61 protein-coding genes and 1 other annotated feature (1 of these 62 only partly in view) are annotated in these 57,671 nt (G+C 30.7%); of the genes, 12 read left to right on the top strand and 49 right to left on the bottom strand.

Translation table 11 applies throughout. The annotated features are described in order from the left end of the window. The first annotated feature begins 64 nt into the window (after positions 1 to 64). Positions 65 to 1,240, top strand: coding sequence for a class I SAM-dependent rRNA methyltransferase (locus tag OCU47_RS19830; RefSeq protein ID WP_261830302.1), 1,176 nt, complete (start codon positions 65 to 67; stop codon positions 1,238 to 1,240). Positions 1,241 to 1,344: 104 nt separating this feature from the next. Here the strand turns inward: OCU47_RS19830 and OCU47_RS19825 are convergent, their stop codons facing one another. The 3 genes from OCU47_RS19825 to mnmL form a co-directional block, all read right to left on the bottom strand. Continuing rightward, positions 1,345 to 2,301: a PucR family transcriptional regulator gene (locus OCU47_RS19825; RefSeq protein WP_261830301.1), complete on the bottom strand. Its 957-nt coding sequence runs from the start codon at positions 2,299 to 2,301 to the stop codon at positions 1,345 to 1,347. A gap of 12 nt (positions 2,302 to 2,313) precedes the next feature. Next, complete coding sequence (locus OCU47_RS19820; protein WP_261830300.1) at positions 2,314 to 3,417, bottom strand: ABC transporter ATP-binding protein; 1,104 nt, start codon at positions 3,415 to 3,417, stop codon at positions 2,314 to 2,316. Between the two features lie 91 nt (positions 3,418 to 3,508). Then, positions 3,509 to 4,456 (bottom strand): tRNA modification radical SAM protein MnmL/YtqA, encoded by a 948-nt coding sequence (gene mnmL / locus OCU47_RS19815; protein ID WP_261830299.1) that lies wholly within the window; start codon positions 4,454 to 4,456, stop codon positions 3,509 to 3,511. A 133-nt stretch (positions 4,457 to 4,589) separates the two neighbouring features. On the opposite strand from mnmL, the gene OCU47_RS19810 reads away from it, so the two are divergent. Together OCU47_RS19810 and OCU47_RS19805 are read left to right on the top strand one after the other, a co-directional pair. After that, a complete protein-coding gene (locus OCU47_RS19810) occupies positions 4,590 to 5,651 on the top strand; it encodes a YkvI family membrane protein (protein ID WP_261830298.1) in 1,062 nt (353 codons plus the stop codon). Between the two features lie 25 nt (positions 5,652 to 5,676). Further along, positions 5,677 to 6,582 carry a radical SAM protein gene (locus tag OCU47_RS19805; protein ID WP_261830297.1) on the top strand — a complete coding sequence of 302 codons (906 nt, stop codon included), beginning with the start codon at positions 5,677 to 5,679 and terminating at the stop codon, positions 6,580 to 6,582. Positions 6,583 to 6,704: 122 nt separating this feature from the next. On the opposite strand, the gene OCU47_RS19800 is transcribed toward OCU47_RS19805, so the two are convergent. The 5 genes from OCU47_RS19800 to murI form a co-directional block, all read right to left on the bottom strand. After that, the gene (locus tag OCU47_RS19800) at positions 6,705 to 8,564 is read right to left on the bottom strand and encodes a S8 family peptidase (RefSeq protein WP_261830296.1); all 1,860 of its coding nucleotides are present in this window, start codon (positions 8,562 to 8,564) and stop codon (positions 6,705 to 6,707) included. 122 nt (positions 8,565 to 8,686) lie between these two features. After that, complete coding sequence (locus OCU47_RS19795) at positions 8,687 to 9,367, bottom strand: XRE family transcriptional regulator (protein ID WP_261830295.1); 681 nt, start codon at positions 9,365 to 9,367, stop codon at positions 8,687 to 8,689. 6 nt (positions 9,368 to 9,373) lie between these two features. Continuing rightward, positions 9,374 to 9,736, bottom strand: coding sequence for a DUF3783 domain-containing protein (locus OCU47_RS19790; protein ID WP_261830294.1), 363 nt, complete (start codon positions 9,734 to 9,736; stop codon positions 9,374 to 9,376). Between the two features lie 27 nt (positions 9,737 to 9,763). Further along, the gene (locus OCU47_RS19785; RefSeq protein WP_261830293.1) at positions 9,764 to 10,279 is read right to left on the bottom strand and encodes a peptidylprolyl isomerase; all 516 of its coding nucleotides are present in this window, start codon (positions 10,277 to 10,279) and stop codon (positions 9,764 to 9,766) included. 96 nt (positions 10,280 to 10,375) lie between these two features. After that, the gene (murI, locus tag OCU47_RS19780) at positions 10,376 to 11,152 is read right to left on the bottom strand and encodes a glutamate racemase (protein WP_261830292.1); all 777 of its coding nucleotides are present in this window, start codon (positions 11,150 to 11,152) and stop codon (positions 10,376 to 10,378) included. Between the two features lie 280 nt (positions 11,153 to 11,432). Between murI and OCU47_RS19775 the strand changes: the two genes are divergently transcribed. Then, entirely contained in the window at positions 11,433 to 12,554 is a 1,122-nt protein-coding gene (locus tag OCU47_RS19775) for an HD-GYP domain-containing protein (RefSeq protein WP_261830291.1), read from the top strand. Here the strand turns inward: OCU47_RS19775 and OCU47_RS19770 are convergent, their stop codons facing one another. The 4 genes from OCU47_RS19770 to carA all read right to left on the bottom strand — a co-directional run bounded on the left by OCU47_RS19770 (position 12,555) and on the right by carA (position 18,226). Further along, entirely contained in the window at positions 12,555 to 12,830 is a 276-nt protein-coding gene (locus tag OCU47_RS19770) for a YciI family protein (RefSeq protein ID WP_261830290.1), read from the bottom strand. Positions 12,831 to 13,047: 217 nt separating this feature from the next. After that, a complete protein-coding gene (locus tag OCU47_RS19765) occupies positions 13,048 to 13,521 on the bottom strand; it encodes a hypothetical protein (RefSeq protein WP_261830289.1) in 474 nt (157 codons plus the stop codon). Between the two features lie 429 nt (positions 13,522 to 13,950). Beyond that, a complete protein-coding gene (gene carB, locus OCU47_RS19760; protein WP_261830288.1) occupies positions 13,951 to 17,163 on the bottom strand; it encodes a carbamoyl-phosphate synthase large subunit in 3,213 nt (1,070 codons plus the stop codon). Positions 17,164 to 17,176: 13 nt separating this feature from the next. After that, complete coding sequence (gene carA, locus OCU47_RS19755) at positions 17,177 to 18,226, bottom strand: glutamine-hydrolyzing carbamoyl-phosphate synthase small subunit (protein ID WP_261830287.1); 1,050 nt, start codon at positions 18,224 to 18,226, stop codon at positions 17,177 to 17,179. Positions 18,227 to 19,026: 800 nt separating this feature from the next. Here carA and OCU47_RS19750 point away from each other — a divergent pair. Further along, positions 19,027 to 19,599 carry a hypothetical protein gene (locus OCU47_RS19750; protein ID WP_261830286.1) on the top strand — a complete coding sequence of 191 codons (573 nt, stop codon included), beginning with the start codon at positions 19,027 to 19,029 and terminating at the stop codon, positions 19,597 to 19,599. 113 nt (positions 19,600 to 19,712) lie between these two features. Here OCU47_RS19750 and OCU47_RS19745 read toward each other — a convergent pair whose 3' ends face one another. Together OCU47_RS19745 and tyrS are read right to left on the bottom strand one after the other, a co-directional pair. Further along, complete coding sequence (locus tag OCU47_RS19745) at positions 19,713 to 19,934, bottom strand: hypothetical protein (RefSeq protein WP_261830285.1); 222 nt, start codon at positions 19,932 to 19,934, stop codon at positions 19,713 to 19,715. A 125-nt stretch (positions 19,935 to 20,059) separates the two neighbouring features. Beyond that, positions 20,060 to 21,259, bottom strand: a complete 1,200-nt coding sequence (gene tyrS / locus OCU47_RS19740) for a tyrosine--tRNA ligase (protein ID WP_261830284.1) — start codon at positions 21,257 to 21,259, stop codon at positions 20,060 to 20,062. Positions 21,260 to 21,379: 120 nt separating this feature from the next. Next, positions 21,380 to 21,645 (bottom strand) — a binding site (T-box leader). Between the two features lie 148 nt (positions 21,646 to 21,793). On the opposite strand from tyrS, the gene OCU47_RS19735 reads away from it, so the two are divergent. Then, positions 21,794 to 22,171, top strand: coding sequence for a desulfoferrodoxin (locus tag OCU47_RS19735; RefSeq protein ID WP_261830283.1), 378 nt, complete (start codon positions 21,794 to 21,796; stop codon positions 22,169 to 22,171). 61 nt (positions 22,172 to 22,232) lie between these two features. On the opposite strand, the gene OCU47_RS19730 is transcribed toward OCU47_RS19735, so the two are convergent. The 27 genes from OCU47_RS19730 to OCU47_RS19600 all read right to left on the bottom strand — a co-directional run bounded on the left by OCU47_RS19730 (position 22,233) and on the right by OCU47_RS19600 (position 42,668). Next, a complete protein-coding gene (locus tag OCU47_RS19730; protein WP_261830282.1) occupies positions 22,233 to 23,423 on the bottom strand; it encodes an ABC transporter permease in 1,191 nt (396 codons plus the stop codon). Positions 23,424 to 23,427: 4 nt separating this feature from the next. Continuing rightward, positions 23,428 to 24,162, bottom strand: coding sequence for an ABC transporter ATP-binding protein (locus tag OCU47_RS19725; protein ID WP_261830281.1), 735 nt, complete (start codon positions 24,160 to 24,162; stop codon positions 23,428 to 23,430). A 12-nt stretch (positions 24,163 to 24,174) separates the two neighbouring features. Further along, complete coding sequence (locus OCU47_RS19720) at positions 24,175 to 24,708, bottom strand: DUF2812 domain-containing protein (protein WP_261830280.1); 534 nt, start codon at positions 24,706 to 24,708, stop codon at positions 24,175 to 24,177. Positions 24,709 to 24,721: 13 nt separating this feature from the next. Then, a complete protein-coding gene (locus OCU47_RS19715) occupies positions 24,722 to 25,045 on the bottom strand; it encodes a PadR family transcriptional regulator (protein ID WP_261830279.1) in 324 nt (107 codons plus the stop codon). Between the two features lie 351 nt (positions 25,046 to 25,396). Further along, complete coding sequence (locus tag OCU47_RS19710; protein WP_261830278.1) at positions 25,397 to 25,687, bottom strand: hypothetical protein; 291 nt, start codon at positions 25,685 to 25,687, stop codon at positions 25,397 to 25,399. A gap of 78 nt (positions 25,688 to 25,765) precedes the next feature. Next, complete coding sequence (locus OCU47_RS19705) at positions 25,766 to 26,272, bottom strand: DUF2947 domain-containing protein (protein WP_261830277.1); 507 nt, start codon at positions 26,270 to 26,272, stop codon at positions 25,766 to 25,768. Between the two features lie 235 nt (positions 26,273 to 26,507). After that, entirely contained in the window at positions 26,508 to 27,002 is a 495-nt protein-coding gene (locus OCU47_RS19700; protein WP_261830276.1) for a hypothetical protein, read from the bottom strand. A gap of 33 nt (positions 27,003 to 27,035) precedes the next feature. Further along, positions 27,036 to 27,533 carry a hypothetical protein gene (locus OCU47_RS19695; protein WP_261830275.1) on the bottom strand — a complete coding sequence of 166 codons (498 nt, stop codon included), beginning with the start codon at positions 27,531 to 27,533 and terminating at the stop codon, positions 27,036 to 27,038. A gap of 18 nt (positions 27,534 to 27,551) precedes the next feature. Continuing rightward, positions 27,552 to 28,091, bottom strand: a complete 540-nt coding sequence (locus OCU47_RS19690; RefSeq protein ID WP_261830274.1) for a hypothetical protein — start codon at positions 28,089 to 28,091, stop codon at positions 27,552 to 27,554. A gap of 128 nt (positions 28,092 to 28,219) precedes the next feature. Then, positions 28,220 to 28,579 carry a hypothetical protein gene (locus OCU47_RS19685; protein WP_261830273.1) on the bottom strand — a complete coding sequence of 120 codons (360 nt, stop codon included), beginning with the start codon at positions 28,577 to 28,579 and terminating at the stop codon, positions 28,220 to 28,222. A 250-nt stretch (positions 28,580 to 28,829) separates the two neighbouring features. Further along, the gene (locus OCU47_RS19680) at positions 28,830 to 29,162 is read right to left on the bottom strand and encodes a hypothetical protein (RefSeq protein ID WP_261830272.1); all 333 of its coding nucleotides are present in this window, start codon (positions 29,160 to 29,162) and stop codon (positions 28,830 to 28,832) included. A 162-nt stretch (positions 29,163 to 29,324) separates the two neighbouring features. Then, positions 29,325 to 29,825, bottom strand: coding sequence for a hypothetical protein (locus OCU47_RS19675; protein WP_261830271.1), 501 nt, complete (start codon positions 29,823 to 29,825; stop codon positions 29,325 to 29,327). Positions 29,826 to 30,119: 294 nt separating this feature from the next. Next, the gene (locus OCU47_RS19670) at positions 30,120 to 30,467 is read right to left on the bottom strand and encodes a hypothetical protein (RefSeq protein WP_261830270.1); all 348 of its coding nucleotides are present in this window, start codon (positions 30,465 to 30,467) and stop codon (positions 30,120 to 30,122) included. A 139-nt stretch (positions 30,468 to 30,606) separates the two neighbouring features. Beyond that, entirely contained in the window at positions 30,607 to 31,380 is a 774-nt protein-coding gene (locus tag OCU47_RS19665) for a tetratricopeptide repeat protein (protein ID WP_261830269.1), read from the bottom strand. A gap of 35 nt (positions 31,381 to 31,415) precedes the next feature. Then, complete coding sequence (locus OCU47_RS19660) at positions 31,416 to 31,808, bottom strand: hypothetical protein (protein ID WP_261830268.1); 393 nt, start codon at positions 31,806 to 31,808, stop codon at positions 31,416 to 31,418. Between the two features lie 294 nt (positions 31,809 to 32,102). Beyond that, entirely contained in the window at positions 32,103 to 32,438 is a 336-nt protein-coding gene (locus tag OCU47_RS19655) for a hypothetical protein (RefSeq protein ID WP_261830267.1), read from the bottom strand. A gap of 260 nt (positions 32,439 to 32,698) precedes the next feature. After that, entirely contained in the window at positions 32,699 to 33,004 is a 306-nt protein-coding gene (locus OCU47_RS19650) for a hypothetical protein (RefSeq protein WP_261830266.1), read from the bottom strand. Positions 33,005 to 33,092: 88 nt separating this feature from the next. Continuing rightward, positions 33,093 to 34,460, bottom strand: coding sequence for an RHS repeat domain-containing protein (locus tag OCU47_RS19645; protein ID WP_261830265.1), 1,368 nt, complete (start codon positions 34,458 to 34,460; stop codon positions 33,093 to 33,095). 233 nt (positions 34,461 to 34,693) lie between these two features. Continuing rightward, the gene (locus OCU47_RS19640; protein ID WP_261830264.1) at positions 34,694 to 34,951 is read right to left on the bottom strand and encodes a hypothetical protein; all 258 of its coding nucleotides are present in this window, start codon (positions 34,949 to 34,951) and stop codon (positions 34,694 to 34,696) included. Between the two features lie 32 nt (positions 34,952 to 34,983). Beyond that, positions 34,984 to 35,811 carry an HAD family hydrolase gene (locus tag OCU47_RS19635; RefSeq protein ID WP_261830263.1) on the bottom strand — a complete coding sequence of 276 codons (828 nt, stop codon included), beginning with the start codon at positions 35,809 to 35,811 and terminating at the stop codon, positions 34,984 to 34,986. Positions 35,812 to 35,908: 97 nt separating this feature from the next. Next, positions 35,909 to 36,682 carry an SDR family NAD(P)-dependent oxidoreductase gene (locus OCU47_RS19630; RefSeq protein WP_261830262.1) on the bottom strand — a complete coding sequence of 258 codons (774 nt, stop codon included), beginning with the start codon at positions 36,680 to 36,682 and terminating at the stop codon, positions 35,909 to 35,911. Between the two features lie 170 nt (positions 36,683 to 36,852). Continuing rightward, complete coding sequence (locus OCU47_RS19625; RefSeq protein ID WP_261830261.1) at positions 36,853 to 37,353, bottom strand: hypothetical protein; 501 nt, start codon at positions 37,351 to 37,353, stop codon at positions 36,853 to 36,855. Positions 37,354 to 37,622: 269 nt separating this feature from the next. Beyond that, positions 37,623 to 39,842 (bottom strand): M6 family metalloprotease domain-containing protein, encoded by a 2,220-nt coding sequence (locus tag OCU47_RS19620; protein WP_261830260.1) that lies wholly within the window; start codon positions 39,840 to 39,842, stop codon positions 37,623 to 37,625. Between the two features lie 246 nt (positions 39,843 to 40,088). Further along, positions 40,089 to 41,603 (bottom strand): sialate O-acetylesterase, encoded by a 1,515-nt coding sequence (locus OCU47_RS19615; protein WP_261830259.1) that lies wholly within the window; start codon positions 41,601 to 41,603, stop codon positions 40,089 to 40,091. A gap of 205 nt (positions 41,604 to 41,808) precedes the next feature. Further along, positions 41,809 to 42,243, bottom strand: coding sequence for a hypothetical protein (locus OCU47_RS19610; protein WP_261830258.1), 435 nt, complete (start codon positions 42,241 to 42,243; stop codon positions 41,809 to 41,811). A 12-nt stretch (positions 42,244 to 42,255) separates the two neighbouring features. Further along, positions 42,256 to 42,411 (bottom strand): hypothetical protein, encoded by a 156-nt coding sequence (locus OCU47_RS19605; protein WP_261830257.1) that lies wholly within the window; start codon positions 42,409 to 42,411, stop codon positions 42,256 to 42,258. Between the two features lie 86 nt (positions 42,412 to 42,497). Beyond that, a complete protein-coding gene (locus OCU47_RS19600; RefSeq protein WP_261830256.1) occupies positions 42,498 to 42,668 on the bottom strand; it encodes a hypothetical protein in 171 nt (56 codons plus the stop codon). A gap of 101 nt (positions 42,669 to 42,769) precedes the next feature. Between OCU47_RS19600 and OCU47_RS19595 the strand changes: the two genes are divergently transcribed. Further along, entirely contained in the window at positions 42,770 to 42,949 is a 180-nt protein-coding gene (locus OCU47_RS19595) for a hypothetical protein (protein WP_261830255.1), read from the top strand. Between the two features lie 152 nt (positions 42,950 to 43,101). Next, positions 43,102 to 43,833 (top strand): hypothetical protein, encoded by a 732-nt coding sequence (locus OCU47_RS19590; RefSeq protein ID WP_261830254.1) that lies wholly within the window; start codon positions 43,102 to 43,104, stop codon positions 43,831 to 43,833. Positions 43,834 to 43,910: 77 nt separating this feature from the next. On the opposite strand, the gene OCU47_RS19585 is transcribed toward OCU47_RS19590, so the two are convergent. Next, on the bottom strand, positions 43,911 to 44,474 hold the full coding sequence (locus tag OCU47_RS19585) for a DUF4865 family protein (RefSeq protein WP_261830253.1): 564 nt from the start codon (positions 44,472 to 44,474) through the stop codon (positions 43,911 to 43,913). A 151-nt stretch (positions 44,475 to 44,625) separates the two neighbouring features. On the opposite strand from OCU47_RS19585, the gene OCU47_RS19580 reads away from it, so the two are divergent. Further along, on the top strand, positions 44,626 to 45,483 hold the full coding sequence (locus OCU47_RS19580; RefSeq protein ID WP_261830252.1) for a LysR family transcriptional regulator: 858 nt from the start codon (positions 44,626 to 44,628) through the stop codon (positions 45,481 to 45,483). A 154-nt stretch (positions 45,484 to 45,637) separates the two neighbouring features. Here OCU47_RS19580 and OCU47_RS19575 read toward each other — a convergent pair whose 3' ends face one another. The 5 genes from OCU47_RS19575 to OCU47_RS19555 all read right to left on the bottom strand — a co-directional run bounded on the left by OCU47_RS19575 (position 45,638) and on the right by OCU47_RS19555 (position 51,251). Next, entirely contained in the window at positions 45,638 to 46,504 is an 867-nt protein-coding gene (locus OCU47_RS19575) for an SDR family oxidoreductase (RefSeq protein ID WP_261830251.1), read from the bottom strand. Between the two features lie 77 nt (positions 46,505 to 46,581). After that, entirely contained in the window at positions 46,582 to 46,773 is a 192-nt protein-coding gene (locus OCU47_RS19570) for a ferredoxin (RefSeq protein ID WP_261830250.1), read from the bottom strand. A gap of 181 nt (positions 46,774 to 46,954) precedes the next feature. Next, positions 46,955 to 48,454, bottom strand: coding sequence for a glutamate/gamma-aminobutyrate family transporter YjeM (yjeM, locus tag OCU47_RS19565; protein WP_261830249.1), 1,500 nt, complete (start codon positions 48,452 to 48,454; stop codon positions 46,955 to 46,957). A gap of 302 nt (positions 48,455 to 48,756) precedes the next feature. Next, positions 48,757 to 49,164 carry a ferritin family protein gene (locus OCU47_RS19560; RefSeq protein WP_261830248.1) on the bottom strand — a complete coding sequence of 136 codons (408 nt, stop codon included), beginning with the start codon at positions 49,162 to 49,164 and terminating at the stop codon, positions 48,757 to 48,759. A gap of 350 nt (positions 49,165 to 49,514) precedes the next feature. Further along, the gene (locus OCU47_RS19555) at positions 49,515 to 51,251 is read right to left on the bottom strand and encodes a ferredoxin hydrogenase (RefSeq protein ID WP_261830247.1); all 1,737 of its coding nucleotides are present in this window, start codon (positions 51,249 to 51,251) and stop codon (positions 49,515 to 49,517) included. Between the two features lie 363 nt (positions 51,252 to 51,614). On the opposite strand from OCU47_RS19555, the gene OCU47_RS19550 reads away from it, so the two are divergent. Continuing rightward, complete coding sequence (locus OCU47_RS19550) at positions 51,615 to 52,463, top strand: substrate-binding periplasmic protein (RefSeq protein WP_261830246.1); 849 nt, start codon at positions 51,615 to 51,617, stop codon at positions 52,461 to 52,463. A 34-nt stretch (positions 52,464 to 52,497) separates the two neighbouring features. Then, complete coding sequence (locus OCU47_RS19545; protein ID WP_261830245.1) at positions 52,498 to 53,346, top strand: substrate-binding periplasmic protein; 849 nt, start codon at positions 52,498 to 52,500, stop codon at positions 53,344 to 53,346. Positions 53,347 to 53,397: 51 nt separating this feature from the next. On the opposite strand, the gene OCU47_RS19540 is transcribed toward OCU47_RS19545, so the two are convergent. Further along, positions 53,398 to 55,107, bottom strand: a complete 1,710-nt coding sequence (locus OCU47_RS19540) for an ABC transporter ATP-binding protein (RefSeq protein ID WP_261830244.1) — start codon at positions 55,105 to 55,107, stop codon at positions 53,398 to 53,400. A gap of 405 nt (positions 55,108 to 55,512) precedes the next feature. Here OCU47_RS19540 and OCU47_RS19535 point away from each other — a divergent pair, with 405 nt between their 5' ends. Next, the gene (locus OCU47_RS19535) at positions 55,513 to 56,112 is read left to right on the top strand and encodes a VanZ family protein (protein ID WP_261830243.1); all 600 of its coding nucleotides are present in this window, start codon (positions 55,513 to 55,515) and stop codon (positions 56,110 to 56,112) included. 99 nt (positions 56,113 to 56,211) lie between these two features. Here OCU47_RS19535 and OCU47_RS19530 read toward each other — a convergent pair whose 3' ends face one another. Further along, positions 56,212 to 57,671, bottom strand: the 3' portion of a protein-coding gene (locus OCU47_RS19530) for an Ig-like domain-containing protein (protein WP_261830242.1). The gene runs 676 nt beyond the window's last position; only the last 1,460 of its 2,136 coding nucleotides appear in the window; its start codon lies off the right edge, out of view; the stop codon is at positions 56,212 to 56,214.

Genomic DNA, 57,671 nt, shown 5'->3' with positions numbered 1-57,671 from the left:
TTCTTAGTTTATTTTGTTAATATTGTGATATAATCATTGTATACGTAATTAAAGGAGGGCATTTATGGCTAGTAAATTCTTCTTATATAAAGGCTTGGGCAAAAACGCCGAACAAGGAAGACCTTGGATATATATTGATGAAATTGAGGAATATGACGGAGATTATGAAAATGGAGATATAGTCGAAGTATATAATTTTAAGGAACAATTCATAGGAAAAGGTTATATTAATGACCATTCAAAGATAACTATTAGAATACTAACAAGAGATATTAATGAGGATATAGATGAAGCATTCTTTAGAAAAAGATTTAAGGATGCATGGGAGTATAGAAAAAAAATAATCGATACTTCTAGCTGTAGATTTATATTTGGAGAAGCTGATTTTCTTCCAGGCTTAACTGTAGACAAATTTGAAGACTATTATGTACTACAAATCTCCACTTTGGGCATGGAAAAGTACAGAGAGTTATTTACAAAAATTTTAGTTGAAGATTATGGTGCAAAAGGTATATTCGAAAGAAGTGACCTTGCCACTAGAGAACTTGAAGGCTTGGAACAAGTAAAAGGATTCTTAACCGAACCTTTTGATACAATGTTACAGATCATGGAAAATGGTGTAAAGTACTATGTAGATATTAAAGACGGCCAAAAAACTGGTTTCTTCCTTGACCAAAAAGAAAATAGAAAGGCTATTCATAAGATTTGCAAAGATGCTGATGTTCTGGACTGCTTTACTCATACAGGTTCTTTTGCATTAAATGCTGGTATCGCTGGTGCTAATTCTGTACTTGGGGTTGATGTATCCCAACATGCTATTGATTTTGCTACTAAAAACGCTGAATTAAATAACTTATCAGAAATAGTTAAATTTGAATGTCATAATGCTTTTAACGTTCTACCAGAATGGTCTAAAGAAGGCAGACAGTATGATGTAGTAATCTTAGATCCACCTGCATTCACTAAATCAAAGAATACTATAAAAAATGCAACAAAAGGATATAAAGAAATTAATCTTAGAGGTTTGAAGTTAGTTAAAAAAGGTGGCTACTTTGTTACTTGCTCTTGTTCACATTACATGAGTGAGAAAAACTTTAAGGAAACAATATTAGAAGCTGCAAAAGATGCTCATAGACAGCTAAGGCAGGTTGAATTCAGAACACAAGCTGCAGATCATCCAATTCTTTGGACTGCAGATGAATCTTATTATTTGAAATTCATAATATTCCAAGTTGTTTAAGATAAGTCATCTGAATATATAATCTCATATAATTTAGTCATCTTCAATAAATAACAAGTCTAAATGCTAGTCTATTTTTTGAAGATGCAAAAAAAGAGAACGAATTATAAATTCGCTCTCTTTTTTTCCTTCCATATTAGAAAGGCTATTGTAAATATAGTGGCTTGCCTAAAGTCTCTAATGTCATATCCAGTATCTTTTTGTATTTTGTCAAGTCTATAAATCAAAGTATTTCTGTGAATATATAATTTTTTTGAAGCCTCACTTATATTCAAGCCATTATCTAAAAACTCTTCTATTGTATTAATCATCTCATTATCAAATTTTATAAATTTATCTTTAAATGAATCAAATAATTCTTCTTTAACATCACTGTTAACATTATAGATAGTTTTTTCAAACAATAAGTTTTCTCCATTATAGATTTTTCCTTTAAGATTGTACTTGATACCAATCTCAATATATGAAGCTGCATCCTTATAAGCCTTAGACAATTCTTCTGTAGCTCCTTGGAAATTTTCATAGCTTATGTATGACGTAACAAATGCATCTGAAGTAATTATATCTGTTATGCTCTTGGCATGATCTAATTCATCTTCAAAGTTGCCAATTACCACTACATAATTCTTATAAACAAAACTAATTATAGCTTCACTATCATAATATTTTTTCATTAAAGATAAAACTTCATATCTGTTTTTATCAACATAAATAAGAAAAATAGTGCATTTTGCTGATAAAAAAGGAAGGGCATTATACAACGCCTCTGATGTAATACCCTTTCCTTCTAACATATCAACTATAAGTTGTTCTCTCAAAGAAAATATTTCTTCATATTTACTTTCAATAGAATACTTTAAAAGTGATGCACAAATTTCAAATCTTTTATTATAGTATAAACTAGCGCCTTGATTACTTAATGATAACTCCATAACTTTCAAACTATCCATATCCTGATCATGAATAGTATCAAAAAGAAGTTGTCCTTCATCAGTAATCAATCTAAAATCAATTCCACTACTTTCATTTAGTTTAACTAGATATTCTTTGAAGTTGTACATCTTCATTTCCTCCTAAAATACTGCTTCTTCTGTTTCCTTATCAAATACGTGGCATTTTTCCATTCTTAAAGCTACTCTAGCTGCATCTCCAACCTTAAGTTGAGTACTTCCGTTAGATCTTACAACAATAGACTTGCCATCTTTATTTAAGTAAATGTAACTTTCTGCTCCCATTAATTCAGTTACTTCTACCTTAGCTGTAAGTTCAGCTTCATGTTTTTCTCCTGCTGCTTCTTCTAAAATATTTTCTGGTCTGATACCTAAAACAACCTCTTTACCAATATATGACTTTTCCTTAAGGATTGCTGCCTTATCGTCTGGTAATACTATTTCTTCTCCCTTAAATAGTGCAACTACCTTTCCAGCCTTTTCTTGTAGAGTTACATCTAAGAAGTTCATTTGTGGACTTCCGATAAATCCTGCAACGAAGATATTAACTGGGTTTTCATATATTTCTTGTGGGCTTGCAACTTGTTGAATTATACCGTCCTTCATAACAACAATTCTGCTACCCATTGTCATAGCTTCTGTTTGGTCATGTGTTACATATATAAATGTTGTTTGTAACTTTTTGTGTAATTTAGATATTTCAGTTCTCATTTGAACTCTTAGTTTAGCATCAAGGTTTGATAATGGTTCGTCCATTAAGAATACCTTTGGTTCTCTTACTATAGCTCTTCCTAACGCAACTCTTTGTCTTTGTCCACCAGATAAAGCCTTTGGCTTTCTGTCTAATAAATGTTCTATATCAAGTATTCTAGCTGCTTCCTTAACTTTCTTTTCTATTTCTTCCTTTGGAAGTTTTCTTAATTTTAATCCAAAAGCCATGTTATCATAAACTGTCATATGAGGATACAAAGCATAACTTTGGAAAACCATTGCGATATCTCTGTCCTTTGGTGCTGTATCATTAACAAGCTTATCTCCGATCCATAATTCTCCTTGTGATATTTCTTCAAGTCCTGCAACCATTCTTAATGTAGTTGACTTACCGCAACCAGATGGTCCTACGAATACTATAAATTCCTTGTCCTCTATATCTAAGTTGAAATCTTTAACTGCTGTCACATCTCCTGGATATACTTTATAAATATGTTTTAATGATAGGTTTGCCATTGTGCATTTCCCCCTTTAGTTTTTCTTAGTTATTCTATACTTAAATTGTAACCGTTTAATGATAGTTATTCCATACGTATTTTTAACAAAACTATTTAAACATATTTGTATGAAAGTCCAAACCCTGATATATATCATTTTCTTCCATATAATCATCTATTGCATTAAGTACTTCCCACTTTTTTAAACTCCACATAGGTCCTATAAGCAATTGTCTTGGAGCATCTCCTGTTAATCTATGAATGACTATATTGTCTGGCAACATGCATATTGCCTTGGAAATAGTCTCAACATATTCATCTTTTGATAAGAATTGAAGCTTTCCTTCTTCATACAATTTTACAAGCTTAGTATCCTTCATAAGATGTAATAAATGGAATTTTATCCCTTGTATATCAGTTCTTGATAGGTACCTTACTGTTTCCAACATATCTTCTTTACTTTCTCCTGGCAAACCAAAAATAGTGTGTACAACAACATCAACTCCACTATCTCTAAGGTTTTTTACTGCCTCTTCAAAGGTTGGTAAATCGTATCCTCTATTTATTATCTTTGCAGTAGCTTCATTTGAAGTTTGAAGTCCAAGTTCTACCCATGTATATACTTTACTATTTATCTCTTTTAATAATTCTACTACATCAGCTGATAAACAGTCTGGTCTTGTGGCAATCGCAATGCCCACTACCCCCTCCATATTTATAGCTTCTTCATACTTTCTTCTAAGCTCATCCACTGGTGCATATGTATTTGTATATGCCTGAAAATATGCTATGTACTTACCATTCTTCCACTTCTTTTGCATTACCTCTTTTATATTATTGAATTGGTCTGTTATTGACATCAATCTGTTGCCAGCATAATCACCTGAACCTCTTGCACTGCAAAATATACATCCTCCAGTACTTACTTTGCCATCTCTGTTAGGACAAGTAAAACCACCATCTATTGATATCTTAAATACCTTTTCTCCGAATTTATTTCTTAAAAAGTTATTTAAACTACAGTATCTCTTGTTGCCCCATTCTTCTTTGTATGCCATAAAAATCACCTTTCAATAAAACTTTCTTTCTTAATTATAACCTATTTTGCTCATATTTTATTATATTTTTTAAGAATAAAGTAATTAAATAAAAAGTATATTTATAGAGATAATTCTCTTGGGAGTTGATTTTTTGGAAAAAAAGTTAGGACAAATATTTCAAATTGCCGCTGTTTTCATTGGAACAATAGTTGGAGCAGGGCTTGCCTCTGGAAAAGAAACAACACAATTCTTTACATCATATGGATATAAAAGTTTCGTAGGTATATTATTCTGTGGAATTTTCTATATTGCCTTATGCTCAATTGTAACTAAAATAAGTTCTGCACATAACTTAAAATCCTATAGTGAACTTATGTATACTGTAAGTCCAAATTTTTTTAGTAAGGTTACAGGAACTATCACTACTCTATATTTAATATCCTCAGCTTCTATAATTTTAGCAGGCAGTGGTGCTCTACTTCATCAATTCTTTGGACTACCTAAAATAGTAGGAACAATTATTATGGCAACTATCGCTCTAGCCACTTTATTAAGAGGTACTTCTGGTCTTATAGAAATTAATTCCTTAATAGTGCCTTCCTTATTAATAGTTATTTTTAGTCTTTTTATGTTATATGCACTATTAGAAGGTAACACAATATCATTTGAATATTTAAAAAGTATACCTCCAAAAAAGCCATCAGGTTTAGCATTTTCCACAATAATATACGTAGGTTTTAACTTAACCTGTTGTAGTGGGGTACTGGTACCATTAAGTACTGAAATTAAAAATTCAAAGAATATGATTTTAGGAATTATTTTAGGCTCAATTGGTCTTACTTTCTTATGTTTAATGATAAATACAATGCTTATGACAAATCAACCTTATATTTTTAAGTATGAGATTCCTTTACTTTATGTAGCTGATAGATTTGGTAAGCTGATCCAAGGAATTCTTCTAATAATAATTTGGTGCGAAATGTTTTCTACTGAAGTATCTGACGTTTATTCTATAAGCAAAACTTTAGACAGTGCATTCCATATTGATTATAAAAAAGCTATTTTTTTAGTTATACTAATAGCTATTCCTGTATCACAAATTGGATTTTCTAACTTAATATCAACATTATACCCTGTATTCGGTACACTAAGTTTAATATTTGTATCTCAGTGCGTGTACTTTTATTTTAAACATCCAAGTCAGAAAAAATGATATAATCTTTTTTGAGGTGTTTAATTTGGATAATATGAATTTGTTAAAGAATTGTAATTTATGTATAAGGAATTGTAATATAGATAGAACTGCTGGAAAAATAGGTTTCTGCCGTTCAACAGATGAAATTGTAATAGCAAGAGCCGCTCTTCATCAATGGGAAGAGCCTTGCATATCAGGCAAAAATGGATCTGGAACTGTTTTTTTCTCTAATTGTAATTTTAGATGTGTATTCTGCCAAAATCACGAGATAAGCCAAGAAGGTACTGGACGCTCTGTTTCCATAGAACGTCTTAGTGAAATTTTCTTAGAACTAAAGAGTAAAGGTGCACATAATATTAATTTAGTTACTCCTACACATTTTGTCCCTCAAATTATAGAAGCTATAAAAATTGCTAGAAGTAAAGGGTTGGATCTTCCTATTGTATACAATACTAATGGTTATGATTCTATTTATACTATAAAACAACTAGATGGATTTGTAGATGTATATCTACCTGATTTCAAATACTTTGACGATAAATACTCCACTAAGTATTCTTCAGCCCCTAACTATAAAGAAAATGTATTAAAAATCATAGGAGAAATGCTTAAACAAGTTGGCACTCCACAATTTGATGATAACGGCATAATGCTAAAAGGGGTAATTGTACGTCATCTTATGCTGCCTGGACTTTTATTTGATTCAAAAAAAGTTATAGATACCCTATATAAAAATTTCAGTGATTCTATTTTTATAAGCATAATGAATCAATACACTCCTTTAAACAAAGCATGTAACTACCCTGAGATAAACAAAACTTTAAATCCTAAGCACTATGATTCACTAATTGATTATGCTTTATCTATTGGAGTAAAAAATGGTTTCATTCAAGATGAGGGCACTTCAGATACAAACTTTATACCCCCATTTAACTATGAGGGAGTTTAATTATTAATCAAACTATGTTCTAAGATGAATTAAGGGAAGCTCTTTAGCCTCCCTTAATTCATCTTTTTTTAAAAATGTATTGCCCTTTTTAAACATAATTCAGCTAACATATACACTATAAATTAGTTTTTACCTAATACATAAGAACTTGGAAGTCTCACATATATATTGCCAAAACTATATTCCACTCTATTTTCTTTATCTACACATCCCCTATATTCATCTATATCCCTAGTCAAATTCAGAGCTAATAAATTTAAAGTTTCTTCCACACATAATTCTCCATATCCCCAATTAGGATTTGGATAAAGCACATCTAATCTCTTTCTCCTTGCACCTTTTATCAAATAATACTTTAGTCTATCTCCATATAAAAATGGGTCATTTCCTTTTACCAATCCCCATTCCATTAATAAAGCAGCTGAACCAGTCACATGAGGTGTCGCCATAGATGTACCTGATTTAACATCAAAACTTCCTCCAGGCACAGCAGATATTATAGCATTTCCTGGTGCCACTAAATCCGGCTTAAACTGTCCATTAAGTTGAATTAAGCGTCCTCTTCCTGAAAAAGCTGAAATAACATTGGTTACATAATCATAACTTCCCACTGATATCACACCTCTTACTGTTGCTGGTATCCCCAAGGTATTATATACATTAGGTTGTAAAAACTTCGTGTCAGGACTAAGCCCCTCACTGATTGGCATCCATAAATCATATTCTCCTGTATATTCTGATTCATTGGTTATTCTTAGAGACCAAGTTCCTCCTTGCTCAAAAGTTTCTCCTATAGGCAATAAGGTAATTACTATTTCTCCAATTATATCGAATGGTTTTGGTCCTGTATTATAAATCAATCCAACATTCTGTCCAATTCTAACTTGATTAAGTCCTTCTGCTAATCTTATACTGCCACTTCTGTTCCCTTCTGGTGATACTATTTCTAAAGATAATTGTGTTAATACAGGTTTATATAATTGTAGGATTACCCCGCTCTCCCCTGCTGCTATTGCAAAATCTATATTGATAGACTCCTTTGTTACTATGCCACCAGCATGATGAGCTGCTTCTCCTTCATTACCTGTAGCTATAACTATAGTTACTAGTTCTAAGCTGCTCATAACTTGAATATACTGCTCTAATAAGCTTGTACCATTATGTGCTCCATCGTTTGTACTCATACTTATATTTATAACAGTAGGTTGGTTCAATTCTTGAGACTTATCAATAAGAAACTTTATTCCTCTCATTATTTGTGTGCTTAAAGCATAATTAGCATTACCATACCTTGTAGTTTTCACCATTGCTATAGAACTGTTATATGCAACCCCTCTATTCTCTAATGGAATGTTTCCACCTCCACAAGCTATTCCAGCCACATGTGTTCCATGTCCAACAGGGTCATCTGCCATTACTATACTTAAAGGATTTTTGCTTTTTATTGCTGCATTAATCTGTTCTTTAGTATACACCTTTGAGTTATCAGTCAAATCATAAATGAACTCTATTCTTGTTGTTCCATCTGTATTCATAAACGCTGGATGAAGATAATCAATTCCCGTATCAACAAAGCCTACAAGTATTTTTTCACCGGATAGCCCATATCGATCCCAAGCTTGAGGAATACATGACGCCTTATTGCTGTTAATATCAGAAGTGAATAACGCCTTAGGTAATTCAGCATATGATATTCCTTCAATAAGATTTATCTTTTCTATTTCTGCTGCTGGTAAGGTTAATATCCCAAACCCAAAATCTAAATCTTCAAACTTAACTCCATTTTTTTGTGCAGATTGAGCCACCTTCTCTTTGTTATTTCCAAACAAAACTACAACCTCTATTTGTCCTGTGTTAATAATCTCCTTAGCTGACACTTTTATTATTTTTTCTTTTAGTCCTTGAGCGGAATTAAGTAATATGTTAATTAATCCTTCAAATTTATCCTTAATGTGTCCCACCCCAAATGAATTTGTCTTCATAACTATATATTCTATTGTTATACCAATTAGAATTCCTGCAACTTATTTTGCAAGAAAAACTGCTACGAATAAACTATAAAAAAAAGCTAGATAAGAACCTTCACTCTCATCTAGCTAATATTTTACAAATTAATTTCAATCTTTACTGCCTTTGCTAAAACTTTAATCTCTTTAAAGTTTGCAGTTTCAGTCTTTACAGTTCCCTTATTGCTTAAAATTAATGCCTTTGCACTATCTAATCTCTTTAACTGTCTTATAACAACTTCACCATTTAGTTCTAATAAATATATACCAGTTGTATCAAACTCTTTCACATGACCACATAATACTAAATCTTCACTTTGTATTCTATATCCTATCATGTCATCATTGTCTACTTTTACATAAAAGGCTTTATCCTGTGGAATTCCTTCTATCTTGTTAAGATTTATGGCTAATTGCCTAGAACCAAGAACCTTTTTTAAGCTAGAATCATATACTGGAACATTTTTCAACACTGAAGCAAACGCTTGATTCCACACATCATCTACTTCAACATTCTTTTGTTTCTTTTCATGAACACTTATCTTAAGTTCTTCTTTTTCCTTTTGTAGGTCTTCATCTGTTGCTACCATGCTTACATCATTTAAGCTAACATTTAAAGCCTTTTCTACTTTTTGTATAAATGATTCATTTATAATCTTTCTTCCAAGCTCTACATCATTAATATATTTCTCAGCTACACCTAATTTTTTAGCCAAAATTTTTTGTGTTATGTTGGCTTTAATTCTTGCGTCTTTGATTTTCTCCCCAACTCTGCTCACTTTATATCATCCTTTCTGCTGACTCTTATACCATTCTCTTTCTTCAATTAAATGATCTAATAAATAACTAAAAGTCCATTGACTTGAAGTATTTGTTACTACTGCCATTATTGCATCTGGAATAGTCTTTTTTATATACGTTATACTACTTTTGATATCTTTATCATTGTAACTATTAAATAGTATTACTTTCTCCTTTGGTAATACTTTATCTGATATAGCAAATTTAAAACCAGTTAATATATCTTTAATTTTCATTTCTGCCATATCTTCTTGTATCATAATGACTTTAGCTCCATTTGAAGATATCTTTTTGATTTCTTCTTCACTTAACCCATAAGTGAGTAATGCCTTGCGATTTTCTAACAATAAAAAACACCTCTCATTTCTCATTCCTTACTTTATTTTTTCTGGTTCTCCAATTTCATCTGCATTCTCAACAGTTACTGATTCCATAACTTGATCTTCATATGGTTTATCTGAATAATCTGTTTTTGTTGAAACTATTTGATCTGCAACTTCTATTCCTTCAATAACCTTTCCAAAAGAAGCATATTGACCATCTAAATGTGGAGCATCTGCTACCATTATAAAGAATTGGCTTCCTGCTGAATCTAAGGCCATTGATCTAGCCATTGAAATTACACCCTTTGTATGCTTTAAGTTATTATCAAAGCCGTTTTTTGTAAATTCTCCTTTAATTGAGTATCCTGGGCCGCCCATACCAGTACCTTCTGGGCATCCCCCTTGAATCATAAAACCAGGTATTACTCTGTGGAAAATTAACCCATCATAAAATCCTGCTTTAGCTAAGCTAACAAAATTCTTAACTGTATTTGGTGCTATTTCTGGATAAAGCTCTACTTTAATCGCTCCACCATTTTTCATCTTTATTGTAACTATAGGGTTCATATTAAACTCTCCTTTTAAATCTAATTTTATTTAGTCTTGTATATTAGTATTGACTATCTATATTTGAATTATATATTATTTCAATTAATTAGTGAATTATTTAATTAGTGAATAACTAAGATCTATCACTTCTTTGGTATTTAGTGAATTATATATTTCTATTTTTCTTCCATCTTCCTCTTTAAGCAAGGACTTTTCATCTAACTTTCTTATAAGCTGTCTTACGGTTCCTTCACTTCCATCTATAATGTTAACACTTGGTCCAACTATCTTTCTTAATGTTTCCTTTATGAATGGATAATGAGTACATCCTAAAACTATAGTTTCTATTATGTCATCTTTATATGGCCTAAACTTGTTTTCAAGAAATTCCTTAAGTTCATTTCCTTCAAGTATTCCTTTTTCAACAAACTCTACAAGACCTGAACATGGCATAGGTACTATATCTACTTCTTGATTACAAGTGTTCAATAAATTATTAAACTTATCTTCTGATAAGGTTAATTGAGTAGCCATTATAACAACCTTTCCTCTTTTATGGTGCTCAACTGCTGGTTTAACAGCTGGTTCTATTCCTATTATAGGTATATCTTTATACTTTGATCTTAAATCTTTAATCGCTACTGATGTAGCTGTATTACAAGCTATAACTATAGCTTTAGCCTTCTTATCTAATAAAAATTCAACTGCGTTGAAAGTTAACCTTTTAGCTTCTTCAACAGACTTAACACCATAAGGAGCATTTAAAGAATCTCCGTAATATATTAGATTTTCTTTCGGTAATAATTCTATAGCCTTCCTCATAACACTTAGCCCACCTACTCCTGAATCAAAAAAACCTATAGGCATATTTCTTAAGTCTTCTAACTTCATCTTTCTCACTCCATTACTATTAAGACATCTTCAAAAATAAATAAGTCTATACACACCCAATACTCTAACTTATTGCTTGTTTTCAGATGTCTAAGAACTTTTTAAAATACCATTATAGATTATATTATATATCAATTATTCATACTCTTCATAATAATTTTCTGTTTTTTCTTTATATTATTAATATTTTCTTTTATAATTATAATTAATACTATATAAGGCATCTTCAAAAAAATAAATACATATGCCTGATGTTGATTTTCCATAGTGAGGTGTAGATATGCGATTGATTCCAATAGAATGTGTTCGAGAAAACACATACTTAGCAAAAACTATATATGACGATAATGGATTTCCTTTATTAAAAGAGGGAGTACTACTTACTGAAACACTTTTGAAAAAATTAGAAAGTATATATATAAAATATATATATATAGTAGATAAATACAGTTCGGAAGAAATTGAAGATATAATTAAACCAGAGTTGAAACAAAAATCCATTCTGGCGATTAAGAATTCATTTAAAAACATTGAGCAACTTTATAACTCTGCAAGCAATAACCAAGATGCTTTTGCAAATAACGATGATTTATTAAAGCAACAAGATAATTACATTATGCAAATACAAGAAGTGGCAGAAGAATTACTAGACAACATATTATGCAACGACAAGCTTTTGGTTAACTTAGTTGACATAAAAAGCATGGACAATTATACATATCAACATTGTATTAATGTTGCCATTTTATCAGTTGTAATTGGCTTAGGAATGAAATTACTTAGATCTGAATTGCTAAACCTTACAGTAGGAGCTATATTACATGATATAGGCAAAATATTTATTTCTAAAAGTATATTACTTAAAAATGGTGCCTTAACTGATGAAGAATATTGTGCAATGAAGATGCATCCTGAAAAAGGTTATAGTTATCTTTCTAATTCTTCATGCATATCAGCTAGTGCTAAAATGGTAATATTGCAACATCATGAACGATATGATGGGTTGGGATACCCTAATAGGCTTAAAGAAGATAAAATAAATAAACTTGCTCGAATTGTTTCTGTGGCTGATGTTTACGATTCCCTAACTTCTGATAGACCTTACAGAAAAGCTCTATCACCAAATTATGCTTTTGAATATATAATTGGCAATGTGTATTCTATGTTTGACTATAATGTTGTTCAAACATTTTCTAAGGTAATAGTTCCATATCCTGAAGGAACTTTGGTTAGATTAAGTAATGGAGATATTGCTGTAGTAGAAGATACTTTTCCTGAATATCCATTACGACCAACTATAAGGATAATTAGAAGTAATGAAAAAGAGAAAGAAGGTTCATTAATTAACTTAGCCAATAACCTTTCTTTAGTTATATCTAATATTGAATATACTGTCTATTAACTAGCAACCTAATCTTATTTTATTTCTGCTTAGTATCTCAAAGGAGTAGCTTGATGTATTAACAAAAGGATTTTCACTTACAATACGTTGAGCTTCTTCTAGATTATTGGCTTGAAAAATCAGAGTTCCTCCATTTTTATTGTAAGTTCCTCCACACCATAAATACTTTGAAAGGCTCATTTCTTTATTCTTTACATTCTTTTCTCTTATATTCTTTTTACTTTCCTCATCTAATTTATAATTAATCTTTACGAATATTCCCAAATTCTTTGTCATAAAAATTACCCCCTAAGTTTATTTTTTAATTATTTATATTCTTGCTTTTAAAAATATATTCCTACTTTTTATCTCGAACATTTGTTTGTTATAATAATTATAGTCGAACATATGTTTTATAGTCAATACATATTTCTATATTTTTTTTAAATCTATTCTTAACAAACGAAAAAGTGACTTTAACAAACTTCACTCTGCTAAAATCACTCTTAATTCACTACCTTTTGCTATTTATATTTTGATTCACTGTATCAAGCACACCTTTAATCTCATCACTTTCTATGACTAAGCGTGAAGACTTATTATCTAGCATATCAACCTTATCTAAATCATATGCATACGCTTTTTTATTCTTAAAAACTACAGGAATTTGTACTTTATAATTTTCACTCTGAAGATCTATGTAACCATTAAGTACTTTGCCTTGATTAGCATCTCCAATATCTCTTACTGCTGTTATTTTACCTGCATTATACCATTCTAAAGATTTATTTAAAGCCTGTTCTATTGTAGCTGTTAAATCCATAGGTTCTTGTATTGTATCAGATATAACGACTTTAACCACTTGAGTATCTTTCTCGCCTTTTGTTAAATCCATTGTAAATTTATAATCCTTTTGCCCACACCCAATCAATCCAAAAGTAATTACACACATCATTATAATAACTACATTCTTTTTTATCCTTCTCAAAATACCCTCTCCTATCCTAACTGTTATCAGCCCTTCTACATTAATAACTTATTTATATTTTATAATAACACTTTTTAAGTTTCTATAGCATTTTATGCACATAAATATCATAAAAAAATACTTATCCTATCATGTATAATCCTTGAGCTTATCAAGTAAAACTTGATTCAGGTGGGGTATATCCCCATCTGAATCTTAGTTGAACTTATCCAGGAGCGTGCAGCCGTTATCTTCAACTTAAAGAAGTTGGAGTGTTACGGATGCTAGCTATCGGATAAATTCTATAAGTTTCCTATAATGAAAAATCCTGAAGCTATACACAGCCTCAGGATTTTTACTATACTTATATAAATTATACATAGGGCAATTTTATTATGCTACAGCATCCGTAAAAAATACGTATTTTATCTGCTACGCATATTAGATTTATTATTTATTTTCAGCAGCTAAATCAAATACTGGAACATCTACATTTTCTACTCCGTTCTTTTTAACATTTACAAGAGCTCTGAAGGTATCAAGTGCTGTCATAACTCCAATATTTCTTTCTATAGCAGCTCTTCTTATATGGAAGCCATCTCTCTTAGAATCATTAGCCTTAGTTGGAGTATTTACAACTAAATCTACTTCGTTATGTTTTATAACATCCATTATATTAGGGTGATCTTCACTTAACTTTCTTACCACCTTAGCTTCAATACCAGCAGTTGCTAATAAAGCAGCTGTGCCTTCTGTTGCTATGAATTCATAACCTAAATCACCTAAAGGTCTAACTATTTCTAAGAATTCTTCTTTATCATGCTTATTTACAGTTGCAAGTATCTTTTTCTTTGGTAGAGAGTACATATTAGCCCCTACAAAGCCTTTGTATAGAGCTTCTAATATATTTCTTCCTACACCAAGAACTTCTCCTGTAGATCTCATTTCTGGTCCAAGAGATACCTCTACGTTTGGTAGCTTTTGAGTTGAGAATACTGGAACTTTAACTGATACGAAATTTGGTTCTTTGTATACTCCAGTTCCATATCCCATATCCTTTATCTTTTCTCCAAGCATTACTCTTGTTGCTATATCTACTATTGGAACTCCACTTACCTTACTGATATATGGAACGGTTCTTGATGCTCTTGGGTTAACCTCTATTACATAAAGACTTCCTTCAAACTCTATGAACTGTATGTTTATCATACCTTTTATTCCTATACCAAGTGCTAACTTCTCAGTGTATTCTAATACCTTTGCCTTAATATTTTCACAAATATTTTGGCTTGGATACATAGTTATACTATCCCCTGAGTGAACTCCAGCTCTTTCAAGATGCTCCATTATTCCTGGTATTAATATATCTTCTCCATCAGAGATTGCATCTACTTCTATTTCTCTACCCATTAAGTACTTATCAATTAATATTGGGTTCTTATGGTCCTTTTCAAAAGCATTCTTTAGGTAGAAGGTTAACTCTTCTTCATCATGAGTTATTTCCATTCCCTGTCCGCCTAAAACATAGGATGGTCTAACAAGTATTGGGAAACCTAATTTTCTAGCCTCTTCTAATCCTTCTTCTAAGCTCCAAACTCCCTTACCCTTTGGTCTTGCTATTCCAAGTCTTTCAAGAAGTTCATCAAACTTTTCTCTATCTTCTGCCATATCAATTTGATCTGCAGTTGTTCCAAGAGTTACTACTTTCTTTTCTTTTAAGAATTCAGCAAGCTTTATTGAAGTTTGACCACCAAATTGTAGAATTACTCCATCTGGCTTTTCTTTGTCAATTATATTTAATACATCTTCTTCTGTAAGTGGTTCAAAATATAACTTATCTGACATATTGAAGTCTGTACTTACAGTTTCAGGATTGTTGTTTACTATAATTGTTTCAATACCAAGCTTTCTTAAAGCCATTACGCAGTGAACAGAAGCATAGTCAAATTCTATTCCTTGACCAATTCTTATTGGACCTGAACCTATAACCATAACCTTCTTCTTATCTGATACTTCAACTTCATCATATTGATCATAAGTTGAGTAATAATATGGAGATAGTGCTTCAAATTCTCCACCACAAGTATCAACCATTTTGTATACAGGCTTAACATTCCAAATACTTCTCAATCTATATACATCTTCTGGTGACACTCTTAGCATATCTGCTATTGCCTTATCTGAGAAACCTTGTTTCTTAAGCTTGTATAACCATTCTTTATCTAGGTTATCTATGTGACTTAATCTTAATCTTTGTTCTTCTTCAACTATTCCCTTGAACTTCTTGATGAAGAACATATCTATACCTGTAATTTGAGCAACCTTCTCCATTCTGTAATCTCTTCTTAGCATTTCAGCTAAAGCAAAGATTCTTTCATCATCTGGTGACATTACTCTTCTCTTTAATTCACTGATACTAAGTTCTCTGAATTTTTTATGTTCTAAAGAATACTTTCCTATTTCTAATGAACGTACTCCCTTTAAGAAAGCAGCTTCGAAGTTACTTCCTATAGCCATTACTTCTCCTGTTGCCATCATCTTTGTTCCTAGTTCTCTATCTGCCCCTGTGAACTTATCAAATGGCCACTTTGGTATCTTACAAACTACATAGTCAAGAGTTGGTTCAAAGCAGGCATAAGTCTTTTGAGTAACTGCATTCTTTATTTCATCAAGTCCATAACCTAAGGCTATCTTCGCAGCAACTTTAGCTATTGGATAACCTGTAGCCTTTGATGCTAGAGCTGATGAACGTGAAACTCTTGGGTTGATTTCTATTACTGCATAATCAAAAGAATCTGGATTTAGTGCAAATTGTACGTTACATCCACCTTCAATTCCAACTGCATTGATTATATCTATAGATGCACTTCTAAGCATTTGGTACTCTTTATCTGATAAAGTTTGGCTAGGGGCAACAACTATACTGTCTCCAGTATGTATTCCTACTGGGTCTATGTTTTCCATGTTACATACTGTTATACAAGTTCCAAAGCTATCTCTCATAACTTCGTACTCTACTTCTTTCCAGCCTTTAACACTCTTTTCAAGAAGAACTTGGCCTATGGTACTTAATTGTATTCCTGACTCAAGAGTTTCTCTTAATTCTTCTTCATTGTCAGCAATTCCACCACCAGTTCCCCCTAAGGTATAAGCTGGTCTTACTATAACTGGGTAACCAATCTTGTTTGCAAAGTTAACTCCTGATTCTATATCTGTTATGATTTCACTTTGTATTACTGGTTGCTTTATTCTGTTCATCATATCTCTGAACAGTTCTCTATCTTCTCCCTCTTTAATTGAAGCTATAGAGGTTCCGATTACCTTAACATTATGCTTTTCTAAGATTCCCTTATCATGTAATTCAACTGCAAGGTTAAGTCCTGTTTGACCACCCATTCCTGTTAAAATACTGTCTGGTTTTTCTTGTATAATAACTTTTTCAACAAACTCTACTGTTAATGGTTCTATATATACTTTATCTGCAACTTCTCTATCAGTCATTATAGTAGCTGGGTTAGAGTTTATAAGAACAACCTCTACTCCTTCTTCTTTTAATGCTTGACAAGCTTGTGTTCCTGAATAGTCAAACTCTGCTGCCTGACCTATAACAATTGGACCTGATCCTATAACTAATACTTTTTTAATATCTTTATTTAATGGCATTTCTCTTCCCCTCCTATAATGAATACTTCATGAACTCGTCAAAAATATAATCGCTGTCCTTTGGTCCTGGACATGCTTCTGGATGGAATTGTACTGAGAATATTGGTAATGATTTGTGTCTCATTCCTTCCACAGTTCCATCATTAACATTTACATGAGTCACCTCTACATCTTGTGGTAGAGTTTCAACATAGTATCCATGGTTTTGAGAAGTTATATGCACCTTATTTCCTACTAAATCTTTAACTGGATGGTTACAACCTCTGTGACCAAATTTAAGTTTGGCAGTTTTGCCACCAAGAGCAAGAGCTATAAGTTGGTGACCAAGACATATACCTACTATAGGTTTCTTTCCAACTATTTTCTTAATTTCTTCTATTGCTCCAACTACATCTTCTGGATCTCCAGGTCCATTAGATAAGAATACTAAATCTGGATTTACTTCTAATATTTCTTCTGCTTTTGCATCTGCTGGGAATACAGTAACTTTACAATCTCTTTTCACAAAACTGTTTATAATGTTGCTCTTTATTCCAAAATCCATTATTGCTACATGTTTTCCCTTACCTGCTACCTCATAAACTTCTTTAGTTGTAACAGTTTTAACTGCATCAACATTAGAAAACTCTTTGATTTTAGACATAGCTTCTTTTTCTGATAATTCTTCTAAAGCTATTATCCCTCTCATTGTTCCACTATTTCTTAAAATCTTTGTTAATGCTCTGGTATCAAGACCTTCAAGGCCTATTATCTTGTTTTGTTTTAAATAATTATCTATTTCTAACTCACATCTAAAGTTGTTAGGATTGTCACACTTTTCTCTAACAATAAATCCTTTTACCTTAGGTGATTTTGACTCTCCATCTTCTAGGTTTACTCCATAGTTTCCTATTAACGGATATGTCATTGTTACGATTTGCCCATAATAAGATGGATCTGTAAGTACTTCTTGATATCCTGTCATTCCTGTGTTGAATACTACTTCACCCACAGTATCTTCTAAATATCCAAAGGCTTTACCTTCAAATGTCACTCCATTTTCTAAAATAAGTTTTGCTTTCATAGTAATGTCCTCCTTAAAACTATAAAGCAAAATACACTTATAAAAAGGTCTAATTTCACAAAGCTATATATGAGAAAAGGACACCAGAGGATTAATTAATGGTATTAATCCCCTCTTGTCCTTCATATCTAAAGCTAAGTAGCTTATTAAACAAATCTATAATATTGCATGATAATTTATTAAAACCTATCATTGCACATACTCCTTTCTGGCCTCACAGGACCAATTTAAAGTGTATTTTAACTTCTTTTTTCTTACTTTTCATTGTATTTTAAAACACTATATACGTCAAGTATATTTTTGTTTCCTGTTATTCTTTAATAAGGCATATTCAAAAATAAATAAATCTACATGCTATTTATTTTCAGACGCCTAATGGAAATTCAACAGTAAATATTTTTGTTTATGGAAAAAGTAGTGTACGGTCAATTCAACATACACTACTTTTTCCCTTGAAACTTTTTAAAGTTTACACTATGTATCTTTATGGGATACACTTTGAAGTTCCCTTTAAATCCTTTATTTGCATCGGAGGTTGTCCCTCACAATTTAGAATTAAAGCTCCTTCTTGCTTATTGAGTTTTTCCTTAGATTTATAACCTGTGGAATTACAAATCTTTGTATATAACTTTTTTTTGCAACTTCGTTGTCCTATTGAAGTCTACTTTATTATTATCTATAACCCTAGGTTTTGTCAATGGGATATATGCAATTATACTTATTTTAAAATGAATAATAGTAACTTTTTATACTAAAACTCATATTTATATATAGATATAAAAATTTTTAGAGGTCTAAGAATGACTATTTACGATGATGATAACAGATTTAGCTTCCACAACAATTTTACTATATTCAACGAAGACCAAGATTTTGATGCTGTAGGTGAGTATGAAGTAGATATCCCATATACTTATGCTCCAATTTATGTGGATGAAGAGGAAATGGACGAAACAAGAGAAAACAGAAGCATGTTTCCTGGCCAAGGAGGACCTTCTAAACATCCAGGTGGTCCGCCTAAACCTCCAGGACCTCCACCAAAGTTTCCAGGCCAAGGTGGCTTTCCTAACTTTCCAGGAAACTTCCCACCACCTCCTGCAGTTAACGTTCCCCCTCAAGCCCCTCCACCTTTTATACCATCAAAGGAGGGATTTGGTGCAACTAACGCACCTATAATAAAAGCTGTAGGTCCAAAATCTATAGCACCTTGCAGATTTAAATTCACTTATATATGGCAAACTAACGGTCGTTCCTATTGGGCATATATAACTCATGTAGATAGGTACTCTATTGCTGGTTGGAGATTTATGTTCTTCAAGTGGGTTTACTTTGGACTTGATCTTAACAGAATTGAAAGTTTTGTTTGTTATTAACTAAAAATCAAGGCATTTTGAAAAAATATTCACAGCATATTTTGCGTTATTTTTTATTTCAATGTACCTAAAAAAGGAGTACCTTTTTCATAAAGTACTCCTTTTGACTTTTGTCAAAAATATTTGGTTATATCATAAAGAGAATCAAGGTAAATATACCCACTGTCATGATCAAAACAAAAAACATCTTTTTGTTTTTCTTTATAACTATGCTTTTCAATTAAATCTTTTACTGTTTTTTCTTTATCTTGTTTATGATCATCTGCATATAAGCTATCATAAAAAGAACTAACTAAAGATAATCCTGCTATCATCATAAGAATATACATCTGCATAGCTATCATCCCCAACAATATTACTTTAGTTATATTATTGGTAGAATCTCTTTTTGTACCCCTAAGTGTTTAAGGTTATTAAGGGATTTATATTTAATGATATAAAAATTTTCTTTGTCCTTTAATTATTTCTTAATTACCTTTATAAACTTAAATTTTCCTACATTAATTATATCTTCATTTTTTAACTGAATTTTAAGAAAATCTTCCACTTTTTCATCATTAATTTTTACAGCTCCTGAAACAACTAATCTTCTTGCTTCACTTCTACTTGCACATAAATTACCTTTGACCATAGCTGCTAGTAAATCATCTTCAGTTGATAATTCAACTTCTTTTATTTCTGTAGGGTTTTGCTTTTTTTCAAATACCTTTATAAAATTTTGTTTAGCTTCCTCTGCATTGTCCTTTCCATGGTATATTTCTGTAATAATGCTAGCTAGTTCAAGCTTAATGTTCTTTGGATTTTCTCCTGATTCTAGTCTTTCCTTTATTACATTTATATCTCTTGGATGCACATCTGTAGCTAATTGAAAGTATTTTATTATCATATCATCTGGTATTGTCATTGTTTTGTTGAATATATCTATAGCACTTTCTTCTATACCAATGTAATTTCCAAGACTCTTGCTCATCTTATCCGTACCATCAGTACCTTCTAAAAGTGGCATCATCATTACTACCTGAGGTTCTTGCTGAAATTCCTTTTGCAGATTTCTTCCCATTAGTAAATTGAATCTTTGATCAGTTCCTCCTAATTCTATATCTGCTTTTAACTCAACTGAGTCCATAGCTTGCATTAATGGGTAGAAAAATTCATGAATTCCTATGCTCTGCCCATTTTGAAATCTATTCTTAAAATCTTCTCTTTCCATCATTCTTGCCACTGTGCATTTTGAAGCAAGTGATAAAACATCTGCAAAATTAAGCTTTGATAACCATTCACTGTTAAACTTAACCTCAGTTTTTTCTGGATCTAATATCTTTAGTAACTGCTCTTTGTAAGTCTTAGCATTTTCTAAAACCTTGTCTCTGTCTAATTGCTTTCTTGTTTTACTTTTTCCTGTAGGGTCCCCAATCATACCAGTAAAATCCCCCAGGATTATAACTGCCCTGTGACCTAAATCTTGCATTTGTTTAATCTTTCTAAGCACCACAGCATGACCAAGATGTATGTCTGGAGCTGATGGATCTAAGCCTAGTTTAATTGTTAATGGTTTATTATTCTCTATACTTTTCTTTAGTTTACTTTCAAGATCCTCTAAGCCTATTATCTCGTCAGCACCTTTTGCCATAATTTCTAATTGTTCTTTTAACTCTACCATTTTTATTTCCTCCTTGTTATTATGCCTCTTCAAAAAAATAATCATTTCCAGCAAATTTGGAGTTATTATTTATTTTTAGACGCCTAAAGCAAATAAAAAAACTCCCGTTCTCTAGAAATTCTAGAGGACGAGAGTATATCACGCGTTACCACCTCAGTTTATTAACTGTGTCACCACAATTAACCTTATCAAGTACGATAATAATATTTTTATTATGATACTCTAGCACTATAACGGGTGCAGGATTCCGAAAACAGCCTACTTTCATAAAGATTTTGGTGTTTAGCTCTGAGACGTATTCAAAATATCTTCTTTGCTTCTTTTCACCAACCAGAAGCTCTCTGAAAAAGAATTATATTTTTACTCTTTCTCTTCTTTGCTTTATTTTTATAATATTTTAATTAATTGTAATCCTTTGGATTTAGCCTGTCAACAATTTTTGTTTATTTTTTATATTGAAGTGGCATATTATACTTAGTAAATAATTTTAAGTTTTTATTTTTAAAATCAAACTATTGAAAGGTGGTTATTAATATGAAAAATACAGTTTCTTTTTTCCGTTGTGAGTTATGTGGAAATATAGTTGAGATTATTAACGAAGGTGGCGGAACCTTATCTTGTTGCGGTAAGCCCATGAAAAAACTTGAAGCCAACACTTCAGATGGTGCACAAGAAAAGCATGTACCTGTTGCTGAAAGAAGAGATGATAAGGTGTTTGTAAGGGTTGGCTCTGTAGGCCATCCAATGTTAGATGAACACTATATTCAGTGGATTGCTATGGTTACAGCAGATACTGTTGACAGAGTTGCCTTAGTGCCAGGATCAAAACCAGAAGCAGTTTTCAGTTATAAAGGTGAAGCTGAAATCTATGAATACTGCAACATACATGGATTATGGAAGAATAACTTATAAAAAATAAGGGTTGCTCTGAATTTGTATTTACGCAAATTCAGTGGCAACCCTTTTAAACTTATTAAGATCTAAATACAACCTCTTCCTTAGAGAACATATATCTTGCAAATAATACTGCTAAGGCTGTATAAACCATATTCCACAATATAACTATTACAAAATGGTCAAGTCTAAAAATTCCTGCCATTAATTCTTTCATTAGGCACACTGTATTCATTATTGGAATATGGAAGTATTTTATTGCTATACTCTTTGCATCAAAGGCAAATGGCACATAAGATAAAATCATGGCAACCATATAAACTCCTGATAAATATGAATTGGCTTCCTTTATTGATCTTGCATAAATACTTAAAGCTATTTGTAAAGCACCTACAGTTAAAATTAAGAATAGACATACTATTCCTATAGGTAATAAGAATTTAGCATTAACAAAGGCTATTTCAGAGCCATTAAGCATCATCTTGAAAGATATTCCCATAGCTGCTAATGTACAGCTTAAAGTTATTATGCCTATGATTGCCAATGCGACTATCTTAGCCCATACTATTGATATTCTGCTTACTGCTGTTGATAATAAAGGTTCTATAGTTCCTCTTTCCTTTTCTCCTGCACAAAGGTCTACTGCTATCCCCATTGTTGGTGCTAGTATAAGAATTACTAATATTGATGGAAGCATCATTAATATACCTTGTACCATTCCTGTTTGCGCATCATTTCCTGATTTGATTTCTGATATATTTTTATTTTCTACATTAAATGGTTTTAATATTGAAGCATCTATATTCTTTGCTTGTAATCTCTTTACTGCTAACTGCTGACTGTATTCACTAAGCATATTTGAAACTGTGCTCTTTAACATGGATGAATCCTGTGATTTATCATCATAGGTTAACTTAATTTTAGCCTGTTGCTCCTTACTTACACTCTCATCAAAAGCCTTTGGCACTTCTATGATTAATGATGTTTCTCCATCCTTTAATGACTTTTCTGCATCACTAAAATCTTTAATCTTAATTTTAATTTGTTGTTGTTGATTTAATAAATCTCTAACAGATGATTTCCCCTCATCCTTTATTGTTACAGTAAAAGTTTTATTACTTGTGCTCATACTGCTTTCTGCTAGTTTACTTAATCCAAATGTCATCAATGGATAAAGTAATATAGGTAGTAATATTCCAAGTATTATTGTCTTTTTATCTCTTAATATATCTATTAATTCTTTCTTTAAAACTGTTACGAAATGATTCATGATTCTATGCCTCCTTAATTAAGTTTACAAATACTTCTTCTAAGTCATCATTATTGTATTTTTCTTTAAGTCCAGTAATAGTACCTTCTTCTACAATTTTGCCTTTGTGTATGATTATAACTCTATCACAAAGCTTCTCTACTTCCTTCATAGAGTGGCTAGATAAAAGTATAGTCTTTCCTTCTTCCTTGCACTTTCTAATAAAATCATGAATAGTTCTTGCTGCAGTAACATCAAGTCCAGTAGTTGGCTCATCAAAAAGCATTATACTTGGATAATGAACTATACTTCTTGCTATAGAAACTTTCTGTTTCATTCCCCTTGAGAACTTTCCAACTCTTTTGTCTGCGTATTCCTTCATGTCCAAATCTTCTACAAGCTCATTTATTCTGCCTTCAATTTCTTCCTTCTTAACATCATTAAGTTCAGCAAAATATCTGATGTTTTCTCTTGCTGTCAATCTATCATAGATTCCTACCTCTCCACCAAAAAGTATACCTATATTTCTTCTCACCTCTGCTGGATTCTTCATAACATCAAAATTATTAACATTTATTGTTCCACTAGTTGGAGTAAGCATTGTAGATATCATTCTCATGGTTGTAGTCTTTCCTGCACCATTTTCTCCAAGAAGTCCAACAATTTCGCCCTTATCCAAATTGAAGCTTACATTGTCTACTGCCTTCTTTACGCCCTTTTTCTCTTTAAACTCTTTTACTAAGTTCTTTACTTCTAACATAATAACAACCTCCTATAACCCCTTTTTCTTTTTTTTATATGCTGAATATAATTTTACATTTATCACTGTAAACTCTAATATTATTAAAGCCCACATTATTAAGAATCCAATGGAAAACTTCTCATTGTCCAGTATCCTTAAAATTATAGTCAAAGCTAGTAATATAGCTTCTATTGAAGTAAATACTGTTGTTAGCTTTCTAAGTCTTCCTAAAATCTTAGCCTTATCCTCTGGACTGCTGTACAATTCTTCAGATAAACACTTATCTGCATCACATTTAAAATAATTCCATCCAAGTTGACTATAGCTGTATGTCCAACCACATTCTTCAATGAAACTTAAATAACTATCTCCATCTTTGGTCCACCAAGGATTATAATCTAGCTTATAAATTACATCCTTAGGCTCCACACTTCTAAACCTATATATAACTAGTAACTTTGTATCTACAAATTCAAATCCCTTCTTGCTCATTTCTCTTAGCCATTCTTCTTCTTTCTCATAGTTCCAAGCTAAAAACATCTTAAAAAATCTGAAATACTTCATCTGCTCACCTACTCTACCCCTCAAATATCTTTGCACTATTTTCATATAAGATTTTAAGTCTATGGTGTTGAATCTCCATTAGTTCTTTTCCTAAATCAGTAACCACATAATTCTTTCGTTTTGAATCAGTTTCATCTGCAATTTCTTCAATAAAACCTTCCTTCTTCAACTTTCCTAAAGCTCCATACAAGGTCCCTGGTCCAAGTTTTACTGTGCCCTCACTCATCTCATTAACCTTCTGCATTATCCCATAACCGTGAATAGACTCAGTTAAGGATAGTAAAATATAATAAGTACTCTCTGTTAATGGAATGTGTTTTTCTAAATCTTCATTCATTAAATTCACTTCCTACGAAACTGATTGGTATATTTTTTATATCGCCTCTCAATATATCGTCAAGCGATATATCGTATGATGATATATTAACTCCATTTACTTTTCTTGTCAATATATTCTTTGTAAAATTTTATTAGATTTATCAAAATAAATAGACTAGCATATAAAATTATGTACTTTAAAATTTTTTATATAAAAAAACTACTACACGTTTGCAATATCAACGGTGTAGTAGTCTATCTTTTAATAAGTCTATTCTATTTGTTGTAAAGAACACCCATAGCTTCTTTTATTTCTCCATCGGTTTTCATGAACTCTTCAATCTCCTTTCCAGTAGGATTCGATAAAAAGTTATATTTCACTTTGTGTTTTCCACTCAAAACCCTTTTCTTCTCTCCATGCAACCCAACCAAGTGGAAGATTAGAAACTTCATTAACAGAATTATCAATGTTCACTATGTTCTCTAAGCTTATTAGTATTGCATCATCTTCATTAACATCTGTACCATCAAGAAATTGCCACATACCATCATCTGCATCATGCCAAACTGATAAGATTGCAATTTTATTATCAATAATACTTTTTGTAGTAATTACCATTATATTGGGTTTATCTATAAATCTCCATTTATCCCTTGACATTTCATACCACCACTCAACATTTTTTTTAATATAAGCTTATTTTACAATCCTTTGACATAATAATTCCTAATATTATACTCATAAAATATTGCTCCTTAATAGTCTCTTTCCCATTTGTAGTCTCCCATCAGAAGTAAACAACAATATATTATCATTTGTCTTATTCATTAATACTACCCCTTCATCCTCAAATAAGAAATTAGGCCAATGCTTTAGAAAAATCTCCCAACCTGTTTCTACTGAACTTTGCTTTTGCCAAAAGACTATGATTTTATCACTAGTAATATATGGAATGTTCTTGCTTAAATACTCTTTTAAGTTATCATACTGGTCATTATTCCAATCTTCTTGCCAATCATAGTCCACTTTTTCTAATTGCAATAGTTGCTTTTCTTCTTCTCTAAATAAAGCAAAATGATGTTTGAGACTACTTATATTCTCATTCCATATTAAGCTGCTATATTCCTTAGAAAGAGGCCTTATAGTGTTTATATCTTCATCTGGAATTTTCATATCTTCAACATAAAAGAACCACTTGTTCTGAAGCTCCTCCATGCTTATGTACTTATTCTGATTGCTTGCCATATACAATTTCCTCACTAAATGCTTAATTTAAAATCAATATAAACACCCTTAACTTTAAAATCTTTATGTTTATTCTTATAAAATTAAAATCTCTATCAGCTTAAGAGTTTTTTGCTTTTTTCATAATTTTAAATACTCGTCCATTCTTCACTAATAGAACTTATTTACTTCCAATATAGCCTTACGTATTTTATCTATTAATACTCATTTTTTAATTGTTAAAGCTAATTTAATTTTAATAACCTTTAGGTGGCAAAAACACTAGCGCTAATATTGCTATAAGTGAAAGACCTATCATCGATATTATCATACCAACTTTTTTTTCTCTATTACTAGGTGATTTCAATACAAAAATAATACCTCCTATATCAAATAACAAGGCCAATACAGAAAGATATACTTGAATTATTTTGACACACATATATACATTATTTTGTTTATCATATTGTTTGAATAAATACATCAAATACGTTGAAAACGCCCCAAAAATACTACCTAATAAATATACGAATAAATTTTTTATATTCTTATTTCTTTTTAATATTTGAAATATTAATCCAACAATTAGTACTATCGTTAGCGAACCTAACACAGTTATAATAGTATCATACCCTAAGCTTTTTCCAATCCCCATAGCTACAAATACTAGTATTATATAACACCATTGATATTTCTCATCTAGTACATAATCGAAAATATTATTATCCCCTTTGTTTAACCTTGGTTTCATCATGTTCCCCCTATACATACATCTTATTCTTTGTTAACTATCTATTTTATTAACTGAGATTTTTTCAAAATGAATTAAAATTGTTGCTCCAGATGCAAAAAGTATTTCATGGGATAATGTTTTTTCATCTACTTGAAAAAACTCATCATAGCCATAGGTATCAAAACCTTCATACGTCCTCCTTTTCTTACCAAACACATCTGGTTGCTGCTCATAATTAATTAATATTTTTTTTATTTTTTTATACGTTATATTCCACACTTCTCCTGCTTCTTCTACAAATATACTTACCGCTACTGGATCTATATAGCCTTGCTTACCATGAATCACTTCAATTCTTTTTAGATTGTAATCATGAAAACTATGTTGCTTATATATTTTTATAAACTTTTTAGGCAGTAACTTTTCCACATTTTTAAATACTTTAGAGTATTCTTCAGCATTTTTATACCACTGTAAACTTGCTTTTTCTCGCTCTTCTTTACACTCACTATTTATTTTAGTCCATAGTTCATCAGTAAAGTATCTCATTTTATACCTCCCTAAAAATTAATATTGCATCTTGTTCAAAATTTTCAACTTAGATTCCTCTAAAGAATTACAGGATATTTGGGTAATATCTTGTAGCTCAACCGTGCTTACTCCGTCTTCTTCACCGTACTCATCTATTTCTCTTATAACACAACTACCATTTTCAATTTTTTCAACATATCCTACGACATCATAGAAACCACAATTTAATAATTCTAAAGAAACTATATAACTTTTTGTCTTCGCGAATATAAGAAATTCAGATATAAAATTATCTTCTTTGAAAATAATCTCTTCGTGCTTTGTTTTATGATATTTTGCTAATGTCAGTATTTTATTTTCGTACTTTCCATCTACTCTGATTCTTATAATGCTACTAACTTGCTCTAATTTAAATCCATCACATAGTCCTGATGGTGAAATCATTGCTAGTATAAAATATTCATCGTTAGCAGCTACAACATACCCAACTGCAAATCTCTCCATGTCTTCTTCATCCATATAAAATGATGCTATTTTTTTGTTTTGCATTAATTCATCTAACTTATTGATCATCATAACTTTCTCCTAAACTTCTGTTATAAAAATATTTTTTCTTGTTTGGAACTGAAAATAGTAACTTGTATCCAGCTTAATTCCTAATTATTACATTGCTATTTTTCTAACATTGAGCCTCATTTTATGATTTAATTAATCTTACTTGAAAAAAACGCTACAGCAATTGATATTATGAATGCAATTATTGCTACAACTATACAAACAATCTTATATTGATAAAATAAAACTATATTATACTTTTGTAACATCTGCATAATTATTACAGTATAACCTGCTACCCCAAAAGTTAAAAGTGATATGATCATTAATTTTTGTTTTAATTTATTCGGATCTCTATATTTCATTCTTAACCATATAATAACTATAGGTATTATTGCAATTACAATCCACTGTATATTATCAGGTAATTTATTTCTCATATCCTTCGCCAAAATTGCTCCTATAGCAAAGCCTATAAACAATATTACTTGCCTCCAACTTGTTTTCATAATAAACCTTCTTCTCCAATAATCATCTGCATTTTTAAATTTTCTTATCTATCATAAATATAGCTTATCACCCATATTCCTGTTTTGTCCATAAATCCTATTAATTTAAAAATACCCCATACAGTAATTATCTATAATAATTAAAAAATCAGCAGACATATTAATATCTACTGACCTTACTGTGACTTAATTTAAATACATACTATAACCACTTAAACTAACTCGAGATTTGATTTAAATTGTCTACATATTATTCCATACTCTCTCCTATTTTTCTTACTATAGGTAATATTGCTACAAGCAGTATTAGCCCTAAAAATCCAATTATTAAATTATCATAATACATACCAACGCCCATTAGAATTACGGGGATTAACATTAAAAATATTGCAATAGCTTCTTTATACTTACGTCTAATAAGTTGTATTAAAAGTATCAAAAATATAATACTACATAGTACAAATACTATGTTACTGGATGCACTATTTCCAAAAGTACTTGTTAAATTCCTATTTAGAATCCGCCCTAACAATACTCCCAATATTCCTACAGTTGGTATCCAATGCTTAATCTTATCTCTCATTATTATTCCTTTCTATTTTCCCATGTATATAGATATATTTTACAGCTTAAACTTCTATCTTGTCTATTAAGGCTATTCAAGTAAAAAGTAAAGCCAACAAACATTTTACTGCCTGTTGACCTTACCATAATTTAATTTATCTTAAAATGAATTAATATGACTTTACTTCGGTATTTTTAAAAAAGATAACGCTACAATAGATCCTATTGCAATAATTGTAATACCAATCATTGAAACAGTAACAGTGACTTTTTTTTCTTTAGAATTTGTTTTATCTATTAAAAATAGAATAAACAGTATGTCAATTATTCCCACAATCCCTCCAAATCCTATTTGAACTATCTTTATACACATATAATCATTATTTTGCTTATCATACACATTTAATAAATATATCATTAATGTTCCAAAGATCCCAAAAACACTTGCAATCAAATTAGATATTATACTTTTTATATTCCTATCCTTTCGAAATACTTGAAACATCAATCCAAAAATGACCCATGCAGTAATAACACTTAATACAATTACACCACCAGTTAAACCCATTCTTTGACTTAATAAATAGGCACCACCTGCAAGTGCAACATAATAGATAGTTTTCTTTTCATTAGATGAATAGTCAAAAATTTCACTAGCCAATCTCTTAAATTTGAATCTCACAAAATCCCCTCTATCTTGATTTAATTAATATTACTCAATTAATTTATAAAAACCTTAGTCTTCAAATCACTTGTTCCTTTAGTCCCTATTTGTCCAATAGCATTAATAAATCTTCCTCATGTATTATAAATATAGCTTATCCCCATATTCCTGTTTTGTCCATAACTTCTATTAATTTTAAAGTGTTCTTTATAGTCTCTATCCCCAATAACTATCTATGATTTATGTAAAAAGCCAACAAATATCTGAATATCTGCTGACCTCTCTTCTGTTTAAAACAGATTATATAGAACTCTATTTGCAATACTTATCTCCAAGTTTTTTTGTTATAGGCATAATTATGAATATAGAACTTAATGCAAGAAGCATAAGAAATATATTATCCAAATACAAACTAATAAATATTAAACTCATTGGTATACCAAATCCAAAAAAAGCAATAAATGAGTTTATAAATTTCTTAGTTACTATTGCAGAAATTATTATAGCTGCAAATACAATAATAATACAAATCCCAGCAATAATAACTGTACCATTATTTCCATACTTAGGTGCGATTTCTCTGCTTATTGAAATTCCAAAAAAAACTCCAATCATACAAATTAATGAAAGTATTTCTTTTGCATATTTTGAATTTTTCATTTTTTAAAATTCTCCTCTCTTGTACCACCAATTCTTTACAACAGCACTTACTCTCGCTATAAGCACTCCTGTTAATACAGATGCCACAAAACACTTCATACTTCAAACATTAAACTTTTGAATTCTAAAACTCTAATCTTTAAATCTGCTTTTCTCTTTTTAATACCCATAATAGTTTTAAAAGCTTATTAACCATTTTATTTGATGGATCCTTTAATAAAATTTTGTTAGCCCATTTTGATGCATTGTCTAAATCATTAATTCTTAAATATGAATCTGCAATATCTATCATATTATCAATATTATCTGGCTCAACTTCATTTATGTATAAAAATATTTCTATTGCTCTAATGTAGTCTCCCATAATAACAAATAACATTGCTTTATTAAATAGTGCATCTTTAGAAAAATCATCTTGACTATATGATATATCAAATTCTTCAATTGCCTTTTCATACATGTTCATTTTGGCATAACATATTCCAAGGTTCAGATGAGTCTCAGCTTGTTCAAAATCTAACGATATTGATTTCTCATAAAATATACTGGCTTGCTTAAAATCCTCAACTCTTTCATAATAGAGACCAATATAAAAATATCCATCTTCACTACTGGGATTTATTAAAATTGCTTTTTCAAAACACTTTAATGCATCCTGCAATCTATTTTGTTTAACATATACTCTTCCCAAATTAAATACAGGTCTTGCAAAATCAGGAGATCTTTTTATTAACTTCTTAAATACTTCACTCGCAGAAGTATATAGTTCCATTGCTAAATAGCAACAACCAATATAGTTTAAACAATCATCATCTGCTTTTAACTTATAGGACTCACTGAATAACTCTAATGCTTTTTTATATTCTTCCATCATATAATATTTTTCTGCTTCATTATATAGCTTATCGTACATATACTTTTTACCTTTTAATATAATTCATTCGAAATTTACTTTCTATCATTTTTAAGCTTTACATATATCATTGTCCAAAAAACTCCTAATACGATATATGATATAAATGCTACCAAGATTATACCCATTGCAATTATCTTATGCTCATCACCAAATTCGGGATAACATCTAATCATAAACAAAACTATAGCACTACTAATGCATACTGCCGACATTGTTAATCCAGCTAGTATAGAATTCTTCTTTCCTAACTTTTCATTATCACTACATAACATCATAACTGGAAATGAGACTCCAATTGCTAATAATAGTGTAATACATATCCATGTAGAAACATCATTAACCCCTAATACTCTAAAAAAAATCTGAGTAATAACAACTGATAGCAATCCAACTATTGCTCCTACTTTTGAATTATTCGCATTCATATTAGCTTTCCTCTCCTTCTCTCCCACTTATCTGATTTTAATCCATAGCTAATCAGACTATACCCATATTATTCTTTGGTTTGTCCCCCTTATTAGTTTCATTCTCTCAACATTCATAGGCTTTTCTTATGTATCATAAATATAGCTTATCACCCATATTCCTGTTTTGTCCATAAATTCTATTAATTTAAAAATGTTCTTTATAGCCTCTATCTCCATTAGCTATATATATTAATGAAAAAAATCAGCAGGCATATTAATATCTGCTGACCCTACTTAAATTCTAATATAATGTTACTTCTTATGCTTGTTTGCAACTTTTATTAATACTGGCATCATCGCAAATGTTAAAATCACTCCCCCACCCAGAATTATAAAATTATTTAAATACAAACCTAAAAACATAATTATCAATGGTAATCCAAAACCTAATAAAAATATAGCCGCCCAGAAAAACTTCTTCATTACTGCAAGGATTATTATAACAACAAATACAACACAAGTACAAATAGCCATAATAACAATTCTCCCACTTGGTCCATATTTCTCTACCACATCTCTACTTAACCAAAATCCAAAGAAAACTGTAAACATACCTATGGAAGAAAATATATCTTTAGTATTTTTCACTTTTTAAAATCACTCCCTCTTGTACCACCAATTTTTTATAGCAGTACTTGCTCTATCTATAAGTACTCCTGCTAATGCAGATGCCACAAAACACTTTAAACTTCCAACATTAAATATATAATTGATATTAAAATGGAAAAATCTCAGCAACTAGTGTTAATAACTGCTGAGATTTTATCCTTTGATTTAACTGTATTAATATAGCCTTAGAAGCATTGCAATTTATTAATATATTTGTTCTAAGTTTGTTGTAACTATCTTTATAACACTAATTTTAGAAATACTATCGCCACAACAATACTAACTATTAGTGTAATATAAGAAAAAACTATGCTCCACTTAAAATAGAAATTAGCTATTTTTTTATCCTCATATAAATTATAACAATATTCTTTTATCTCTTCACGTTTTATTCTTATGGTAATGTAAAAATTAGCAAACAAAAAAACACATGCAAACATTCCTACATAAATTGCTATTGATGGCACTGGTGAAATTATTGATACGATTATTGGTAAACTCATCACTATTAAATCAATAATTATCATCTTTCTGAAAATTTTCATTACTTAACCCTCCAATGAAATGACATCCATGTATACGTAGCCTCAGTATGACCTTCCATAATAAGAGGGTCTATTTTGGCAGAAAAATTCAAATCCCCCCTATTACTCCTCCATTAGAACTTGACATTACAAAATCTCCTCCTCCTGCTACAGGTACAAACCCAAGATTCGCAGAGCCTCCTGCATCCATACCTGATCCTGTTAAATTATATATTGTATCGGCATTAGTAACAGTTACGCAACCTCCTAGTCCACCAGCAGGAGTCCCACCACCAACACCTACAGTAAAACATATTCCTCTATTGCCATAACCATCCTTTACATATTGAAATCCAAAAGAGAACCTATGTCCAAATTGAATACTGAAATTTCCTCCAACTCCAGTTGTTAATCCATGTTTATAAGTCTTCTTTGGTTTTGATACTCTGACTGATTTTTTAGGGCTAGATGAACTACTGCTTTTAACCCTTGATGATGAATAACTTCGTTTTTTAGCAGACTCTAACATAATTCTTGCAGATGCTATTTGCATTGCAGGTGTTTCTTCTTCTCCTGGACCACAAAGTATTGGTCTATATTCAGCTGGATCCTTCATATTTACAGGGTTGTTTTTGCAATAAGCAAACATATTTCCTGATAATAATTCCCCTGGAGTTGTAACAATACCATCTGCATTTATAAATCTTCCCCACTCAGGGTTGTAATATCTTGAGTTTAGATAGTATAGACCTGTATCACTGTCATATCTATAACCTCTATATCTGTATGGATTCTTTTGTCCTAGGGTATCTTTTAAGGATCCTGTTGTTGAAAGCAATTTACCCCATGAATCATAAGTATACCCTACCACTTGTTTTCCTGTCTTATCTAACAATCCTATTATATCACTTTGTCCATTTCTTATATAGAAATATTCCTGATTTTCAAAAATCATACTTATAAGCTTTCCAGAAGCATCATAGTTATACTTAAAGTCATCACCATCAGCATTTCCTTCCTCTATTACCTTATCACCTAGTAAAGTATATTGGGTAGTGTCTTCAGCATAGCCATATGTTTTTGATACTATATTTCCTCCAGCATCATAGCTATAAACTATTGATTTATTAAGAGTACCGTTATCTTCTCTTGTAACTTCATTTAATTCATTGTAGGTATATTTTGTTACCTTAGTTCCTTCTGTTATGGTCTCAATATTTCCGTTTGCATCATAAGTATAAGAAATTTTAGAACCATTATTGTTATCATCGTAACTATATTTTGCGAAGCTATGATCTCCGTTCTTTATCTCTGTTAGACGATCTGATAAATCATAGATGTATCTAAAGTTTTGCCTATTTACTAAATCTTCTTTAGATGCAAGATTACCATTGGCATCATATTCATACTTAAATTGTGTTTCCCCATTTACTACCTTTTCAATAGGCCTGTCTAGGTTGTCATATACTTGAGACACCTTAGTTCCATTTCCATAGGTTGAACCTAAAAGCTTGCCAGTCCTTGGCTCATAATTATTAGTTATTAAGTTTTGATTTCCTACAGATACAGTAGTGTTATTTCCTAAGGAATCATATCCAAAATTGTAGTTGAAACCATTATGAGTAATTGATTTTATCTTATCATTATCATAAGTATAACTATTTTTGACCTCTGCTCCTCCTACTTTTTTAGATACGCTTTGTAATGTATCTAAGTTACTATCATAGGTATGGACGTAGTATTTTGCTTTGGATCTGTCACACTATCTAGAGTGCCTTTTGTTTCATTGTAATTATATTTAACAATATTACCTGAAGCATCCTTAAGACTGCTCATATAATTACCACTTGGAGTATAAGTAGCTTCTGATTGAGTAAATAAAGTTGAATCTCCTACTCTTGAGGTCTTTGCATTTCCATAGGCATCATAGGTAAAGGAATAAACTTTACTTACATGTAAAAAATCCAAAGGTGCATTCCCACCTTTGGATTTTTATAAATTTAACTATGTACTTTTATATGTTCCTTTAAGTAATTAACTGCATGCTGGATGGCATGTTCATCATTGGTCCCTGCTTTTAATTCTATTTGCTCTAATAACCTTTGGTTTCCATTGCTTACTGCAAAGCCATAACCTGATTTTGATAGCATATCTAAATCATTCATGTTATCCCCTAAAGCGATAACTTTTTTTATGTCATAGTCATAAAGCTCACAGATTTTCTCTACTAGAACTCCTTTAGATGATTTGTCTGGCACAACTTCTAAGTAATTTTCACCTGTTCTTAGAAGATTTGCTTCTCCATATCTCTCCTTGAAGGAAGCTTCTAAATCTTCAATTTCTTCTACTTCCCCAACCATTAACATCTTCAACCATGGTTTATCCCACACATATTCAGGAACTTCATAACAAACATCATAGTTTAAGGTTTTAAATCTCTCAGTAAACCTGCATGAACTATAAATATAAGTTCTTTCTTCTGAATATATCTCAAGTCCTAATGTTTCGTAATCTTGCTTTATCTTTTTTAAGATTTCTTTTTCATTGTCATCAAGGTACAGTTCTAAAACTGTCTTCTCATTTTTAAAATCATAAAGCTTGCTTCCATTGTATAAGCCTACTGGCAGTTCTAAAGGAATATCCTTAAAGTATTTATCTATGTATCTTCTAGTTGACTCCACTGTTCTTCCTGTGGCAATGGTGAACTTTCCACCCTCTTTTATAAAATACTTTATTGCCTCTATATTTTCATTGGATATCTTTCTATCTGTTCCAAGCATAGTCCCATCCATATCTGACACCAACAGGTATCCATCAAATATTCCCATTATATCTCCTCCTGCTTAAATCTTCTAATTTATAATCTACAATATTTAGGCATCCCAAAAATAAATAAGTACTTTGGTTAACTTATTTTTAGATGCTTTATTTCTTATTTAGTTTTATGGCTATTGATGAAATAAGCTTTCTTGGTAAGAACCTAAAACTTTGAACTAAGAACTTATTCTTCATACCCGGAATTATTATAGTTTTCCCTTTATTAAATTGTTTATAGCCTACTTCTGCAACTTCTTTTGCTGTCATCATATAACCTTTTGTAAGTTCAGACTTCTCCACACCTGCTCTGCCTTGGAAACCTGTGTTCACTGGCCCTGGGCATAAGGTTGAAATTTTAATCTTTGTTCCTTTAAGTTCTTCAGCTATAGCCTCTGTTAAGGAAAGCACGTAACTTTTAGTTGCATAATACACAGACATTATGGGACCAACTCCAAAGGCAGCAGTCGATGCAACGTTAAGTATGCCTCCTGTATTTCTCTCCACAAGCTTTGGCAAAAATAACTTCGTAAGCTTAGTCAAGGCATAAACATTAACCTTTATCATCTCTAAATCTTTTTCTATATCAACTTCGTGAAATGCACCAAAGCTACCAAACCCCGCATTGTTTATTAAGTTATCCACAACTAAATTATTTTCTTCCACAAATTCATATATATAATCCACATTATGTTCATTACTTAAATCTAAAGCTAAATATTTTACATCAACATTATATTTTTCTGCAAAATCTTTTTGAATTTCGGCTAATCTTTTTTCATTTCTAGCTACTAATATAAGTGGATTCTTATCCATAGCAAAAAGCTTCGCAAGTTCATATCCAATACCTGCACTTGCACCTGTAATTAAGGTATATCCTTTCAAAAGAAACGCCCTCCTAAAACTCCATAAATATTCTAAACAAATTTATAGATAATGTTCTCGTAATATAATTATTTATTACCTATTTTATCATAAATAACATATAACAAAACAATATCCTCGGAACTTATTGCTCCAAGGATATTTTATATTGCTATTTATTTTTAGATTCCTTATTTAAATTCACTGCTGTTTTCTGCATTTGGAGAAGTTGCTGGTATGTTAAAAGTATATAGGTCTCCTGACTTCTTAACTTCAACAAACATATCTTTACTTATCCATTCCCCTTCTTGTTTTGCACTTCCCACTAACCAAGCATTAGCATCCTTAGGCTTAACAGAAAAATCAAAGCTGCATTCAAATCCTAAATCCTTTGCCGCTCTTACTTTAATTACTCCCACTTTATAATCTAGTATTTGTTGACTTCCCAATGATCCCTTTTTATATTGTTCTAAGTATTTAGTCACTAATGCATACGCCTTCTCTTTATTGGTTATTTCACCTGAAAACTTGATTTCTACAGCTGACACATCTTCTTCTACCTTTGGGGTGGTAATGTTACTCTTTGTTTTATCTGCCTTTTTGGTATCATTAAGTTTTACCCCCAATACTACTGTGCTTATCAGCAAAATACATACTACAACAGATAACCCTATTATCACCTTATTTTTCATATTCACAAATCCCCTTTTTACAATTTTACCCTGATGATAATATTATATATTACTTTTTTTGTAAAACAATCTGAATTTATGCTTTAAATATTAAACTTTGATTTCAAATTTATTACAGTATTTTTTTTTCGTACTTTTTTTCCTTCTTAATAATCAAGTAGTGATAAAAAAAGAACCTATAAGAATGAACTCTTTTAACAATGTCCATTCTATAGGTTCTAACTTATTTTCAGATAAACTCTATTTTATATAGTGATACAGTCAATCGATTATTTATCTGCTAATTCAATTAATTCAGTGTGCCTAAATGTGTTGGCTGCTATAAAGTTACTCTGAACTAATGGCTCACTACAGCATTCCATTCTTGTTGCTGTCCAGAAATACACTCCTTCAGGTACATTATCAAATACTACTTCATACAATGATCTCAGTTTATTTGATACCAATACTCTTGTACTATTAGGGGCTATAATTGCTTCTTCTTGTTCTTCCTGCCAATGAAAATCTGAAAAATGCTTAACTGCTACTAGCACTCTTACTTCAGTTGAATTTTTATTTTCTACAACTATAATCAAGCTTTTAGCCTCACTATCTGGAGCCACTGCACCAGTGGATAGCTTAACTGTAACCTTTTTAACTGTTGTGACTGTAGTAGCTGTATTATTTGATAAATTCGGATCAAAAGTGTCACTAGTTACAGTAGCTGTATTAGTTATCTTGCCTTCCTTCAATGGTTTTACACTTATGGTTATTAGAGCAGTATCCAACTTATTCATGTCTCCTATATTGCAAGTTACCTTTCCACTTGAGTAAGAACAAGTTCCTTTAGTTGAATTTACTGAAACAAATTCTACATCTGTTGATAAAGTGTCTGTTACTACAACATTCTTAGCTGCATCAGGTCCATTATTTTTTACAGTTAACTCGTATTTTAAATTCTCTCCTACTAAAACAGGATCTGGAGAATCTACTTTTGTAATGGATAGATCTGCACTTAATGCTACAGCAAAAGATACATCAAAGGATATGGTGTTTCCTGCACTCCCTACATTACTTATACTTATTCCACTATCAGTGCCATCAGAAAAAAATAGAGGATTGTCAGCTCCCCCTATAGAAGTTCTGCCAACATCACTACTCAAATTTGCATTTTCAGGATCTCCATTTTCAGTTGTAGTTCCACCTGGTCTATAAACATATACTTCATCTGGAGGTCCCTCAGCATTTCCTTTGCCATCAACAGCAGTATTAATCCTGTATACTAATAATCCTGAACCTGGAAGTGAACTTTCAAAAGGTGAAGTTCTCTTTCTATATTCCAAAACAAAATACTCTGTTGCAGATAAATTAGATTTAATTTTATAACAGTTATTTGTAGGAGAAGTTAATGGGTTTAGAGTATAACTACCTGGTGTAGTGATTTCAGGAATACCAACAATCCAGGTACCATATCTAAATTTCATATAAGCTCCAGAGTATTGAGGGGGATTTAAATCTCTTTCCATCAGATCCCAAACAGATACAGGTGATAATTCATCTTGTGAATAATGATATAAATCTGGATAGCCTATAGAGTGAGACATTTCATGTGAAAGAACTCCTACTCCTACAGCTGGAGCGAACAAATAGTCATTTAATTGAAAATTATAGGTCCAAACTCTTTTTCCATTGATAAAAACATCTTTAGTATACAACACCCATTGATGTGGCCAAAGTAAGTCATTCCATCCTTCTGGAGAACCCTTAACTATAAAACACACATTGTCTACTTTCCCGTCATTATCTGCATCTATATTTAAGCTTGGACTAACCTGACTGCTAATAGAATTTACCGCATTTTCTAAAAGTGTATGCTCTCTATCAGCTCTATCTGTCATACCAGTATAACCAATAGGATTTGTTGCTGATGCAGGTTTATAATATGCTCTAGGATGTGAATCTTGATATGACAATACAGTTGTTAACGGAGCTGTAGTGGGATAGAAGGTTGAAGATACTGCCAATTTATTATAGGATGTCTCTTTAAAATAATTGTACATAGAATTGTAATTAGTGGTGCTATTATTAAACATATCCTCATAAACTGTTATCGAATTAGAAAATGGTGTATCATCACTAAATCTTATAAAAACAACTAAATTATTAATTGTACCTTGTTGAGGTGCTGGGTTAGGATTGTCTTGGTACATTAATTTCTTGTTTTTTATAATATTATAAGGAACTTTTATATCTTCTATTTTAACAGCTTCATTAAAAGCATTAACAACACCTAAATTATTAATTGCCATTTCTGTAACTATATTATCAGATGGTGCTAGCTTTTCATCAACATGTTTTGCATAAGAGTAATAACCTGTCTTATCATCTTGAATTATAATATACCCATCTGCATCATGAAGCCAATTAAAATACTCATCTCCACTTGCATAACACTCTATCACCTCTCCATTTGGTTGGGTGATTGTTTGCTCAACATTTGTTAATCTCATTTACATTTATCCTCCGTATATTTTAAATTAATCCTTTGTTGCAATTTAAAATAAACCGTATATTACTGATATATTATATATAGACAAATTTTGTTACTGTTTTACAGCAATTTCTGATAAAATGTACTATACTCTTTTAAAAACTGTTAGCTTTATTTTTTTGGCATTTTAACTGCTAAATACCATAACAATGATAAAGACTAGAAACTTTATTTTCAAAGCTCTAGCCTTCATTTCAAAAGATTGCTAAACTATCTCATCATATTCACTGGTTCTAAAAGTAGACATAGGTAAGCCAACATTATTAAATAGTGTTACAGGTCCATAATTAGTCCAAGCATATCTAACATATTTAGGTTCTGTAACTTCCTTTGCAGATACAATAACCTTGTTATTATTGATTTTCACATCTGCTGGAATAAACTTTTTATCTTCTCCTGCAATTTCAAAGCCTTCCACCTTTTCTCCCTTAACTTGAATTCCACCTTCTGCATGTTCAAAGCTTAACTCAATAGCATTATTTAAGTATTTTAAACTTTTATAGATTGGTCCATAAGCATGTACATTCTTGCCATATACATGATAAAGTGATTGCACCGCTAATCTCAATCCTACTGATTGTTTGTCCAGCGGATGAATATTATCAAACTCTCCACAGTCTAAAATCATTGCTATTCCTGTATTTTTTATAGTTTTGTGTACCTTCATCTGTTGTTCTCTTATTATAGCCCAATTCTTTTTATCTTCATCTTCTCTGCCTATGAACATTGGAAGCTGTACAAACATAAATGGAAGTTCATCATCTTGCCAATCCTTTCTCCATTGTTCAATAAGCTTGGCTAATAACTTGCCATATATCTTAGGTTTATGATCATCACTTTCTCCTTGATAATAAATAAAGCCTCTTAATGTATATGGAGTTACCCTCTGAAGCATTGTTTCATAAAGTCCACCTGCTCTAAATGGAGATTTTGGTCCAAGTGGTTCTGGCCAACGGCATTCCCCTGCAATTTTTTGTACTTGTGACCAAAGTATATCTGGTTTTTCTGCATAGCACTTATCAACTCTCTTCTGCCATGCTTCATACCAGTTATTATACTCCTCAAGTTCTTTAACATACTCCTCAAAGGTTCTTCCTTCATTAGCCTTATCATACTCTTCAACATATGTGTTTGTGTCTTTGTCTAGTTCCAAGCTTTCTCTGCTTATCCATGCTGAAGCTGAGGTTCCACCCCAATTGCAACCTATAACTCCTACAGTTACATTTAATTCTTCTGATAATTTTTTAGCATAATAATATCCAACTGCTGACCAGGTACCTGCAGTTTCTGGACTGCACTCCTGCCAAGCATTATTAGATTCCTTTTCATAGAATTCATCATCTATATAGCTTAACCTTAAAGTATTGTAGAATCTTACCTTATTGTTGTTTATGTTAGCTACAACATCCTTACCATCTTTACTGTTTTGAAGTTCAAGCTCCATGTTGGATTGTCCACCTGCTAACCAGACCTCTCCTATCATTACATTACTAAATTCAATTGAACTCTTACCATCAGTAATTTTCACAACATAAGGACCACCTGCCTTCATGCTTGGCAAAATAGCCATCCACTTGTTATCGATTACTCTCGTGCTAACACTATGTTCATCTAAGGTAACTGTAACTATGCTTCCATTATCTCCAGTTCCCCATATATTTATATTCTTCTCTCTTTGTAAAACCATATTATCACTAAAAACTGCTGCTGTTTTTAACATATTTATCATTCCCTCCAATTGTAAACCTTAAATATTAAACTCATTTTAGCAATGATTAAACAAAAAAAGAACCTATAAAAATAGACTCTTTTATCAATGTCTATTCTATAAGTTCAACTACACTTTTATTTTTGCACTTTGTAAAAACCATCATTAGCATTAATAGTTATACTTGTTTTATCCACTACCTTGTTACTATCCATGTCTATACTTCTAAAACTATATTAAAAGAGTGCTTAATATCAGCAATTTCATGATTTTTAATTGCCTGCCATACAATTGCTCCACCGTTATTTAATACATCCTTTGCTTCTGGTTCAACGAAAAATGAGCCTTCTTCTGTAACCCAATGATATTTTAAGTTTTTATAATCTTTCTCCAAACTAAAACTGGCTTCTAATGCGATTCCTATAGCACAATTCATGAATGGAGAATAACCACTATCATGTGCATCTACTAATCCAACCTGATTATTATTCCCTGCTAATGTAGCCTTTATTGATAGTGTAGGGTTCTCCTTTGCCAATACAATATTGTTCTTTGGTTTGGTAGGATTATTATTTGGTGATATAGCATTCTTTATGGGATATGCACCTAGAAGAATTGCTGAGGCAATCAGAACAGATAAGGTTTTCTTCACAAAAATACCTCCTTATTGATTATTAGTCTTTTCATTGATATAAATGTCTAATGCCTTAATTCCCCTGTTTGCAAGCTTTACAAATAAAACAAATCCGTAAACACCCGCCCCTACTACTGCTAATATAAGTATCAGATTTAAACCTGATAATAAAGTAATTGCCGTCATAAAATTCTCCCCCTAATTTATATTTTTTACACTTAATGATTTATATAGAAAAATTATACTATTCGACTATTCTAAAATCAATACTCCTAATTTTCAGATACCTTATTCTCAAATCCATTTAGTATTTTTTCTTTCTTATCTGTATAACTTTCATATACAAATTCCATAATACATTCAACAATTCGTAAAGTCATTCCTCTAACTATAGTTCTCCACCCTTTAAATCTTCCCCATATTCTGCAATTACACCTAATCATAGTCGAAACTTCAACATTGTACCTGTTACATATTTCCAATATAATGGTAGTATAATCATTTGGAAATTTAATTTGTCTATTTTATAAAGGGGGAAATTTCTTTGTGTAAATTTGGAGTTCAACTATTATTCGTAACCTGTTTTGAACTTATTTTGACTTTATTAGCCACTGAAATTTGTCAACGCGAAATTCCAGTTATGGTTACTGCTATTTTACTTATAGAGTTCGGTATTTCTTTATATGTTATTTACCTAGGATATAAGAATGAAAATAAATATTAATGGAGATCTGTTTTATAAAAAGCTCTATACTCTTATCATAAAACAGTTTAAGAAGTAAAAAGATGTGAATAGGCCTTTATATTATTTTTAATATATGTAAAATAAGTAAATATGTTATAATATATTAAGATTCATATTTAGGAGTGTTAAAAATGAAGAAATATATACTTGGAATAATGCCCTTACTCTTTATATTTATTGCTATAATTTCATATAAGAATATATATAATATTGATTATGATAGCTTATACAATACTAATAATTTAAAAAGCATGCTCCAATGTCTAGATAATGTCCAACAAAATTCTGATTATACCCTTGGTGATTATGTTGATTACAATAATTATAGATACACTTTATTTCTAAATCATAATAAAGCATTTGGAATAATTAAATTTAAAAAAGGTCTTAATGGTAGATACATGATGGATGATGTTACTACTAATTATGGTTCTGTCAATAAGGATAATGCAGTAATTACTCCTATTAACTTTCAAGATAACTATGCCCACTTCTTAATTTATGCTGATAACATTAATAATTTAATAGATAAAACTTCAGTTACTATAAATGAAAATACTGTAATAGAAAATAAAGTTCCTCTTGGAAATCACTTTATTGAACTTATAAATTTTCATTCTTCTAGTGATATGAGTGAGAAATCAAGTTTACTAACAGATTTTAAGTTACTTGATAAGAATCATAAGGATATCAGTCAAAACTATTCTGGTAGCTCAGGGGGAATATCTATTGGCTCAATGGAATATATAATGATACTGAGCACTTTTGTAAAACTAAACATTATTCTTGCTATTATTTCTATGATTACAAATACTGTATTGCTTGTAAAGAAGAAAGCTAATTTATCCTTTAAAATATCTTAGTATAATTCAAAGTTTCAAATCCATATTTCTTACATGCAATGGCAGCTTCAGTTGCCATTGCTTTATTACAATATTCTTTAAGAAGATATAGATAAATTTTTTTCCTGTGATATATGAAGTATATCATAAAGAATTCCTTCTTCTGATATTACCTTTTTCAAATCATCTATAAAATAGAATACATTATATATCCATTTATCCGGACTATACACAACCACATATTCTGCTTCTTTAATTTTAGGAATATGCTTTTCTATCTCATTTTTTAAGTTATTAAGGCTTTCTTTAGGAGATATTTCTCTTGTTACTTCAAATAAGAATTTACTGTCTCTAATTTTATGTGTGGTTGTGTCAATTAGTGGAATCCCCACATTTACTTTTTGCCATCCAAAAGATTTTATTATATTGTCATAAAATCCTTCAAACAAGAACTTATTTAAGCCGTTACTATCCTTCCAGATATATAAAGGGCAATAGCTATTTTGTAAGCTTCCGTTTGCTCCCTTTTCTGTAGTTAGGTATAGTTTAAATTTTAAGTCTTCAAATGCATCTGTTTTATATCCGTTATTTCTCACTCTATCCTTTATTATGTTCATGTCATAATCACTAGGTAATATAATTTTATATTGTGTTGCTATCATTAACTTTCCCTCCATTATCCTTATTTTTCCATTATATCTACATTTACAGTGTAATTATTTATATGGAGATTGTATAATACTTATAAATGATGTTAATATCACTAATAGTGATATTAAAAATAAATTAGTTTTAATGAAAGGCTCTTATAATATGGAGATTAACGATTTAAAAATATTTCAAACAGTTGCCTATGAAAAATCTATATCAAAGGCTGCTCTAAAGCTTGGTTATGCCCAGTCAAACATAACCATGCGAATTAAATTACTTGAAAATACATTAAACTCAACTTTATTTATAAGAAACAATAAGGGTACTACAATTACAGATGATGGCGAAAAATTACTTAAATATGCAGATAAAATTCTTCAGTTATTTGATGAAATTAATGATGAGTTTCTTTCTGATTTTGCCCCAACTACTATTACAATAGGGGCCACTCAGACTATTTCTGCATCTATTTTACCTAAATTATTTTCTTTATTTTATGCTAAAAATCCAAAAGTTTCTTTGACGCTAAAAACAGAAAAACAAGATATTCTTCTTGATATGCTTATGATGGGTGAATTAGATGGTGCTTTTATATCTGGTGAGTTTTCAGATTTAAAACTTAGAAAGGTATTTGCTTTTAATGAAGAGTTGGCACTGATATCTTCTAGCCCCATTGATGATATTAATAATTTAACACTTCCTATAATAATAAATTCAGATATTAACTGTCCTTACAGAAATCTTTTAAAAGAATGGTTCATCTATAACAATACCAAACCCACTTCTGTTATTGAATTTGATTCTTTAGAATCCATTATTAGTGGTATTTCTGAAGATCTAGGGATTTCACTTTTGCCAAAAAGCGTTTTATCTAAAACTAATAATTTTTTTATTTATTATTTAAAAGATAACTTCAAACAAGCAGAGGTTAAATTTCTAATTAGCAGAAATAGAAAAATAGATACCTTACTTAAAAGCTTTATTAATATATCAAGTGATTATGTTTTTAATTCTCATTAATAAATTGAAATAGCAGTTAGAAAACAAATTCGTTTTCTAACTGCTATTCTTTTCTTTATTTCACGATAAAAATATATCTCATTATCACGATATCAAGAAACGCCAATTTCAACGGTTTGCAGACTTTTCTAATAATAATACTTTAATAAAAGTTCTACCCGTTAATTATCTCTCCACCATTTACATGAATGGTTTGACCTGTTATGTATGATGCATCCTCTGATGCTAAGAACACATAAGCTCCAGCTACTTCTACTGGCTGACCTGCTCTTTTCATTGGATTATCTGATCCAAAGGTTGCATTTTGATCTGCTTGGAAGGATGCTACAATAAGTGGTGTCCATATTGGACCTGGTGCCACTGAGTTAACCCTTATGCCCTTATCAACTAAATTTGATGCTAAAGATCTTGTGAAAGCACTTATAGCTCCTTTAGTTGCTGAATAATCAAGTAAATCTTTGCTGCCTTTAAATGCAGTTATTGAAGAAGTATTTATTATAGAAGAGCCTTTCTTCATATGAGGAACTACTGCCTTTGTAAAATAAAAGAAACTAAAGATATTTGTTTCAAAGGTTTCTTTTAATTGCTCTGCTGTAATATCAGTAATATTTTGTTGAGGATATTGCACTGCTGAATTGTTTACTAATATGTCTACTGTTCCAAATCTGTTTATAACATCATTAACCACCTTAGTACAAAATTCCTCTTGCTTTATATCCCCTTCGAATATTTCACATACTCCACCTTCAGTTTCTATACCCTTCTTTACTTCCTCTGCATCACCACGTTCTGTTGGATGGCAAACTATATTTACCTTTGCTCCTTGCTTTGCATAAGCATAGGCTACAGCCCTTCCTATACCACTATCACCACCTGTAATTATAGCTATCTTATCTAATAATCTTTCTGATATTTTATTGTATCCATCCTTAATAAATATAGGTTTTGACTTCATTTGTGCTTCTATTCCTGGCTGCTTTTCTTGATGTTCAGCCATGAAATTCTTTGGAAATTCTGGCATTGTTTCAATCACCTCTATACGTAAAATTTAGACTCTCAAAATAACTAAACATATAAACCTATGTCATTTCAGATACCTTATGCTTCTATAGATATTGCATCTACTGGACAGCCATCTCTAGCTTCTTGAGCAGAATCTTGTACTTCTTCACCTAATCCTTCACACATAACTTCTGCTTTTCCATCCTCACCCATTCCAAATACTTGTGTGCATATAGTTGGACATAGTCCACATCCTATACATTTGTCTTTATCAACCATAGCTTGCATAGTTATCTACTCCTTTTTATACAATTTAATTTATACATCTCAAAATAACAAATCCAAATATTCTAAAATCTTGACTCACTTATTTTTGAAGATGCCATATCAACTCTATTATTTCTCTTATTTAGATTACTATGCAAAAAGCAATCTATGAAAATTCATATTCATAGATTGCTTTTTAATTTTATTTTTTAAATTTATTTCGATTTTTTCTTTCATAAATATAGTATATAATAATAGCTACTATTGAGAACACTACAGGTCCTGCAAGCATCCAAACTGTATCCATTATCTTACCATTTGTTGCTGGTTCAATAATTGTAAATACGTTAGCCAAGCCCACAACTGCTACTACTATTACTGTTACTATAACAGATACAGTGTAACTCTTATATATTTCAACTGGTTTCTTTATTTCAGTCTTCTTCTTGAAGAATGGGAATGCAATTGCTATAAACATGTATGGAATAGTCATTGCTACATTAGTCATTAAAACTAACTTTCCAAAGAACTCCTTAGCAGCATCTCCACCAAATGATACTAATAGTACCATTACTGCAACAATTATACCTTGAATTTTTAAAGCATTCTTTGGTATACCCTCAGTAATTTCTCCCATTTTTCCTGGCCACATCTCTTTTGGAGTTCCTTCAATTAATTGCTTTAAAGGAGAATATGCCAAAGAGAAGAATGCTCCTGTTAATGCTAAGAACATTGAAAGTCCAGTATATCTAGCCACCCATGCTCCCATAGAAATAGCTACCGATTGGCTTGTTCCTAATGCCATTCCTAGTTGATATCCTAGATTTTTCATAACCACATAAGCTACATTTCCCATATGCACTGTGTTTGAAGATAAAACTGAATTCCAGTTTACAAAAAATCCACAAACAAAAATTCCAATGCAATATCCTAAAGAAATTATTATAGCTGCAATAGTAACTGCCTTAGGGAAAGTTTTCTCTGGATTCTCTGTTTCATCAACCAATCCTCCAACTACTTCTATCCCACCATATGCAAATATAGCAAAAACCATAAATGATACTAGTGATATAAGACTGTGATATGATTGATTAGGAGAATCTACAAAAGATCCTACTCCTGTAATTGGTTGTGCCAATTGTCCCTTATTTAAAACTAAAATCAGTAACCCTGCAAATAATAAAACTAAATTTAGTAATGATACTGCAGTTCCTGCTACAGACGTCACCTTTTTAATCTTTTCAAGACCTTTTGAAGCAACTATAGTAATAAATGTAATCCAACATACCCCTAACACACCTAAAAATTGTGTAGAAGTTAGTCCAAATAAATGCCAAGTAGATGTTTTATCTGTTCCAAAAATTGCATTTGAAAGTGGTATCCAAATTGATGAACAGATGTTTACCATCCATGTTACATAAGATGCGTACCACATAAATGTACCTACAAATGCAAATTTAGGCCCTACTGATTTCTCCATCCAAGAATATATTCCACCTTTTTCATCCTTAAATGCCGCTCCAAATTCTGAAAGCATTAATGCATATGGAATAAAAAATAGTATAGCTGATATTACATACCATGGAATTGCTGCATATCCCATTAAATAAAATGCTCTTGGCATATTTGCAAATCCAAAAACAGCTGTAAATATCATTAATATCAATGGAACTAATGTTAATTTACTTTTTCCTTCGTTCATTAAACCCTATCGTTACAGGAAATCAAATGTAATCGTTGTAAATATTGCCACCTCCCTGTAACTCCTCCTTTCTCAAGTTGTGCTTAAAAATTATACCATATGAAAAAGTTTTTAGACAAGCAGTTATTATTGGCATTTCTATATGTGTATTCCACCCATAAAGTTTATTTTCTTTATTATCATTCGGATAAATTTTCAAATATGAATTTTATACTGCAAAAAATTTCATTTCTGGTAATTCACCTCTTAACCAAATTCTAAGTTTGTATATATTTAACTTATTTTATTTATTAAAACATTAGTTACATATACATATTTCTCATAAGTTCTCCATGTCTTTGTTCATCTTTCATAATTTCATTAATCTTATGGAACTTGTTTACAAGAAAAGCATATTCATTTGCTGCCTTAATTTCTCCCTTAGATAATATTCTCAAAGTAAACTTCAATCCCAATACCTTATACATAATGATAATAAATGCAGCCTTTCCTCCCTTAGGTTTTAGATTTTCTTGTGTATACGACCTTAAGATACCTGCATGCTTTCCTTCATCTGCAGCTATTTTTAAAAAAATTTCCTTATACTCTGTTTCCTTAATAACTGCTGATAATTTTTTATATAGTATCACCGCATCTAGTTCCCCTTGCTGTGATTTTATTAACTTTATCTTTTCATTTGTTTCTATTACTAATTTCTTTTGATTTTTCAATTTCTATTCACTTCTCCTTGCATTAACAGGCTTTATACAACCTTTATAAAGTCTACTTTCTAAATTTTACATTTTATTTATTGATTATTTAAAATAAAACTAATTTTCATCAAATAAAATTCTAATTAATTAAATATTATTTTAACAAATTAAATTTAACATGTCTATTTATAGTTTCAATAATAATAAATTTTATCAATTTAAGAATGTTCATAATTATATTAAAACTTAATCCAGTATTCTACTGTGAATTTATAATAGCGTAATCAAAAAAGTCCTTGAAAACTACTCAGTTAACCCAACTAAGTAATTTCAAGGACTTCTATTTTTATATTAATTTAAAAGATATTCTATTTTGTATATTTGTGATGTAAAAGCTTATGAGCTAATCCTTCACCTGGTTTTCCCATATATGTTTCATACATCTTTAATAAAGCTGTATTCTTATGAGATTTTCTCTTCGCTAAAGTGCTATTCTTATCTTGGTTGTATAGAACTGAAGCTCTTACTGTCTTGATGTCAACCTTATCTCTTTCTACAGAACTTACGTGAGGTTGTCCACCACCGTTAACACAACCACCTATACAAGCCATAACTTCTATAAAGTGATATTGTTTTTCTTTCATTTTTTCTGATTTCATAAACTCAAATAAGTTTATTGAACCATTTACTACAGCTATGTTATAATCATTGCCACCTATATTAACAGTAGCTTCTTTTATTCCTTCAAGACCTCTAACTGCTGTATATTCTATATCTTCAAGATCTGCATTTTCTACAAAATCTTTAGCTGTTCTTAAAGCTGCTTCCATTACTCCACCAGTAGCTCCGAATATAACTCCTGCTCCTGAGTATTCTCCCATAGCTGGATCTGCTTGACTATCTTCAAGCTTAGCAAATGGAATCTTAGCATCTTTTATCATCTTAGCTAATTCTCTTGTTGTTATTACTGCATCTATTTCTCTTAACCCATTTACTTCAAATTCAGGTCTATCTGCTTCGAATTTCTTTGAAGTACAAGGCATTATAGTAACAGTAAATACATTCTTAGGATCTATCTTTTCTATTTCTGGGTAGTATGTCTTACTTGCTGCTCCAAATATTTGTTGTGGTGACTTAGCAGAAGATAAGTTTCCTAATAATTCTGGAAAGTAATTTTCTGTTTGTCTCACCCAACCTGGACAACAAGATGTAAACATTGGGAAAGGTCCATTAGCTTTAATTCTTTGAATAAGTTCTGTAGCCTCTTCCATTATTGTCATATCAGCTCCAAAGTTTATATCAAAAACCTTATTGAATCCTAATTGTCTTAATGCAGTATATATCTTACCAGTTACATCTACACCATATCCCATATTGAATAATTCACCAAGAGCTGCTCTTACAGATGGTGCCATAGCTACTATTACATGCTTTTCTGGGTCTGCTAAAGCTGTCTTAACCCTATCAATGTGTAATTTTTCTGATAAGGCATCTACTGGACATGCATTTATACATTGTCCACATAATAAACAATTTGTATCATCTACACATTGCATATCCTTAGCTGCAACTATTCTCTTTCCATCTTGCTTTGTAAATTCTAAAGTACAAGTGCCTGTCTTCTTTTTACATGCATCAATACATCTTCCACATTCAACACACTTAGTTCTGTCAAACACTAAAGACTTACTTCTATCATCTATGTATGGAGTTTTATCTTCTACAACAAATGGAGTTGTTGCTTTAGCTTTTGTCTTTATTACAAGCTTTAAGAACTCACAATTTTCTCTTCTCTTACAAGCTCCACATTTAAATTCATGCTTATCAAGTAATGAAGATATTCTCTTCTTAACCATCTCTTGAACTTTTTCTGAATTAGTTGTAACAACCATTCCATCTTCAACCATTGTTGTACATGATGTTGATAGCTTAGTCTTACCTTCTTGTTCTATTTCTACAACACATACTGCACACTTTGTTACACCATTACATTCTTCTAAGAAGCAAAGAGCTGGTATATCAATGTTGTTCTTTCTTGCTAATTGTAGAACAGATATGTTTTCATCAGTTTCGATTTGTACCCCGTTTATTACGATCTTCTTCATCTTTCCACCTCAAAAAATACTATTTTTATTTCATTTTATATTAAGTCATCTGAAAATAAATAACAAGTCCAAATAGACTAGTGCATGGCCTCACTTATTTCTTCAAGATACCTAAAATGTCATATACGAAATCATTCAACTATAATTATAACAAACAGTGTTAAAAAAATCACGAACTTTATTATAATTATACAAATAAATTTATTGGATAAACTGTAAATAAGATTAGCGCATTGTAGTTATAGCTGACTCTATAAAAAATTAGCATTTTCTATGAACAAGAGAATATTTGCAACAAATAAAAGAAAATATAAAATATAACTGCTTTTTATTAGAGTATATTTAAGTTTAGGAGGAATTTAATTGAGAAGTTTTTTAAAATTTGTAACTATATTAATTCTAGTGCTAAATTTTACACTGTATTTAGGTAATAATATAGTAAAAGCAAACGAAAATACGACCTCTGTTCAACAAATGGATAGGCTAAAAAAAATTAAAAAAAGTGGAGTACTAACAGTATTATCAGCTAACATGGCTCCATATTCTTATAAGGATCCTATAAATGGTGAATTTAGTGGACTTGATGCAGATATTATAAAAGAAATAGCCTACCGCCTTGGAGTTAATAATGTGAATGCACAATACATAGCATTTCCTTCCTTGCTCGAAGAAGGAATAAATAATCCTCAAATTGATTCAATTGCTCAAGGATTATATATAACAGATGAACGTAAGAAATTGATGAATTTCACCAACCCAATCTATACTGAAAGGGATGTTATATTAACCAGAAAAGATACAAATATAAACAATAAAGATGACCTTAAAAACAAGATAATTGGTGTGGTTGCTGGTTCATTCAATGATAATATAGCTAACAATTGGAAGCAGCAAGGTTTAATAAGTGATTATATACGTTTTTATGATAGCAATTCTTTACTCCTAGCATTAGAAAATAAAATTATTGATGCAGTAGTCACTTCTTCTATACTAGGAGAAAATGCTCTTTTACAAAGACCTAATTCAAACTTTAAGTTGTTATCTCCAATCCAATATAAGTCAGAAGCAACTTTTAACGTAGGATATGCATTAAAGAAAGAAGATATCACATTATTGAACGCAATTAATGAGGCACTACAAGAGATGAAGACTGACGGCACCTTATATGGAATACTAGCTAAACGGAGCTTAACATCACACTATATTCCATAGAAATTAAATGATCTTAAGCTTAGGAGGAATTTACTTGAAAAGACTTTTAATGTTTATAATTTTATCAATTTTTATTTCAAATATCATTCCCAATGTAAATGCTAACATAGTTCAAGCAAATGAACATGCAACTTCAGTGCAACAATCTGATAGATTAGAAAGAATAAAACAGAAAGGAGTACTGACAGTACTATCCCCTGATGCTATCCCATACTCCTATAAAGATCCTATATCTGGTGAATTTAGTGGACTTGATGCAGATATTATAAAAGAAATAGCTAGACGTTTAGGAGCAAATAAAGTGGATGCACGCTATCTAGCATTTCCTTACATAATAGAAGAATTGGTTAACAATCCTGAAATTGATCTTATTGCACAGGGCTTCTATGCTACAGCTGGTCGTAAAAATTTAGTAAATTTCACTACTCCAATTTATACTGAAGTAGATGCAATATTAACAAGAAAGGATACAAATATAAACAATAAAGATACTTTAAAAAACAAGGTAATCGGTGTAATTGGAGATACAGTTTATGAAGATATGGCTAAGAACTGGAAAAACCAAGGATTAATAAAAACTTATACAAGATTTTTTGATAATAACTCATTATATCTAGCATTAGAACATAATGTTGTAGACGCTATAATTACTGATTCTATAATGGCAGAAAGTGCTCTTTTACAAAGACCTAACTTAAATTTAAAATTGCTATCCCCAAATCAATATAAACCAGAAATAAATTTAGCTGTAGGATATGCTTTAAAGAAAGAAGATACTACTCTACTAAATGCAATTAATCAAACCATAAAAGAAATGAAGGATGATGGAACTCTATATTCCATATTGGCTAAACGCAGCTTAATATCACACTACATTCCATAAGACATTAAAAAAGAAGAAGGCATAAGCCTTCTTCCATCAAACATCATTAATTTAGTTATACATAACATTTAATCCACTATAGATTCCACCTAAGTTCATCAACTCTTCATGAGTTCCTCTTTCTTCTATTCCCTTGTCTGTTACAACTACTATTTCATCAGCATTCTTAACAGTGGTTAATCTATGTGCAACTACTAAGGTTGTTCTTTCCTTACATAACTCTTCCAAGGATTGTTGAATTTCATATTCTGTTACATTATCTAAGGCTGAAGTTGCCTCATCTAATATAAGTATTGGAGGATTCTTAAGGAATACTCTTGCTATAGAAATTCTTTGTTTTTGCCCACCTGACAACTTTACTCCTCTTTCCCCTACATAAGTATCATATCTGTTTGGTAAAGTCATTATAAAATCATGAAGACTAGCTCTTTTAGCTGCTTGTATGATTTCTTCATCTGTAGCTCTTGGACTTCCATACAGTATATTGTCCTTTATTGTCCCTGTAAATAAGAATACATCCTGTTGAACAACTCCAATGTTACTTCTTAACGATCTTAAAGAAACATCGTGAATATCATTGCCATCTATTAATATTCTTCCTTCCTCAAATTCATAAAATCTAGGAATTAGGTTACAAATAGTTGTTTTTCCTCCACCAGATGGTCCTACTAATGCTACCATCTTACCTGCTTCTATTGAAAGATTAAAGTTTTCTAAGATTTGAGCATTATTTTCATCATAACTGAAGCTTACATTCTCTATATCTATTCTTCCCTTAACGTTCTTTAACTCTGTGGTATTTTCTTTTTCTTGTTGAGGGACTTCCTCTATTATCTCCATATATCTCTTGAAGCCTGTTGTACCAGCTTGGTATTGCTCCATAAAGTTTATAAGTTTCTTTATTGGCTGCATAAATGACTTAATATATAAAATATAAGCTGCTAAATCACCTATGCTAATATACTCTTTATATGCAAAATATCCTGACCCAATTAAAACCAATAAATCTAGCAAATCAGTAAAGAAGTTCATACCTGCAAAGTATTCTCCCATAACCTTATAAGAGTATTCTCTTGCCTTCTTAAACTTCACGTTATTTTCTTGGAATTTTTGCATTTCAAATTCTTCATTTGCAAAAGACTTAGTTACTTTTACCCCTGCTAGACTGTTTTCCAAGGTTGCATTAACCTCTCCAGTTTTAACTCTAGTTTCTAAAAATGCATCGTTCATCTTTTTTCTTCTAGACATTGTGAACCATAATAATATTGGTATAAAAGCAAATATAATTATAGTCAAAGGAACATTTATTGTGCATAAAACAATTAATGATCCTATTATCATTACTACAGAAGTAAATATATCTTCTGGACCATGATGTGCCAGTTCTGAAACTTCCATAAGGTCGTTTATCATTCTTGACATTATTACTCCAGCCTTATTGTTGTCAAAATACTTACATGGCAGTGACTGAAGATGTTCAAACATATCTCTTCTCATATCTGCCTGCATCCTTACCCCAACTGCATGCCCATAGTAAGTCATAAAATAATTAAGCCCAGCTTTAATTATATATATAATCAACAACGCTACAGCAAATACTACTAAACTCCTAAGATTTTTATTTGGAATAATGTCATTAATCACATTTCTTGTTAACATAGGATAAATCAAATCACAACCAGCAACTAAAAATGCTGCAAAAAAATCTAAAAAGAATAATGTCCTATGTGGTTTATAAAAGCTTATAAATTTTTTTAACATATTTCTACACCCCCTAAACTTTTATTATACAGTATAGGGGTATACATTACAATTTTTAAAAAAACATTCTATTTTGGAAGTTGAGCCTATATACCTAAATCCTTATTTTTACTACTTAAATCTGCCTATCTAATTAAGATTTTGTTAATACCCAGCTTAATACTTGGATTATGAGTTTACATTTTGTATAATAAAACAATATCACAATTAACACTATATTTACAGGTTTTGCCAGAAAATAATATGATCTAAAATCATATTCTAAGTAAGTTTTTAAGAAAGATAACTATTAAATTTTTGATAAACAACAAATACTTAAACAAAGATAAAAGCATTTTATCTAAAAGGAGAAAGTAACCAATTATCAAATTATAGAGATCTAAAATAATTCGATTGGAGGATGTTATGAAAAAGTTTTTTGAGAATTTATTAATTTTAATTTTGAGTTCTATAGTTGCACTAATAATCAATTATTATTTGACAAGTAAAATTGTTTTTAATCTTGTCAGTATAAATGATTTTATTATTAAGCCATTTTCAATTATATTAATTATATTTCAAATAGTTTGTATATTTTGTATTACTCAGTTTATTATTTATAAAACTATAGATGAAACAACTTTAAAAGTTTTTTATATATGCTATTTTTTAATGTTAATACCTTCATTATTTGGAAGAAACTTTTTTAAAATTAGAATCTATAATTTAAATCCACTACTTTTATTGGATCAATTAAAATCTTTTGACAGTGTTATAACTGCAATACTTAATGTTATATTATTTATGCCTATAGGGTACCTTTTTAAAAACAAGAAATTTGGAACACTTATTGCTATAATGCTTCCAGTAGAATTTATGATAGAGTCTACCCAACTTATATTTAAAGTTGGTGTTTTTGATGTTGATGATATTATTCTTAACATTATTGGTATCTCACTAGGCTACTTATTAACACAAAAATTTATTTCTGAGTCTTCTGATGATAAAAATGATATTGATAGTTAATATTCAACTTATTACTTCTTAGTTTATAGAAATTAAACTCCTAATTTTAACATTAAAAGCGTAGAAATTAATCTACGCTTTTAATTTATTATACATTTTCTATTTATTAATATTTATAATTCTACTGCATTCAGAGGTACTACCATCATTGCCAACAACCTTCACTGTCACATTGTGTTTTCCCTTAGTAATATTACCTGCAGTTACAGTACAGTTAAAACCACTGTTATCAGCATCTTTATATTGAGGAAATACTCTCTTTACATCTGGTCTTTTTTGTCCTATTGTTGTATATGCTATATGTTTACCATCAATAAGTATTTCTATGCTTTTTACCCCAGATGGATTCAATACCCAACCACTTACATTAAACTTATTGCTAATTCCTTGCCCATTAGTTGGAGTATCCACATTCATTTTTACTGGCAATTTAGATATTTGGAAGTTCTTACTCTTTTCTGCACACACTTCCCCTCCGTTTTCTGCTCTTGCAGTTACTGTATGGACTCCATTTGAGAGTTTACTTATATCTAAATTATAACTAAAACCACTCTTATCTGCCTCCTGATATTCAGGAAATACTTTCTTTACATCTGGTCTACTTTCACCAATCTTTGCATCTCCTACATATTTGCCATCAATAAGTATTTGTACACGGTCTACTCCAAATATATCTAATGCCCAACCATTTATTTTAAAATTATCACTAACTGTTTTATTATTTACAGGATTATCAATATTAATTGTTTGTGATTTTAGACAAAGCCTATAGACGTATCCTCTAACTTTCCCTTGTTTTGTATCATATTCTATATATGGAAATCTGTTAGTCTGATCATCCAATAAAATAACCTTAGTTCCAGGCTTTAAACTTCCAATAACTTCATGGTCACATGCAGGTACTGAAAAAACTTCTATATTATTTCCTTTATTACTAGTTTCATATTGCTTAGGCTTAAGGCTACTATGTTCTATACTAGAACTAATGCTTACATAGTTTTCTACTGACCTCTTATCAATATACCCTCTTTGTGGACCTTTAGCTGTAACATACTCAATAACGAAATAATTATTTTCTTCAGCTATTATTGTTACATTCTCATTCTCAGCCACTGTTCCTTTTTTTGCATATACAGAAGCATTAGGCCCATAATAAACTGGAGCTTGAGATGCTAGATATGAAACTTGTGCCTGTGATCTTTCAGGGAATATACTTGATTTTCTAGCAATCTTCTTTCCATCGGTACTTGCCTCTTTAACTGAAACTGCATTTGACACTTTTAATAAATCAAATAGTTTATGAGCTAATTCACCTTTATTTTCATATGAATCAGAAAAATATTTGCTATCTAATACTATTACTGTGCCTTTATGTTCCTTATTCATTGCCACTTTAGAATTGAAACCATTAAAATTAACCTTCTTATAAGTCTTACCTTGATTGTTGTAAATTACGCTGCCTGTATCTCTACCTATTACTATCTTTTCATTTCTAATAATACTATCTATCATATTTGAATAAACTATTGAATCATCGCCATTGTAACCATCTTTTAAAC

The organism is Clostridium sp. TW13 (genome assembly GCF_024345225.1).
Taxonomy (GTDB): Bacteria; Bacillota; Clostridia; order Clostridiales; family Clostridiaceae; genus Inconstantimicrobium; species Inconstantimicrobium mannanitabidum.
Note: the sequence above shows the minus strand (reverse complement) of the source record. Positions and strands in the feature narration are given on the sequence as shown.

Coding starts and splice junctions, on each gene's coding strand:
- OCU47_RS19635 (WP_261830263.1), bottom strand. CDS start 35,811: ATGGGAATATTTGATGGATACCTGTTGGTGTCAGATATGGATGGGACT.
- OCU47_RS19535 (WP_261830243.1), top strand. CDS start 55,513: ATGAAAAAGTTTTTTGAGAATTTATTAATTTTAATTTTGAGTTCTATA.
- OCU47_RS19685 (WP_261830273.1), bottom strand. CDS start 28,579: ATGAAAACAAGTTGGAGGCAAGTAATATTGTTTATAGGCTTTGCTATA.
- OCU47_RS19830 (WP_261830302.1), top strand. CDS start 65: ATGGCTAGTAAATTCTTCTTATATAAAGGCTTGGGCAAAAACGCCGAA.
- OCU47_RS19605 (WP_261830257.1), bottom strand. CDS start 42,411: ATGACGGCAATTACTTTATTATCAGGTTTAAATCTGATACTTATATTA.
- OCU47_RS19585 (WP_261830253.1), bottom strand. CDS start 44,474: ATGATAGCAACACAATATAAAATTATATTACCTAGTGATTATGACATG.
- OCU47_RS19775 (WP_261830291.1), top strand. CDS start 11,433: ATGCGATTGATTCCAATAGAATGTGTTCGAGAAAACACATACTTAGCA.
- OCU47_RS19820 (WP_261830300.1), bottom strand. CDS start 3,417: ATGGCAAACCTATCATTAAAACATATTTATAAAGTATATCCAGGAGAT.
- OCU47_RS19660 (WP_261830268.1), bottom strand. CDS start 31,808: ATGAATGCGAATAATTCAAAAGTAGGAGCAATAGTTGGATTGCTATCA.
- tyrS (WP_261830284.1), bottom strand. CDS start 21,259: ATGGTAGAGTTAAAAGAACAATTAGAAATTATGGCAAAAGGTGCTGAC.
- OCU47_RS19690 (WP_261830274.1), bottom strand. CDS start 28,091: ATGATGATCAATAAGTTAGATGAATTAATGCAAAACAAAAAAATAGCA.
- OCU47_RS19705 (WP_261830277.1), bottom strand. CDS start 26,272: ATGGCAAGCAATCAGAATAAGTACATAAGCATGGAGGAGCTTCAGAAC.
- OCU47_RS19785 (WP_261830293.1), bottom strand. CDS start 10,279: ATGAACCCTATAGTTACAATAAAGATGAAAAATGGTGGAGCGATTAAA.
- OCU47_RS19735 (WP_261830283.1), top strand. CDS start 21,794: ATGAAAAATACAGTTTCTTTTTTCCGTTGTGAGTTATGTGGAAATATA.
- OCU47_RS19770 (WP_261830290.1), bottom strand. CDS start 12,830: ATGACAAAGAATTTGGGAATATTCGTAAAGATTAATTATAAATTAGAT.
- OCU47_RS19695 (WP_261830275.1), bottom strand. CDS start 27,533: ATGAGATACTTTACTGATGAACTATGGACTAAAATAAATAGTGAGTGT.
- OCU47_RS19715 (WP_261830279.1), bottom strand. CDS start 25,045: ATGAATGAAGATTTAGAAAAACACATTCCATTAACAGAGAGTACTTAT.
- OCU47_RS19570 (WP_261830250.1), bottom strand. CDS start 46,773: ATGCAAGCTATGGTTGATAAAGACAAATGTATAGGATGTGGACTATGT.
- OCU47_RS19615 (WP_261830259.1), bottom strand. CDS start 41,603: ATGTTAAAAACAGCAGCAGTTTTTAGTGATAATATGGTTTTACAAAGA.
- OCU47_RS19800 (WP_261830296.1), bottom strand. CDS start 8,564: ATGAAGACAAATTCATTTGGGGTGGGACACATTAAGGATAAATTTGAA.
- OCU47_RS19665 (WP_261830269.1), bottom strand. CDS start 31,380: ATGTACGATAAGCTATATAATGAAGCAGAAAAATATTATATGATGGAA.
- OCU47_RS19745 (WP_261830285.1), bottom strand. CDS start 19,934: ATGCAGATGTATATTCTTATGATGATAGCAGGATTATCTTTAGTTAGT.
- OCU47_RS19670 (WP_261830270.1), bottom strand. CDS start 30,467: ATGAAAAATTCAAAATATGCAAAAGAAATACTTTCATTAATTTGTATG.
- OCU47_RS19620 (WP_261830260.1), bottom strand. CDS start 39,842: ATGAGATTAACAAATGTTGAGCAAACAATCACCCAACCAAATGGAGAG.
- OCU47_RS19680 (WP_261830272.1), bottom strand. CDS start 29,162: ATGAGAGATAAGATTAAGCATTGGATACCAACTGTAGGAATATTGGGA.
- OCU47_RS19590 (WP_261830254.1), top strand. CDS start 43,102: ATGAAGAAATATATACTTGGAATAATGCCCTTACTCTTTATATTTATT.
- OCU47_RS19555 (WP_261830247.1), bottom strand. CDS start 51,251: ATGAAGAAGATCGTAATAAACGGGGTACAAATCGAAACTGATGAAAAC.
- OCU47_RS19710 (WP_261830278.1), bottom strand. CDS start 25,687: ATGTCAAGGGATAAATGGAGATTTATAGATAAACCCAATATAATGGTA.
- OCU47_RS19600 (WP_261830256.1), bottom strand. CDS start 42,668: ATGATTAGGTGTAATTGCAGAATATGGGGAAGATTTAAAGGGTGGAGA.
- OCU47_RS19580 (WP_261830252.1), top strand. CDS start 44,626: ATGGAGATTAACGATTTAAAAATATTTCAAACAGTTGCCTATGAAAAA.
- OCU47_RS19730 (WP_261830282.1), bottom strand. CDS start 23,423: ATGAATCATTTCGTAACAGTTTTAAAGAAAGAATTAATAGATATATTA.
- OCU47_RS19575 (WP_261830251.1), bottom strand. CDS start 46,504: ATGCCAGAATTTCCAAAGAATTTCATGGCTGAACATCAAGAAAAGCAG.
- OCU47_RS19700 (WP_261830276.1), bottom strand. CDS start 27,002: ATGAAACCAAGGTTAAACAAAGGGGATAATAATATTTTCGATTATGTA.
- OCU47_RS19650 (WP_261830266.1), bottom strand. CDS start 33,004: ATGAAAATTTTCAGAAAGATGATAATTATTGATTTAATAGTGATGAGT.
- mnmL (WP_261830299.1), bottom strand. CDS start 4,456: ATGGCATACAAAGAAGAATGGGGCAACAAGAGATACTGTAGTTTAAAT.
- OCU47_RS19750 (WP_261830286.1), top strand. CDS start 19,027: ATGACTATTTACGATGATGATAACAGATTTAGCTTCCACAACAATTTT.
- OCU47_RS19720 (WP_261830280.1), bottom strand. CDS start 24,708: ATGAAGTATTTCAGATTTTTTAAGATGTTTTTAGCTTGGAACTATGAG.
- OCU47_RS19540 (WP_261830244.1), bottom strand. CDS start 55,107: ATGTTAAAAAAATTTATAAGCTTTTATAAACCACATAGGACATTATTC.
- murI (WP_261830292.1), bottom strand. CDS start 11,152: ATGAAGTTAGAAGACTTAAGAAATATGCCTATAGGTTTTTTTGATTCA.
- carA (WP_261830287.1), bottom strand. CDS start 18,226: ATGAAAGCAAAACTTATTTTAGAAAATGGAGTGACATTTGAAGGTAAA.
- carB (WP_261830288.1), bottom strand. CDS start 17,163: ATGCCATTAAATAAAGATATTAAAAAAGTATTAGTTATAGGATCAGGT.
- yjeM (WP_261830249.1), bottom strand. CDS start 48,454: ATGAACGAAGGAAAAAGTAAATTAACATTAGTTCCATTGATATTAATG.
- OCU47_RS19825 (WP_261830301.1), bottom strand. CDS start 2,301: ATGTACAACTTCAAAGAATATCTAGTTAAACTAAATGAAAGTAGTGGA.
- OCU47_RS19725 (WP_261830281.1), bottom strand. CDS start 24,162: ATGTTAGAAGTAAAGAACTTAGTAAAAGAGTTTAAAGAGAAAAAGGGC.
- OCU47_RS19625 (WP_261830261.1), bottom strand. CDS start 37,353: ATGAAAAATAAGGTGATAATAGGGTTATCTGTTGTAGTATGTATTTTG.